The 56,355-nt window shown below is 61.3% G+C and carries 53 protein-coding genes and 1 other RNA gene (1 of these 54 only partly in view); 18 read left to right on the forward strand and 36 right to left on the reverse strand.

Annotated elements, in window-relative coordinates:
* Positions 1–9 precede the first annotated feature (9 nt).
* Complete coding sequence (locus AC1MDC_RS14910) at positions 10–435, reverse strand: DUF4399 domain-containing protein (protein ID WP_007953489.1); 426 nt, start codon at positions 433–435, stop codon at positions 10–12.
* Between the two features lie 132 nt (positions 436–567).
* Between AC1MDC_RS14910 and AC1MDC_RS14915 the strand changes: the two genes are divergently transcribed.
* Positions 568–1,152, forward strand: coding sequence for a transporter substrate-binding domain-containing protein (locus tag AC1MDC_RS14915; RefSeq protein WP_085697903.1), 585 nt, complete (start codon positions 568–570; stop codon positions 1,150–1,152).
* A 118-nt stretch (positions 1,153–1,270) separates the two neighbouring features.
* Here AC1MDC_RS14915 and AC1MDC_RS14920 read toward each other — a convergent pair whose 3' ends face one another.
* Positions 1,271–1,756 (reverse strand): 2-thiouracil desulfurase family protein, encoded by a 486-nt coding sequence (locus tag AC1MDC_RS14920; protein ID WP_480393259.1) that lies wholly within the window; start codon positions 1,754–1,756, stop codon positions 1,271–1,273.
* Between the two features lies 1 nt (position 1,757).
* Positions 1,758–2,390, reverse strand: coding sequence for a 2OG-Fe(II) oxygenase (locus AC1MDC_RS14925; protein WP_480393260.1), 633 nt, complete (start codon positions 2,388–2,390; stop codon positions 1,758–1,760).
* A 108-nt stretch (positions 2,391–2,498) separates the two neighbouring features.
* Here AC1MDC_RS14925 and AC1MDC_RS14930 point away from each other — a divergent pair, with 108 nt between their 5' ends.
* Entirely contained in the window at positions 2,499–3,251 is a 753-nt protein-coding gene (locus AC1MDC_RS14930; RefSeq protein ID WP_085697906.1) for a DUF2059 domain-containing protein, read from the forward strand.
* Between the two features lie 101 nt (positions 3,252–3,352).
* Here the strand turns inward: AC1MDC_RS14930 and bipL are convergent, their stop codons facing one another.
* The gene (bipL, locus tag AC1MDC_RS14935; protein WP_480393261.1) at positions 3,353–4,306 is read right to left on the reverse strand and encodes a phospholipase BipL; all 954 of its coding nucleotides are present in this window, start codon (positions 4,304–4,306) and stop codon (positions 3,353–3,355) included.
* Positions 4,307–4,665: 359 nt separating this feature from the next.
* Between bipL and AC1MDC_RS14940 the strand changes: the two genes are divergently transcribed.
* Together AC1MDC_RS14940 and AC1MDC_RS14945 are read left to right on the forward strand one after the other, a co-directional pair.
* Positions 4,666–5,244 (forward strand): DUF6436 domain-containing protein, encoded by a 579-nt coding sequence (locus AC1MDC_RS14940; RefSeq protein ID WP_085702374.1) that lies wholly within the window; start codon positions 4,666–4,668, stop codon positions 5,242–5,244.
* 103 nt (positions 5,245–5,347) lie between these two features.
* Positions 5,348–7,759, forward strand: coding sequence for a penicillin acylase family protein (locus AC1MDC_RS14945; RefSeq protein ID WP_480393262.1), 2,412 nt, complete (start codon positions 5,348–5,350; stop codon positions 7,757–7,759).
* 7 nt (positions 7,760–7,766) lie between these two features.
* Here AC1MDC_RS14945 and AC1MDC_RS14950 read toward each other — a convergent pair whose 3' ends face one another.
* Positions 7,767–8,732 carry a GlxA family transcriptional regulator gene (locus AC1MDC_RS14950; RefSeq protein ID WP_085696948.1) on the reverse strand — a complete coding sequence of 322 codons (966 nt, stop codon included), beginning with the start codon at positions 8,730–8,732 and terminating at the stop codon, positions 7,767–7,769.
* A gap of 190 nt (positions 8,733–8,922) precedes the next feature.
* Between AC1MDC_RS14950 and AC1MDC_RS14955 the strand changes: the two genes are divergently transcribed.
* Positions 8,923–9,564, forward strand: coding sequence for an HD domain-containing protein (locus AC1MDC_RS14955; RefSeq protein ID WP_480393263.1), 642 nt, complete (start codon positions 8,923–8,925; stop codon positions 9,562–9,564).
* Positions 9,565–9,706: 142 nt separating this feature from the next.
* On the opposite strand, the gene AC1MDC_RS14960 is transcribed toward AC1MDC_RS14955, so the two are convergent.
* From AC1MDC_RS14960 to AC1MDC_RS14995, 8 genes are all read right to left on the reverse strand, one after another.
* Positions 9,707–10,597, reverse strand: coding sequence for an ABC transporter permease subunit (locus tag AC1MDC_RS14960; RefSeq protein WP_085696933.1), 891 nt, complete (start codon positions 10,595–10,597; stop codon positions 9,707–9,709).
* Positions 10,594–11,475 (reverse strand): ABC transporter permease subunit, encoded by an 882-nt coding sequence (locus AC1MDC_RS14965; RefSeq protein WP_234206559.1) that lies wholly within the window; start codon positions 11,473–11,475, stop codon positions 10,594–10,596. Before AC1MDC_RS14965 ends, AC1MDC_RS14960 begins: the two co-directional genes overlap by 4 nt.
* Before the next feature lie 35 nt (positions 11,476–11,510).
* A complete protein-coding gene (locus tag AC1MDC_RS14970) occupies positions 11,511–12,653 on the reverse strand; it encodes an ABC transporter ATP-binding protein (protein ID WP_085689847.1) in 1,143 nt (380 codons plus the stop codon).
* A 72-nt stretch (positions 12,654–12,725) separates the two neighbouring features.
* Positions 12,726–13,823, reverse strand: a complete 1,098-nt coding sequence (locus AC1MDC_RS14975; RefSeq protein ID WP_085696931.1) for a polyamine ABC transporter substrate-binding protein — start codon at positions 13,821–13,823, stop codon at positions 12,726–12,728.
* Between the two features lie 187 nt (positions 13,824–14,010).
* Positions 14,011–15,123 carry a polyamine ABC transporter substrate-binding protein gene (locus AC1MDC_RS14980; RefSeq protein WP_085696930.1) on the reverse strand — a complete coding sequence of 371 codons (1,113 nt, stop codon included), beginning with the start codon at positions 15,121–15,123 and terminating at the stop codon, positions 14,011–14,013.
* 171 nt (positions 15,124–15,294) lie between these two features.
* Positions 15,295–16,659, reverse strand: coding sequence for an aspartate aminotransferase family protein (locus AC1MDC_RS14985; RefSeq protein ID WP_085696929.1), 1,365 nt, complete (start codon positions 16,657–16,659; stop codon positions 15,295–15,297).
* Between the two features lie 56 nt (positions 16,660–16,715).
* Complete coding sequence (locus tag AC1MDC_RS14990; RefSeq protein ID WP_085696928.1) at positions 16,716–18,074, reverse strand: glutamine synthetase family protein; 1,359 nt, start codon at positions 18,072–18,074, stop codon at positions 16,716–16,718.
* 94 nt (positions 18,075–18,168) lie between these two features.
* Entirely contained in the window at positions 18,169–18,525 is a 357-nt protein-coding gene (locus AC1MDC_RS14995) for a gamma-glutamyl-gamma-aminobutyrate hydrolase family protein (protein ID WP_227233833.1), read from the reverse strand.
* Positions 18,526–18,803: 278 nt separating this feature from the next.
* On the opposite strand from AC1MDC_RS14995, the gene AC1MDC_RS15000 reads away from it, so the two are divergent.
* Complete coding sequence (locus tag AC1MDC_RS15000) at positions 18,804–20,180, forward strand: glutamine synthetase family protein (RefSeq protein ID WP_085696926.1); 1,377 nt, start codon at positions 18,804–18,806, stop codon at positions 20,178–20,180.
* Between the two features lie 118 nt (positions 20,181–20,298).
* Positions 20,299–20,934 (forward strand): TetR/AcrR family transcriptional regulator, encoded by a 636-nt coding sequence (locus AC1MDC_RS15005; protein WP_480393264.1) that lies wholly within the window; start codon positions 20,299–20,301, stop codon positions 20,932–20,934.
* Positions 20,935–21,077: 143 nt separating this feature from the next.
* On the opposite strand, the gene AC1MDC_RS15010 is transcribed toward AC1MDC_RS15005, so the two are convergent.
* The 11 genes from AC1MDC_RS15010 to argE all read right to left on the reverse strand — a co-directional run bounded on the left by AC1MDC_RS15010 (position 21,078) and on the right by argE (position 33,301).
* Positions 21,078–21,293: a TOBE domain-containing protein gene (locus tag AC1MDC_RS15010; protein ID WP_065259896.1), complete on the reverse strand. Its 216-nt coding sequence runs from the start codon at positions 21,291–21,293 to the stop codon at positions 21,078–21,080.
* Between the two features lie 27 nt (positions 21,294–21,320).
* Positions 21,321–22,127 carry an aliphatic sulfonates ABC transporter ATP-binding protein gene (gene ssuB, locus AC1MDC_RS15015; protein WP_480393265.1) on the reverse strand — a complete coding sequence of 269 codons (807 nt, stop codon included), beginning with the start codon at positions 22,125–22,127 and terminating at the stop codon, positions 21,321–21,323.
* Positions 22,124–22,906 carry an aliphatic sulfonate ABC transporter permease SsuC gene (ssuC, locus tag AC1MDC_RS15020; protein WP_085702368.1) on the reverse strand — a complete coding sequence of 261 codons (783 nt, stop codon included), beginning with the start codon at positions 22,904–22,906 and terminating at the stop codon, positions 22,124–22,126. Before ssuC ends, ssuB begins: the two co-directional genes overlap by 4 nt.
* A gap of 9 nt (positions 22,907–22,915) precedes the next feature.
* Complete coding sequence (gene ssuD / locus AC1MDC_RS15025; RefSeq protein ID WP_480393266.1) at positions 22,916–24,064, reverse strand: FMNH2-dependent alkanesulfonate monooxygenase; 1,149 nt, start codon at positions 24,062–24,064, stop codon at positions 22,916–22,918.
* A gap of 25 nt (positions 24,065–24,089) precedes the next feature.
* Positions 24,090–25,070 carry a sulfonate ABC transporter substrate-binding protein gene (locus tag AC1MDC_RS15030; RefSeq protein ID WP_227233840.1) on the reverse strand — a complete coding sequence of 327 codons (981 nt, stop codon included), beginning with the start codon at positions 25,068–25,070 and terminating at the stop codon, positions 24,090–24,092.
* 90 nt (positions 25,071–25,160) lie between these two features.
* Positions 25,161–25,754, reverse strand: coding sequence for an NADPH-dependent FMN reductase (gene ssuE, locus AC1MDC_RS15035; RefSeq protein WP_480393267.1), 594 nt, complete (start codon positions 25,752–25,754; stop codon positions 25,161–25,163).
* A gap of 348 nt (positions 25,755–26,102) precedes the next feature.
* On the reverse strand, positions 26,103–26,741 hold the full coding sequence (locus AC1MDC_RS15040) for a peroxiredoxin (RefSeq protein ID WP_085696919.1): 639 nt from the start codon (positions 26,739–26,741) through the stop codon (positions 26,103–26,105).
* Between the two features lie 307 nt (positions 26,742–27,048).
* The gene (locus tag AC1MDC_RS15045) at positions 27,049–28,416 is read right to left on the reverse strand and encodes an OprD family porin (protein WP_480393268.1); all 1,368 of its coding nucleotides are present in this window, start codon (positions 28,414–28,416) and stop codon (positions 27,049–27,051) included.
* Positions 28,417–28,835: 419 nt separating this feature from the next.
* On the reverse strand, positions 28,836–30,164 hold the full coding sequence (locus AC1MDC_RS15050) for an OprD family porin (protein ID WP_085696917.1): 1,329 nt from the start codon (positions 30,162–30,164) through the stop codon (positions 28,836–28,838).
* Between the two features lie 554 nt (positions 30,165–30,718).
* Positions 30,719–32,017 (reverse strand): amino-acid N-acetyltransferase, encoded by a 1,299-nt coding sequence (gene argA, locus AC1MDC_RS15055; protein ID WP_085696916.1) that lies wholly within the window; start codon positions 32,015–32,017, stop codon positions 30,719–30,721.
* Between the two features lie 135 nt (positions 32,018–32,152).
* Positions 32,153–33,301 (reverse strand): acetylornithine deacetylase, encoded by a 1,149-nt coding sequence (argE, locus tag AC1MDC_RS15060; protein ID WP_085696915.1) that lies wholly within the window; start codon positions 33,299–33,301, stop codon positions 32,153–32,155.
* 156 nt (positions 33,302–33,457) lie between these two features.
* Here argE and AC1MDC_RS15065 point away from each other — a divergent pair, with 156 nt between their 5' ends.
* Positions 33,458–34,828: a CYTH domain-containing protein gene (locus tag AC1MDC_RS15065; protein WP_085696914.1), complete on the forward strand. Its 1,371-nt coding sequence runs from the start codon at positions 33,458–33,460 to the stop codon at positions 34,826–34,828.
* Between the two features lie 150 nt (positions 34,829–34,978).
* On the opposite strand, the gene AC1MDC_RS15070 is transcribed toward AC1MDC_RS15065, so the two are convergent.
* Positions 34,979–35,449, reverse strand: a complete 471-nt coding sequence (locus tag AC1MDC_RS15070) for an Lrp/AsnC family transcriptional regulator (protein ID WP_007951785.1) — start codon at positions 35,447–35,449, stop codon at positions 34,979–34,981.
* A 126-nt stretch (positions 35,450–35,575) separates the two neighbouring features.
* Here AC1MDC_RS15070 and AC1MDC_RS15075 point away from each other — a divergent pair, with 126 nt between their 5' ends.
* The 3 genes from AC1MDC_RS15075 (at position 35,576) to AC1MDC_RS15085 (ending at position 38,176) form a co-directional block, all read left to right on the forward strand.
* A complete protein-coding gene (locus AC1MDC_RS15075; protein WP_480393269.1) occupies positions 35,576–35,914 on the forward strand; it encodes a hypothetical protein in 339 nt (112 codons plus the stop codon).
* Positions 35,915–36,004: 90 nt separating this feature from the next.
* Complete coding sequence (tfpB, locus tag AC1MDC_RS15080) at positions 36,005–37,789, forward strand: type IV pilus assembly ATPase TfpB (RefSeq protein WP_480393270.1); 1,785 nt, start codon at positions 36,005–36,007, stop codon at positions 37,787–37,789.
* 69 nt (positions 37,790–37,858) lie between these two features.
* The gene (locus AC1MDC_RS15085; RefSeq protein WP_007951791.1) at positions 37,859–38,176 is read left to right on the forward strand and encodes a DUF2388 domain-containing protein; all 318 of its coding nucleotides are present in this window, start codon (positions 37,859–37,861) and stop codon (positions 38,174–38,176) included.
* Between the two features lie 103 nt (positions 38,177–38,279).
* Here AC1MDC_RS15085 and gcvP read toward each other — a convergent pair whose 3' ends face one another.
* From gcvP to AC1MDC_RS15135, 10 genes are all read right to left on the reverse strand, one after another.
* Positions 38,280–41,153, reverse strand: a complete 2,874-nt coding sequence (gcvP, locus tag AC1MDC_RS15090) for an aminomethyl-transferring glycine dehydrogenase (RefSeq protein ID WP_480393271.1) — start codon at positions 41,151–41,153, stop codon at positions 38,280–38,282.
* Between the two features lie 134 nt (positions 41,154–41,287).
* Complete coding sequence (gcvH, locus tag AC1MDC_RS15095; RefSeq protein ID WP_085702358.1) at positions 41,288–41,671, reverse strand: glycine cleavage system protein GcvH; 384 nt, start codon at positions 41,669–41,671, stop codon at positions 41,288–41,290.
* 50 nt (positions 41,672–41,721) lie between these two features.
* Positions 41,722–42,804 carry a glycine cleavage system aminomethyltransferase GcvT gene (gene gcvT, locus AC1MDC_RS15100; RefSeq protein WP_085696909.1) on the reverse strand — a complete coding sequence of 361 codons (1,083 nt, stop codon included), beginning with the start codon at positions 42,802–42,804 and terminating at the stop codon, positions 41,722–41,724.
* A 157-nt stretch (positions 42,805–42,961) separates the two neighbouring features.
* Positions 42,962–44,578 carry an ABC transporter permease gene (locus AC1MDC_RS15105; RefSeq protein ID WP_085702357.1) on the reverse strand — a complete coding sequence of 539 codons (1,617 nt, stop codon included), beginning with the start codon at positions 44,576–44,578 and terminating at the stop codon, positions 42,962–42,964.
* Positions 44,579–44,734: 156 nt separating this feature from the next.
* The gene (locus tag AC1MDC_RS15110; protein ID WP_085696907.1) at positions 44,735–45,739 is read right to left on the reverse strand and encodes an extracellular solute-binding protein; all 1,005 of its coding nucleotides are present in this window, start codon (positions 45,737–45,739) and stop codon (positions 44,735–44,737) included.
* 137 nt (positions 45,740–45,876) lie between these two features.
* On the reverse strand, positions 45,877–47,094 hold the full coding sequence (locus tag AC1MDC_RS15115; RefSeq protein WP_176247713.1) for a 2-octaprenyl-3-methyl-6-methoxy-1,4-benzoquinol hydroxylase: 1,218 nt from the start codon (positions 47,092–47,094) through the stop codon (positions 45,877–45,879).
* Between the two features lie 9 nt (positions 47,095–47,103).
* Entirely contained in the window at positions 47,104–47,589 is a 486-nt protein-coding gene (locus AC1MDC_RS15120) for a DUF4442 domain-containing protein (RefSeq protein ID WP_085696905.1), read from the reverse strand.
* Positions 47,582–48,769 (reverse strand): 2-octaprenyl-6-methoxyphenyl hydroxylase, encoded by a 1,188-nt coding sequence (gene ubiH / locus AC1MDC_RS15125; protein WP_085702355.1) that lies wholly within the window; start codon positions 48,767–48,769, stop codon positions 47,582–47,584. Before ubiH ends, AC1MDC_RS15120 begins: the two co-directional genes overlap by 8 nt.
* A complete protein-coding gene (gene pepP / locus AC1MDC_RS15130) occupies positions 48,766–50,100 on the reverse strand; it encodes a Xaa-Pro aminopeptidase (RefSeq protein ID WP_227233854.1) in 1,335 nt (444 codons plus the stop codon). Before pepP ends, ubiH begins: the two co-directional genes overlap by 4 nt.
* Before the next feature lie 27 nt (positions 50,101–50,127).
* Positions 50,128–50,688 carry a YecA/YgfB family protein gene (locus AC1MDC_RS15135; RefSeq protein ID WP_085696902.1) on the reverse strand — a complete coding sequence of 187 codons (561 nt, stop codon included), beginning with the start codon at positions 50,686–50,688 and terminating at the stop codon, positions 50,128–50,130.
* A 125-nt stretch (positions 50,689–50,813) separates the two neighbouring features.
* Here AC1MDC_RS15135 and AC1MDC_RS15140 point away from each other — a divergent pair, with 125 nt between their 5' ends.
* The 4 genes from AC1MDC_RS15140 to AC1MDC_RS15155 all read left to right on the forward strand — a co-directional run bounded on the left by AC1MDC_RS15140 (position 50,814) and on the right by AC1MDC_RS15155 (position 52,232).
* Positions 50,814–51,023 (forward strand): TIGR02449 family protein, encoded by a 210-nt coding sequence (locus tag AC1MDC_RS15140; RefSeq protein WP_007940359.1) that lies wholly within the window; start codon positions 50,814–50,816, stop codon positions 51,021–51,023.
* Positions 51,020–51,337, forward strand: a complete 318-nt coding sequence (locus tag AC1MDC_RS15145; protein WP_007951811.1) for a cell division protein ZapA — start codon at positions 51,020–51,022, stop codon at positions 51,335–51,337. The genes AC1MDC_RS15140 and AC1MDC_RS15145 overlap by 4 nt, the downstream gene beginning before the upstream one ends.
* A gap of 30 nt (positions 51,338–51,367) precedes the next feature.
* Positions 51,368–51,546, forward strand: a non-coding RNA gene (gene ssrS / locus AC1MDC_RS15150) — 6S RNA.
* 80 nt (positions 51,547–51,626) lie between these two features.
* Positions 51,627–52,232 carry a 5-formyltetrahydrofolate cyclo-ligase gene (locus AC1MDC_RS15155; RefSeq protein WP_266201916.1) on the forward strand — a complete coding sequence of 202 codons (606 nt, stop codon included), beginning with the start codon at positions 51,627–51,629 and terminating at the stop codon, positions 52,230–52,232.
* Between the two features lie 35 nt (positions 52,233–52,267).
* On the opposite strand, the gene AC1MDC_RS15160 is transcribed toward AC1MDC_RS15155, so the two are convergent.
* The gene (locus AC1MDC_RS15160) at positions 52,268–52,423 is read right to left on the reverse strand and encodes a hypothetical protein (RefSeq protein WP_007911192.1); all 156 of its coding nucleotides are present in this window, start codon (positions 52,421–52,423) and stop codon (positions 52,268–52,270) included.
* 197 nt (positions 52,424–52,620) lie between these two features.
* Between AC1MDC_RS15160 and AC1MDC_RS15165 the strand changes: the two genes are divergently transcribed.
* The 3 genes from AC1MDC_RS15165 to rbbA form a co-directional block, all read left to right on the forward strand.
* On the forward strand, positions 52,621–53,070 hold the full coding sequence (locus tag AC1MDC_RS15165) for an EVE domain-containing protein (RefSeq protein ID WP_085696900.1): 450 nt from the start codon (positions 52,621–52,623) through the stop codon (positions 53,068–53,070).
* Between the two features lie 121 nt (positions 53,071–53,191).
* Positions 53,192–54,157 (forward strand): HlyD family secretion protein, encoded by a 966-nt coding sequence (locus tag AC1MDC_RS15170; protein ID WP_085696899.1) that lies wholly within the window; start codon positions 53,192–53,194, stop codon positions 54,155–54,157.
* Positions 54,154–56,355 carry the 5' portion of a ribosome-associated ATPase/putative transporter RbbA gene (gene rbbA / locus AC1MDC_RS15175; RefSeq protein ID WP_085696898.1) on the forward strand. It continues 519 nt past the right edge of the window, so only the first 2,202 of its 2,721 coding nucleotides appear in the window; its start codon is at positions 54,154–54,156; its stop codon lies beyond the right edge, outside the window. The genes AC1MDC_RS15170 and rbbA overlap by 4 nt, the downstream gene beginning before the upstream one ends.

A 56,355-nucleotide genomic window follows, 5' to 3' on the forward strand; every position in this document is an offset into this window, starting at 1 on the left:
GCGAGAACGTCATTCGACGTTGACGGTGATCTTCTTCGACACGATCGGCGGATCGAACGCCATGTGACCGCTGTCACCCAGCTCCAGTTGCAGGGTGTGCTTGCCCGGCGCGAGTTTGATGTCGGCCTGGGTCTGCGCCTTGCCGAAATGCATGTGGTTGGCGTCGGTCGGCACAACGGAGCCGGCCGGAACGATTTCCTTGGCATCGATCAGCAGATGGTGATGACCGGTGTTCTTGGTGACGTCACCGGCCGGCGCCAGCGCGATGTCCTTTACACCGAACTTGACCGTGAAGGTCTGCGGAACCGTGGCTCCGTCCTCGGGAGAAACGATGAACACTTCGGCGCCCTTCGGTGCCGGAGTGGCCGCACTGGCCAGTACCGAAACACCCATCAGCACACCGGCCAACGCTGCACGTGACATAAAGCTTTTCATTTTCTTCTCCAGTTTTTCCGTAAAATCCGCACGGTCATGACAACTTCATGACCATTCGTTGTCGAAGGCACTCGACAACCATAGCAAAGCGAGCCTGGAAAACAGGCCGATATCGATTTCAAAGGAGTGACCATGCGTTTTCTGCCTGGCCTGATCTGTCTGCTTCCCCTTCTGAGCCCTCTGGCTCACGCCGAACTGATTGATGACGTCAACGACCGTGGCGAGTTGCGCATAGCCCTTGAGGCTAATACACCGCCCTTCAATTTCAAGGACGGCGACACGCTCACGGGGTTCGAGGTCGAGCTTGGGCAACTGCTGGCCAACGAACTGGATGTGCGGGCCGACTTCATCGTCACCGACGAAGCCGATCTGCTCCAGGGCGTCGAAAGCGGCAAGTACGACGTCGCGCTCAACCACATAGCACTGACACCTGAGCTCAAGGAACGTTTCGACATGAGCGAGCCTTACACGCAGGTGAATGCACAATTGCTGGCGAAAAAGGACGAGCAGCCCCGGCCGATGGTACTGGTCCAGGCACTGACCGAAGAGAAGCCGAAGGTCGGGCCGCCGGTGGATCTGGCGATTCCGTTTCAGAAGGGTAACCCGGCGTTCCACGCAAGCCTGGAAAATGCCTTGCAGCGGATCAGGGCGGATGGGCGGCTGGAAGCGTTGTCGAAAAAGTGGCTGAGCGTGCAGGCCTCTGAAGACCTGAAGTGAACACAACTTCCATGTGGGAGCGAGCTTGCTCGCGAAAGCGGCCTGTCAGCCACCGATATCGGTACTGACAATACGCAATCGCGAGCAAGTTCACTCCCACAGTGTTGTAGGTGTGTGATTAGTCGAGTTGTGTCAGCGCTTGTGCAGCCTGCGGCAATTCGAGCTCGCTGAAGACCTGCACTCCATGGCGCTTGAGCAACGCTGCAGTAACCCCCTCGCCACTCACCTTCACCCCACTGAACGTCCCGTCATAGGTCAACAGGTTTCCGCACGAAGGACTGTTGGCCTTGAGCACCGCCACCCGAATCCCGTGCTTGTGCACCAGCGCCAACGCCTGCCGCGCGCCGTCGAGAAACTGCGCGCTGACATCTTCGCCCTCGGTGGTGATCACCGAGGCGAGCCCGTCCAGTACTTCACCGCCCTGCCCGCCCGGAATCTCTGCCGCCGCTCGTGGCGTCGACAGACCACCAGCGACCTCCGGACACAACGGCACCACGCGCCCTTCGGCAATCCACTGTTCCAGCAGATCGAACGGCCCGCTGGCCCCACCGTCATAACGCACGCGATGGCCCAGCAGGCAGCGACTGACGAGAATCCTGTGCATCTCAGAACGGCTCGTTGCCACGGCGGCGGAACCAGCCTGTCAGCGACAGCCGCTCGCGCTGTGCCGGCAGAACCTCGTGGGGGACTTCACCGGAGAGAAACACCACCAGACAACCGCCCGTAGGCTGTACGTCATGAACGCGGTCGTTCTCCAGGTACATGCGCAGTTGCCCGCCATCCTCCGGCAACCAGCCGTCATTGAGGTAGATCACCGCCGAGACCATGCGCCGGTCATCGTCGCGGAAACGGTCAACATGCTTGCGGTAGAACGCGCCCGGCGGGTACAGGGCGAAATGGCATTCGAAATCTTCCAGACCGAGGAACAGTCCGCGATTGAGGGCCTCGCGCAAACTGTCCATCAGGTTCAGATAACGCTCGCTGGCCTCGGCCTGGCCGGGATCGATCCATTGGATATGGTCGCCGCGAATGCCCTCGCGAACCTCAGAAAACGGCCCGCGTCCGACGCCCGCCGGCGCCAATTCACCTTCGGCGTCACGTTTGCGGCACTCGGCCGCCAGCGCGCGGGTCAAATCCGCAGGCAGGAAAATGTTCTGCTGCGACCAGCCGCGCTCGGCCAGGTCGTCGACGATACGTAACAGCAGCGGGTGATCAGAGGATATTTGCATGGCGCGCATAGTATGCCTGCGGCAAGAAATCCGACAGAGCCACGCGGCGGCTTGATACGAATTCTCGACAAGTACTGGCACCGCACGGAGAATAGTCGGCTGCCGACAGGAGTCCTTATGCGCCGTTTGCTTTTTTCACTGTTGATGTTCTGCGTTTTGCCCGCCTGGGCGGACGACCACGACCAGTTGTACAAGGTCGCTGGCTGGCCAGAACAACGCGCGCATTTCAACGATGCCCTGAGTGCCGCGCAGCAGCGTTACCAGAACAGCCTGCCGCCCGCGGTGTTTCAAGCGCTGGTGAACAACAGCAACCAGCGCTTCGCCCCCCAGGCCGTGGATCAACGCGCCGAAGCGCAACTGCGCAAGAACCTCGCCGATCCGCAACCGGCCCTGTCGTTCTTTCAGTCACCGCTGGGCAAGAAGATCGTCGCCGCCGAACTGCTGGCGACCCGCCGCGATCAACTGGCGAAAAACGCCAAGGGCCTGCCGAAGATGCCGGCCAGCGACAGTCGTTTGCTGATCATCGGCCACCTCGCCCAGGCCCTGCCCGCCCGTGAAGCCGGTGCCGAAGTCAGTCTGGCGATTGCCGGCGTGGCGGCGGACAGTCTGAGTTCGATGATCCCCGGCCTGCTCGGCGGCGGTCAGGCCCAGGGCATGTTGAACGGTCAGCGCCAGCGGCTGATGGATCAGATCGGCGCCGACCTGAACAACACGCTGCTCTACGTCTATCGCGACCTGTCGGATGAAGAACTGGAAGAGTTCGCGACCTTTGCCGAATCCACTGAAGGCAAGGCCTACTATCAGGCCGCGCTGGCCGCGATCCGCGCCGGGTTGGCCGTCGGCCAGAGCACCTCGAACCTGAATCAATAAATCTCTGCTGCCTGACCGACCGCCTTCGCGAGCAAGCTCGCTCCCACAAAGGATTGCGATCTATTGTGGGAGCGAGCTTGCTCGCGAAGGGGCCCTCAGGATCACGAGTGATACCGGCCTTTGATCCGCTTGCTCAGAAACTCGAAATACTCCTCGCGCATTTCCGCCGTCTCGTTGGCCAGGTGATGCCGCGCCTCGGCCAGCAACAGAATCTGCGGCCGGTCGAACTTCCACTTCATCACTTGCAGGTTGTGCTGCCAGTCCACGGTCATGTCCGCCTGGCCCTGCACGATCAGTGGCCGGCGCGGACTTTTCTTCGCGTATTCCACCCGGTTGATCCAGCGTGACAGCGCACCGACCCACGCGGTCGGCAGACGCTTGGGCTGCAACGGATCGGCCTGCAGGAACGACAGGAAATCCGGGTCGTTGGAGTTTTCGCTGAAACGTCGGGCGATGCCCCTGACAAAGGGCCGCAGCAGGTAGTAACTGAACTGCGACCAGCCCCAGGCGCGCGGCCGCACCAGCGGCGCCAGCAGAATCAACTGCCCTTGGGCCGGGCTGTTTTCGCCATGGTTGAGCACATGATCGACAATGATCGCCCCGCCGGTGCTTTGCCCGCACAGGTGCCATGGCTGCGGCAACGCAATCGAGCGCGCCTCGGCGAACAGGCCTTGCAGCGCATCCTGATATTCGGAGAAATCACGGATGCTCGCACGCTCGCCGCTGGACAGACCATGCCCCGGCAGATCGCAGGCAATCACGGCGAAGCCCTGACCCAGCGCCCACTCGATCACATGCCGGTACAGGCCGGTGTGGTCATAAAAACCGTGCACCAGAAACAGCGTGGCCCTGGCCGTTTCCGCCGGCCACCAGCAATGACTGACCAGTTGATAGCCATCAATGTCGAACCGGCCCATTCCTCGCCAGACATCACGCTCCGGAAAGTCGGTCTTGTAGAACCGCTGATACGCCTTCGCCTCCTCGGACAACGGCTGCCACTCGGCCAACGGCTTGAGGCTCGCGCGCAGATGATCGGGATCGAAAGCAACAGACATGGGCAATTCCAGAACGGTAAACAGACTTTATCGGCCTGCGATATTCATCTGTAGAAGCAAGCATGGCAAGCTTGGGGGCGCTCTCGACTGATTTCCCCACCGCGTTGTCGCCTTAAAGCGAGCCAGGCAAGGCGCAGGCCGCGGGGAATGGTGTTCCCTTTCCAAGGCCTGCAACGCAGGCTGGCTCGCTTTAAGGCACAACCCGAAGGGCCGGGCCTGCTGTTGTGCAGGGCTGCTTTGCTCGAAGCTTATTTGGAACAATCAAACCGCGCTTCTCGCGCCTTGCCCTGCACAACAGCAGACCCGGCGCGGCGGGGAAATCAGTCGAGAGCGCCCCCAGCCTCTGAGGAACCAAATCCATGCGCCCGCCCTACCGCACCGCACTGTTTGCCAGCCTGCTCGCCATCGTGTGTGCCGGCGTGCTGTGGGCAGCGTACGACTGGTTTCAGGGCCGCTACCTGCGGGCGTTCAGCGAACACACTGCGGTGTTTTCCGGCGACCCGTTGCGCCTGCCCGACGACCTCGCCGGCCCCGGCAACATCCGTCTGGTGCACTTCTGGGATCCGGCCTGCCCGTGCAACGTCGGCAATCAACAGCACCTGACCGAGATGGTCGAACAGTTCGGCCCCAAGGGCGTCGAGTTCTTTGCCGTGCAGAAGGCCGGCAGCCACGGCCAGTTGCCCGCCACGCTCAGCAATCTCAAGACCATCGCGGTATTGCCCGGCGCCGAACAGATTCCCGCGAGCCCCGCCGTAGCGATCTGGGATCGCAGCGGCAAACTGGCGTATTTCGGGCCTTACAGCGAAGGGCTGACCTGTAATTCCAGCAACAGTTTTATCGAACCGATCCTGCGAGCCTTGAGTGACGATCGTCCGGTCAATGCGACCCATACGCTGGCGGTTGGTTGCTACTGTCCGTGGCCGGCAGAGACGAAGTAAGGCATTCCGGACATTTCAAGGACGGCGATGCGCAGCACACGAAGCGTGTGCTAATTGTTTGCAGCCCGCACGGGCGGCAATCCCGAATGCACAAGGAGTCACCATGAAACGCGTCTTCACCGTTCTTGCCTTGCTCATCGTTGTCCTGCTCGCCGCCGGCGGGTGGTATGTCTACAGCAAGCAACCGACGCGTCAGGGCCAGGTGGAACTGCGCAACCTGCGAGGTTCGGTGACCGTGCGTTACGACGAGCGCGGCGTGCCGCACATCCGCGCCGAAAACGAGGCCGACCTCTACCGCGCCCTCGGCTATGTGCACGCCCAGGATCGCCTCTTTCAGATGGAAGCCATGCGCCGTCTCGCCCGGGGCGAACTGGCCGAAGTGTTCGGACCAAAACTGCTCGACACCGACAAACTGTTCCGCAGCCTGCGCATCCGCGAGCGCGCCGCCAGTTACGTGGCCGGCCTCGACAAGCAGTCACCGGCGTGGAAGGCCCTGCAAGCCTATCTGGACGGCATCAATCAATATCAGGACTCGCACGCCGCCCCTGTCGAGTTCGACGTGCTGGGCATCCCCAAGCGGCCGTTCACCGCCGAAGACAGCATCAGCGTCGCCGGCTACATGGCTTACAGCTTTGCCGCCGCGTTTCGCACCGAACCGCTGCTGACCTACGTGCGCGATCAACTGGGCGCCGACTACCTCAACGTCTTCGACCTCGACTGGCAGCCCAAGGGCGTGCTCGCCAAGGGTCACGCCGGCATGGCGCCGGCCCTCGCCGCCGAAGACTGGAAAGACCTGAACACCCTCGCCCGCGTCAGCGAACAGGCGCTGATCGATAACGGCCTGCCGCAGTTCGAAGGCAGCAACGCCTGGGTGATCGCCGGCAGTCGCAGCAAGAGCGCCAAGCCCTTGTTGGCTGGCGACCCGCATATCCGTTTCTCGGTACCGTCGGTGTGGTACGAAGCGCAGCTGTCGGCGCCGGGCTTTGAACTCTACGGCCATCATCAGGCGCTGGTGCCGTTTGCGTTTCTGGGGCACAACCTGGATTTCGGCTGGAGCCTGACCATGTTCCAGAACGATGACCTGGACCTGATCGCCGAGAAGGTCAATCCGGACCACCCGGATCAAGTCTGGTATCGCGGCCAGTGGACCGACATGGTCAAGACCGAGCAGCAGATCGCGGTGAAAGGCCAGGCCCCGGTGACCATCACCCTGCGCCAGTCGCCCCACGGCCCGATCGTCAACGACGCCCTCGGCAGCGCCGCCGGGAAAACCCCGATTGCGATGTGGTGGGCATTTCTCGAAACGCCAAACCCGATCCTCGAAGGTTTCTACCAGCTCAACCGCGCCGACACCCTGGCCAAGGCTCGCGCCGCTGCCGCCAAGGTGCAGGCGCCGGGGCTGAACATCGTCTACGCCAACGCCAAGGGCGATATCGCGTGGTGGGCCTCGGCGCTGTTGCCCAAGCGTCCGGCCGGGGTGAAGCCTGGCTTCATTCTCGACGGCAGCAGCAATCAGGCGGACAAGGACGGCTACTTCCCGTTCAGCGCCAACCCGCAGGAAGAGAACCCGGCGCGGGGCTATATCGTCTCGGCCAACTTCCAGCCCGTGTCGCCGACCGGCATGGAGATCCCCGGTTACTACAACCTCGCCGACCGTGGCCAGCAACTCAACCGCCAGCTCGCCGACAAGAACGCGAAGTGGGACAACGAGGCCAACCAGAAACTGCAACTGGGCACCGCCACGGGTTACGGGCCGCGTCTGCTGGCGCCGTTGCTGCCGGTGCTGCGTGAAGTGGCGGGCAATCCCGCCGAGCAGAAGCTGGTCGAGCAACTGGCCCAATGGCAAGGCGACTATCCGCTGGATTCGGTCAGTGCGACGGTGTTCAACCAGTTCCTCTTCAACCTTGCCGACGCGGCGATGCGTGATGAGCTGGGCAATGACTTCTTCGATACCCTGCTGTCGACCCGAGTGATCGATGCAGCCCTGCCCCGGCTCGCGGCGAATGCCGATTCACCGTGGTGGGACAACCGCAGCACGCCGGCCAAGGAAACCCGCGTCGACACCGTACGCGCCGCGTGGCAGGCGAGCATGGCGCACCTGAAGTCGACTCTCGGCGACGATGCTTCCGGTTGGCAATGGGGCAAGGCGCACACGTTGACCCATGGTCATCCGCTGGGGCAGCAGAAGCCGCTGGATCGCATTTTCAACGTCGGCCCGTTCGCTGCACCAGGCTCCCATGAAGTGCCGAACAATCTCTCGGCGAAAATCGGCCCGGCGCCGTGGCCGGTGACTTACGGCCCGTCGACGCGGCGGTTGGTGGACTTCGCTGATCCGGCTCACAGCCTGACCATCAACCCGGTCGGCCAGAGCGGCGTGCCGTTCGACAGTCACTATGACGATCAGGCGGAAGCGTATGTGGACGGGATGTATGTGCAGGCGCATTTCAGCGAGGAAGAGGTGATCGCGAATACGCGCAGTACCTTGAAGCTGTTGCCGGCGCGAGCGGCGCAATAAGCGCCGCTCAAACCATCGCCGCAAAATTCAGCCGGAATTGCTGCGGCGTCACCCCCAGCCGCCGGTTGAACACGCTGCGCATGTGTTGCGCATCGCGAAACCCGCATTGATAGGCCACCGTCTTCAGCGGCGCCGTGGTGCTTTCGAGCATCACCCGCGCCGCATCCACCCGAGCCCGTTCGACGAACTCCGCCGGGGTGACTTTCGCCTCTCTCGCAAACACCCGGGAGAAATTCCGCGCACTCATGTTCGCCGCATTCGCCAGGTCGGCGATGGTCAGGTCGCCGGTGAGATTGGCCAGCACGTACAGCTGCACCCTCGCCACCGCCGACGTCGGCTCGGCATGGGGCGCGAGAAACGGGCTGAACTGCGACTGCCCGCCCGAGCGCTGGGTAAACACTACCAGCCGCTTGGCCACGCTCAGCGCCACTTCGGCTCCGTAATCACGTGCCAGCAGGTACAGCGACAGATCGATCCCCGCCGTCACCCCCGCCGAGGTGTAGAGCTGGCCATCCTCGACGTACAACCGATCCGCCTCGACCCGGCTCGACGGGCACAACTGCGCCAGTGCTTCGGCGTCGTTCCAGTGTGTGGTGATCGTGCGCCCGTTCAGCAATCCCGCACGGGCGAGCATGAACGCGCCGTTGCAGATCGAGCCAAAACGCCGCGCCCGTCCACAAGCCTCACGCAGCCAGGCATCGAACGTCTCGCCGAAATCCAGAAACGGCAACTGCGGCCCGCCCGTCACCAGCAGCAAGTCATAAGCCTCCTGCACTTCGCTGAAATGCCGATGCGCGCTCAGGGTCAGCCCGTTGGAACACGCCATCGACCCGCGCTCAACGCCGATCACCTCGAGCCGGTAATGATCCTCCGGTGCCAGGAAGCGGTTGGCCTCGGCGAACACGTCCATCGGCCCGCTGACGTCCAGCGCCTGCACGCCGGGGAACACCACAATGGCGACGGTTTTGTTCATGGTGATGTGGGCTCCCGGGGAATGACGGATCAGCGCCAACCCTAGCCAATCCTCACCGCAGAAGCGAGCTGGCACGATTTGCAGGTGCAATGGCAAGGATCGCAGCCATGGATCGATTGTCCGGTTTTGCCCCCGGGAACAGACTTTCTCCATCAGCGCCACGACGGCGTTTTCGACTAGGAAGCTCAACATGACCACGACCATCGCCGGTATCCAGATCCCCGACAGCGCCCTCGCCCGGGCCACCACCGAATACATTCGCGACATCGAATCCGACCTGCTTTACCACCACTCGCGCCGGGTGTTTCTGTTCGGCGCCTTGAGCGGCGAACGCAAGCAACTGGCCTATGATCCGGAGCTGCTGTACGTCGGCGCGATGTTCCACGACCTGGGGCTGGTCGAAGGTCACCGCAGCGATGACGAGCGTTTCGAAGTCGATGGCGCCAACGCAGCTGCCGAATTTCTCAAGCCATACGGCTTGAGCGATGACGACATCGAGCAGGTCTGGCTGTCGATCGCCCTGCACACCACGCCGGGGGTGCCGAAGCATTTGCGTCCGACCGTGGCGCTGGTGACGGCGGGTGTCGAGATGGATGTGCTGGGCATGGACTACGTGGCGTTCACCACGGTGCAGCGCGAGGCAGTGGTGCATGCGCATCCACGGGGCGAAGGCTTCAAGGAGTGCATCATCTGCGCGTTTGCCGACGGCTTGCGGCATCGTCCGCAGACCACGTTCGGCAACGTGAAAACCGATGTGCTGAAAGATCAGATGCCGGGGTTCAAGCCGATGAACTTTGTCGAGGTCATCCGCAACTCTCCTTGGTCGGCCTAAAACCAACTGTGGGAGCGAGCTTGCTCGCGAAGGGGGCGTATCTGCCAACATTGATGTTGAATGACACACCGCTTTCGCGAGCAAGCTCGCTCCCACAGTTTGGATTGGGGTTGATCACAGAGTTGTGATCACCCCCACTGACTTAAGCCGCTTCCGGCGTCGGCGCCCGGCGCACGTCCGGTTGCTTCCACGAATCCGCAGCGCCTTCTTCGATGGCTTGCTGGATCGCTTTCTTGCGGGCTTCTTCGGCACGGCGGCTGAAGAACCAGACCAGGAAGGTCACCAGCGACACCGCCAGCAGAATCAGGCTGGCCACGGCGTTGATCTCCGGCTTCACGCCCAGACGCACCGCCGAGAACACCTCCATCGGCAGGGTCGTCGAACCCGGGCCGGACACGAAGCTCGCCAATACCAGGTCATCCAGCGACAGGGCGAACGACATCATGCCGCCCGCCGCCAGCGACGGCGCGATCATCGGGATGGTGATCAGGAAGAACACCTTCCACGGACGCGCACCGAGGTCCATCGCCGCTTCTTCGATCGACAGGTCCAGCTCGCGCAGACGCGCCGACACCACCACCGCCACGTAGGCCGCGCAGAACGTGGTGTGGGCGATCCAGATGGTGACGATGCCGCGCTCCTGGGGCCAGCCGATCATCTGCGCCATCGCCACGAACAGCAGCAACAGCGACAGACCGGTAATCACCTCAGGCATGACCAGCGGCGCGGTGACCAGGCCGCCGAACAGCGTGCGGCCCTTGAAGCGGGTGATGCGGGTCAGCACGAAGGCTGCCAGCGTACCCAGCGCCACGGCGGCAACCGCGGTGTAGCAGGCGATTTCCAGCGAACGCACCACCGAGCCCATCAGTTGGGTGTTGTCGAGCAGGCCGACGTACCACTTCACCGACCAGCCGCCCCAGACCGTCACCAGTTTGGAGGCGTTGAACGAGTAGATCACCAGGATCAGCATCGGCAGGTAGATGAACAACAGGCCGAGCACCAGCATCAGGCTGGAGAAACGGAAGCGCTTCATTCTTTACCCTCCATTTCCTTGGCCTGACTGCGGTTGAACAGGATGATCGGCACGATCAGGATCGCCAGCATCACCACCGCCAGGGCGGACGCCACCGGCCAGTCACGGTTGTTGAAGAACTCTTGCCAGAGCACTTTACCGATCATCAGGGTTTCCGGGCCGCCGAGCAGTTCCGGGATCACGAACTCGCCCACCACCGGGATGAACACCAGCATGCAGCCGGCGATGATGCCGTTCTTGGACAACGGCACAGTGATTTTCCAGAAGCTGTTGAAGGTGCTCGAACCCAGGTCGGACGCAGCCTCCAACAGGCTCGGATCATGCTTCACCAGGTTGGCGTACAGCGGCAGGATCATGAACGGCAGGTACGAATAGACGACGCCGATGTACACCGCGAGGTTGGTGTTGAGGATCTGCAGCGGCTCGTCGATCAAGCCCATGCTCATCAGGAAGCCGTTGAGCAGACCGTTGTTGCTGAGGATGCCCATCCACGCATACACGCGGATCAGGATCGCGGTCCAGGTCGGCATCATGATCAGCAGCACCAGCACCGTTTGCACTTCCTTGCGGGCGCTGGCGATGGCGTAGGCCATGGGGTAGCCGATCAACAGGCACAGCAACGTGCTGAAAAACGCCATTTTCAGCGAGCCGAGGTAGGCGGCGATGTACAGCTCGTCGTCGCCGAGCATCGCGTAGTTGCCCAGGTTCAGCAGCAGTTGCAGCTTCTGTTCGGCGTAGGTGTAGATCTCGGTATACGGCGGGATGGCCACGTCCGCTTCAGCGAAGCTGATCTTCAGGACGATGAAGAACGGCAGCATGAAGAACAGGAACAGCCAGATGAACGGGACCCCGATGACCAGTTGACGGCCACCGGGAATTATTCGATTGAGCCGGCGTTTGAATTTGCGCATGTTCATGAGCGAAGTACCACGCCGCTGTCGTCTTCCCACCACACGTAGACCTGATCGCCCCAGGTCGGACGTGCGCCACGGCGCTCGGCGTTGGCCACGAACGACTGCACCAGCTTGCCGCTCGGCAACTCGACGTAGAACACCGAGTGACCGCCGAGGTAGGCGATGTCATGCACCTTGCCGCTCGACCAGTTGTACTCGCAGGTCGGCTGGTCGGCGGTGACCAGCAGTTTTTCCGGACGGATCGCGTAGGTCACGGACTTGTCCTGCACCGAGGTGCTGATGCCGTGGCCGACGTAGATCTGCCGGTCGAGGTCCTTGCAGGTGATGGTCGCGTGGCCTTCGGCGTCGTCGATCACCTCGCCTTCGAAGATGTTCACGTTGCCGATGAATTCGCAGACCAGACGGCTGGTCGGGGTTTCGTAAATATCGATCGGGCTGCCGATCTGGGCGATCCAGCCCAGGTGCATGATCGCGATGCGCTCGGCCATGGTCATGGCCTCTTCCTGGTCGTGGGTCACCATCACGCAGGTCACACCCACGCGCTCGATGATCTCAACCAGCTCAAGCTGCATCTGCGAACGCAGTTTTTTATCCAGTGCGCCCATCGGCTCGTCGAGCAGCAGCAGTTTCGGCCGCTTGGCCAGCGAACGCGCCAGCGCCACACGCTGACGCTGGCCGCCGGACAACTGGTGCGGCTTGCGCTTGGCGTACTGGCTCATCTGCACCAGTTTGAGCATCTCGGCCACGCGGGCGTCGATCTCGGCTGCCGGGATCTTGTCCTGCTTGAGGCCGAACGCGATGTTCTGCGCCACGGTCATGTGCGGGAACAAGGCATACGACTGGAACATCATGTTGATCGGTCGCTCGTACGGCGGCATGTCGGTGATGTCGACGCCGTCGAGGAAAATGCGCCCCTCCGTGGGCCGTTCGAACCCTGCCAGCATCCGCAGCAGAGTGGATTTGCCCGATCCCGAACCGCCGAGCAGGGCGAATATCTCGCCCTTCTTGATTTCCAGGGACACATCGTCCACGGCAACCGTCTCGTCGAACTTCTTCGTGACCCGGTCGATTTTGACCAGCACCTGTTTCGGTGTCTGATCGCCCTCGAGGGCTTTCTTATAGGCGCCGGAGGCAACTGCCATTTACAAAACTCCCAGAAAAAAGAGTGCAGTTCGCCCACGCAAGACGAACCCAGGATAGTTTGTACGTTGAAGCTATTTACCCGACTTGACCTTGGTCCAGCTGCGGGTCATCAAACGCTGAATGTTCGGCGGCAGCTCGATCGACACGTAGGTCTTGTCGAGTACGGCCTGCGGTGGATAAACCGACTCGTCGGTGCGGATGGACTGCTCCATCAGCTTGTCCGAACCCGGGTTGGGGTTGGCGTAACCGACGTAATCACTGACCTGGGCGATCACCTCAGGTTTCAGCAAATAGTTGATGAAGGCGTGGGCCTCTTTGACGTTGGCCGAATCTTTCGGAATCGCCAGCATGTCGAACCACAGCGCGCCACCTTCTTTCGGGATCGAGTAGGCGATGTTCACGCCTTTCTTGGCTTCTTCGGCGCGGTTCTTCGCCTGGAAAATGTCGCCGGAGAAACCGATGGCCACGCAGATGTCGCCGTTGGCCAGGTCGCCGATGTATTTCGAAGAATGGAAGTAGGTCACGTAAGGACGCACCGCCAGCAACTTGGCCGTGGCCTTCTCGTAATCCTTTGGATTGGTGCTGTTGGCGTTCAGGCCCATGTAGTTGAGCACGGTCGGCATCATTTCATCGGCCGAATCGAGGAACGCCACGCCGCAGCTGTGCAGCTTCTTGATGTTCTCCGGCTCGAACAGCACGCTCCAGGAATCGATCTTGTCGACGCCGAGGACTTCCTTGACCTTGTCGACGTTGTAGCCGATGCCGTTGGTGCCCCACAGGTACGGCACGGCGTACAGGTTGCCCGGATCGTTCTGCTCCAGGCGCTTGAGCAGCACCGGATCGAGATTGGAATAGTTCGGCAACTGCGCCTTGTCGAGCTTCTGGAACGCGCCCGCCTTGATCTGCTTGCCGAGGAAGTGGTTCGACGGCACGACCACGTCGTAACCGGTCCGCCCGGCGAGCAGCTTGCCTTCCAGGGTTTCGTTGGAGTCGAACACGTCGTAGACCGGTTTGATCCCGGTTTCTTTCTGGAAGTCGGCCAGAGTGGTCTCGCCGATGTAATCCGACCAGTTATAAATATGCACAGTACCGGCGGCTTGGGCACCGACAGCGAACGTCAGGCCGGCGGCAGCCAGCAAGGCATTGCGCAAAGAAGAAAAAATAGGCAAGTGGAGGTCCTCTGATTTAGTTGGGCCCAAGTTGCCCCGTGCTGCATGACAGTCACGGTTGCCCGGCAACAAAACCGGCGCGCAACTTACCTTCGAAAAACCGTTCCAGCAAAACTTTCTGTCATTTAATTGCACCGCTGGCCGCCCGGATGAAGGCGACGGCCAGCGATGACTGCTTCAAACCGGCTTATTTACCGGATTTGATCTTGGTCCAGCTGCGAGTGATCAGACGCAGGGTGGCTGCGTCCAGATCGCTGATCGCATAGAGCTGCTTCTTCACTTCAGCCGAAGGGTAGATGCTCGGATCGCTGGTGATTTCCTTGTCCACCAGCGCCGTGGCCGCCTTGTTGCCGTTCGGGAAACGCACGGCGTTGGTGATTTCGGCCATCACTTTCGGCTCGAGCAGGTAGTTCATGAACTTGTAGGCGGCTTCGACGTTTTCGGCATCCTTGGGAATGGCGACCATGTCGTAGAAAGTACCGGCACCTTCTTTCGGAATGGTGTAGGCCAGTTTGACCTTGTCACCGGCTTCCTTGGCGCGGGTCTTGGATTGTTCCAGGTCACCCGAGTAACCGACCGCCACGCAGATGTTGCCGTTGGCCAGGTCCGAGATGTACTTCGAGGAGTGGAAGTAGGCAATCGAAGGACGCACTTTGAGGAACAGGTCCTCGGCGGCTTTCAGGTCAGCCTTGTCTTTGCTGTTGGTCGGTTTGCCCAGGTAGTGCAAAGCCGCCGGAATCATTTCGGTCGGAGCGTCGAGGAAGCTCACGCCGCAGCTTTTCAGCTTCTCGATGTTTTCAGGCTTGAACACGATGTCCCAGGAATCGATCTTGTCGATGCCCAGCGCGGCCTTGACCTTCTCCGGGTTGTAACCGATGCCGATCGAACCCCACATGTACGGGAACGCGTGCTTGTTGCCCGGGTCGCTGGCGTCGCCAACGGCCTTGAGCAGGTCTTCGTCGAGGTTCTTCCAGTTCGTCAGCTTGGACTTGTCCAGTTCCTGATAAACGCCGGCCTTGATCTGCTTGGCCAGGAAGTTGTTGGAAGGCACCACGATGTCGTAACCGGACTTGCCGGCCAGCAGCTTGGCTTCCAGGGTTTCGTTGCTGTCGAAAACGTCATAGACGACCTTGATGCCCGTCTCTTTTTCGAAATTGGCAACCGTGTCCGGCGCGATGTAGTCGGACCAGTTGTAAACGTGCAACACCTTGTCGTCCGCCTGAACCGCACCCGCCATCACGCCCATCAGGGACATGGCGAGCAGAGTCTTGCCAGCGAGCTTTTTGCCTAATGCCTTCATGCGTTAATGCTCCAAATTTTCTTTTTTGAACCACTTTGTTCAGCGGCCGAACCCGGACAACTGGAACCGCGACTAGTCTGGCAAGATCCGAGGCGGTCTTTCAAGAAAAGACCAGCCTTTCTGACAGTTCCGAGCGACTTCGCAACAGCTCCATCGCTCTGAGCCTAGCACTTAGCCCTGCAACGCACTCAGGGTCAGATCCAGGCACTTGCGTGCCTTTGTAACCAGCTCGTCGATCTCCGCCTTGCTGATCACCAGCGGCGGCGCGATGATCATGGTGTCGCCCACGGCACGCATGATCAGCCCGTTGTCGAAGCAGAACTGGCGGCAGATCATGCCCACACCCTTGCCTTCGTAACGCTTGCGAGTGGCCTTGTCCTGCACCAGCTCGATGGCTCCCAGCAGACCGACCCCGCGCACTTCACCCACCAACGGGTGATCGTTCAGTTCGCGCAGACGTTTCTGCAAATACGGTGCCGTTTCTTCGTGGGCGCGTTCGATGATTTTCTCTTCGCGCAGAATCCGGATGTTTTCCAGACCCACCGCCGCCGCCACCGGGTGACCGGAGTAAGTGAAGCCGTGGTTGAAATCGCCGCCCTCGTTGAGCACCGCCACCACTTCGTCACGCACGATCAGGCCACCCATCGGGATGTAGCCGGACGTCAGGCCTTTGGCGATGGTCATCATGTGCGGCTTGAGGTCGTAGAAATCACTGCCGAACCATTCGCCGGTACGGCCGAAACCGCAGATCACTTCGTCAGCCACGAACAGAATGTCGTACTTGGCGAGGATTTCCTTGATGCGCGGCCAGTAGGTGTCTGGCGGAATGATCACGCCGCCGGCGCCCTGGATCGGCTCGGCAATGAAGGCACCGACGTTGTCCACGCCGACTTCGAGAATCTTCTCTTCCAGCTGATTGGCCGCCCAGATCCCGAACTCTTCCGGGGTCATGTCGCCGCCTTCGGCAAACCAGTACGGCTGGGCGATGTGGACGATGCCCGGAATCGGCAAGTCGCCCTGTTCATGCATGTAGGTCATGCCGCCCAGGCTCGCGCCGGCCACGGTGGAGCCGTGGTAGCCGTTCTTGCGGCTGATGATGACTTTCTTGTTCGGCTGGCCCTTGATCGCCCAGTAGTGGCGAACCATGCGCAGCATGGTGTCGTTGCCTTCGGAGCCGGAACCGGTGAAGAACACGTGGTTCATGCCTTCCGGCGCCACGTCGGCGATGGCCTTGGCCAGTTCCAGCGCCGGCGGGTGCGCGGTCTGGAAGAACAGGTTGTAGTAAGGCAGTTCGCGCATTTGTCTGGCGGCCGCATCGGCCAGCTCATCGCGTCCATAACCGATCGCCACACACCACAGACCCGCCATGCCATCGAGGATCTTGTTGCCCTCGCTGTCCCACAGGTACACGCCCTTGGCGTTGGTGATGATCCGTGGACCCTTTTCTTTCAGCTGCTTGAAGTCGCTGAAAGGGGCCAGGTGGTGATCGCTGCTGAGGGCTTGCCACTCACGGGTTTGCGGGTTGTTGCTGGTCATGCCAATTCTCCTTGTTATCGGTGAAGGCGCGGCGGCTGGCCACCGCGCCCGGCGTATCAGACGGCGAAGAGCAGGTATTCACGCTCCCAGGAACTGATCACGCGCTTGAAGTTTTCATGCTCGGCCCGCTTGACCGCGACGTAGCCGGTGATAAAGGTCTTGCCCAGATATTTCTCGATGGTCGCGCTGTTTTCCATGCGCTCCAGGGCGTCCTCGATGGTCAGCGGCAGGCGCAGGTTGCGGCGCTCGTAACCACGGCCCACGACTGGCGCGCTCGGGTTGATGCCTTCGACCATGCCGATGTAGCCGCAGAGCAGGCTTGCGGCAATCGCCAGGTACGGGTTGGCGTCCGCGCCCGGCAGACGGTTTTCCACCCGACGGTTCTGCGGGCCGGCGTCCGGGACGCGCAGGCCCACGGTGCGGTTTTCTTCGCCCCACTCCACGTTCACCGGCGCCGAGGTGTCCGGCAAGAAGCGGCGGAACGAGTTGACGTTCGGAGCGAACAGCGGCAGCAATTCAGGGATCAGCTTCTGCAAGCCACCGATGTGGTGCAGGAACAGCTGGCTCATGGTGCCGTCGTCATTGGAGAACACGTTCTTGCCGGTCTCGATGTCGACGATGCTCTGGTGCAGGTGCATCGCACTGCCCGGCTCGCCGGTCATCGGCTTGGCCATGAAGGTCGCGGCCACGTTGTGCTTCAGCGCAGCCTCACGCATGGTGCGCTTGAACACCAGAATCTGGTCGGCCAGCGACAACGCATCGCCGTGACGGAAGTTGATTTCCATCTGCGCCGTGCCGTCCTCGTGGATCAGCGTATCGAGGTCCAGCTCCTGCAATTCGCACCAGTCGTAGACATCTTCGAACAGCGGATCGAATTCGTTCGCCGCTTCGATGGAGAACGATTGGCGACCGATCTCCGGACGTCCGGAACGGCCGACCGGCGGCTGCAACGGATAGTCCGGGTCGTCGCTGCGCTTGGTCAGGTAGAACTCCATTTCCGGCGCCACGATCGGCTGCCAGCCCTTGTCGGCATAGAGTTTCAGGACTTTTTTGAGGACGTTGCGCGGCGACAGCTCGATCGGGTTGCCTTGCTTGTCGTAGGTGTCGTGGATCACCTGGGCGGTCGGCTCGATGGCCCATGGCACCAGGTACACGGCGTTCTGGTCGGGACGGCAGATCATGTCGATGTCGGCCGGGTCGAGCAGTTCGTAATAGATGTCGTCTTCGACGTAGTCGCCGGTCACGGTCTGCAACAGAACGCTCTCTGGCAGACGCATGCCTTTTTCGGCGATGAACTTGTTGGTCGGCGAGATCTTGCCCCGGGTGATGCCGGTCAAGTCGCCGATCATGCATTCGACTTCTGTGATCTTGTGGTCTTTCAACCAATCGGTGAGCTGGTCGAGGTTGTTACTCATAAATGCCTCTGGGCTGAGTCTCCTGACAGATGTCAGGCAATGTTTGACGCACCAGGCGTCGCGTTAAAGGGCCTTGCTCGCGCGCAGTGCCGGCTTACGCCTGGCACCGCGCATAGACAATGAAGGAGGAGCTTACCTGCCCTTTACGCTGGTGTTGCATTTCCTGTGCACATTCCGGGTGTGCAGAATCACGGGCACGGCGACGGACGCGATGCAGGCCGGGAGCGGGAAAGAGATCTATATTGAAAGTAGAACCGTTAAAGAGGATGCCCTCGCACACGTCCGGAATATCGGACGCTGCCGCTCGATCTGCCATGGGCAGGGAGATCGCTGGCACGTTGCAGGCCTTGCGGGCCGTGCTGCGGACGGACGTGTCGCCACTGATGTGATAAGCATGCAGACCGGACTGCAAAGAGCAGTCGGTGACGCCGATTAACGGCAGGCGAGACATGAAGCACCCCGGTATTATTGCTGTTATGGGTTTGACCCGAGCTTAGCCTTGTTCATTTTTTTACACAACACCCCCGTAAAAAATACAACACGGCCTGCTCAAGCCTGCGGGTGGCGCGTCCTTCACGGATAAAAAAATGCCCCAAAGTGCCCCATAAATGCCCTCGTGGCGCTTTTTCAGGGCAGAAAAGGCCTCGCTTGACTTCGGCAGGCCGTTCGGGTTGACTGAAACCAGAAAAGATCAATGATTGATATTTTTAACAACAAAGGTGTTGCATCATGTCGGTACCCCCGCGTGCCGTTCAGCTTAACGAAGCGAACGCGTTCCTTAAGGAACATCCTGAGGTTCTGTACGTTGACCTTCTGATTGCGGATATGAATGGTGTGGTGCGCGGCAAGCGCATCGAACGCACCAGCCTCCACAAGGTTTACGAGAAAGGCATCAACCTGCCGGCCTCTCTATTTGCTCTGGATATCAATGGTTCGACGGTGGAAAGCACCGGTCTGGGCCTGGACATCGGCGACGCCGACCGTATCTGCTATCCAATCCCCGATACCCTGTGCAACGAGCCATGGCAGAAGCGCCCGACCGCGCAACTGTTGATGACCATGCACGAACTCGAAGGTGACCCTTTCTTCGCCGATCCGCGCGAAGTGCTCCGTCAAGTTGTTGCAAAGTTTGACGAGCTTGGCCTAACCATCTGCGCCGCATTCGAACTCGAGTTCTACCTGATCGACCAGGAAAACGTGAACGGCCGCCCTCAGCCGCCACGCTCGCCGATCTCCGGCAAACGTCCGCACTCGACCCAGGTCTACCTGATCGACGACCTCGACGAGTACGTCGACTGCCTCCAGGACATTCTGGAAGGTGCCAAAGAGCAAGGCATCCCGGCCGACGCCATCGTCAAGGAAAGTGCCCCGGCGCAGTTCGAAGTGAACCTGCACCACGTCGCCGACCCGATCAAGGCGTGCGACTACGCAGTCCTGCTCAAGCGTCTGATCAAGAACATCGCCTACGACCATGAAATGGACACCACTTTCATGGCCAAGCCGTACCCGGGCCAGGCAGGCAACGGTCTGCACGTCCACATTTCGGTTCTCGACAAACAAGGCAAAAACATTTTTGCCAGCGAGGATCCCGAGCAGAACGCCGCGCTGCGTCACGCGATCGGCGGTGTGCTCGAGACCCTGCCCGCGCAGATGGCTTTCCTCTGCCCGAACGTCAACTCCTACCGTCGTTTCGGCGCACAGTTCTACGTGCCGAACTCGCCGAGCTGGGGCCTGGATAACCGCACCGTGGCCCTGCGCGTACCGACCGGCTCCGCCGACGCGGTCCGTCTGGAACACCGCGTGGCCGGCGCCGACGCCAACCCGTACCTGCTGATGGCATCGGTGCTGGCGGGCGTGCACCACGGTCTGACCAACAAGATCGAGCCACCGGCCCCGACCGAAGGCAACAGCTACGAGCAGAACGAGCAGAGCCTGCCGAACAACTTGCGCGATGCCCTGCGCGAGCTGGACGACAGCGAGGTGATGGCCAAGTACATCGATCCGAAATACATCGATATCTTCGTCGCCTGTAAAGAGAGCGAGCTGGAGGAGTTCGAACACTCCATCTCCGACCTCGAGTACAACTGGTACCTGCACACCGTTTAAGCGGATTGCAGCAAACGAAAACGCCGTTGGCTTCTCAGCCAGCGGCGTTTTTTTATTGGCCTCTGTGGCAGAGATTCAAGCTCTGCGTACAATGCCCGCTGCCCCGCAGGAGACTTTCATGACGCGTCCCGCCCCCGTCCGCAAACCCCGTGCCCGCAGTCAGGCGCGGATCGATTCGATACTCGACGCCGCACGCACGCTGCTGGCCGCCGAGGGCGTGGCGAGCCTGTCGATCTACAGCGTGGCCGAGCGCGCGCAGATTCCGCCCTCCTCGGTCTACCACTTCTTCGCCAGCGTCCCGGCGCTGCTTGAAGCCCTGACGGCGGACGTGCACGCAGCCTTCCGCGCCTGCCTGCAAGCGCCGATCGACCACGCCGCCCTGCGCAACTGGCGTGACCTGTCGCGGCTGGTCGAAGAGCGGATGCTGCAGATCTACGGCGAGGATGCCGCCGCCCGGCAACTGATCCTCGCGCAACACGGTCTGACCGAAGTCACCCAGGCCGACCGCCAGCACGACCTCGAACTCGGCGACCTGATGCACAAGCTGTTCGATCATCACTTCGAACTGCCGCGCCTGCCGGATGACGTGGATGTGTTCGCGCTGGCCATGGAACTGGGCGACCGCGTCTACGCCCGTTCGGTGCAGCAGCATGGGCAGATCACCCCGCGCATGGCCGAAGAAGGGATGCGAGTGTTCGATGCCTATATCGGGCTGTATCTGCCGCCCTATCTGCCGAAAAGAATCCTTAAATGATCGTTCCCACGCTCTGCGTGGGAATGCCTCCGGGGACGCTCCGCGTTCAGTGACGCGGAGCGTGGGAACGATCACTCGACCGCACTGACCATAAAAAACCCCGAAGGGCTCACACCCTTCGGGGTTGTTTTTTACTCACAGACTTACAACTTGGCGATGGACACCTCGGTGGATTTCACGAAGGCGATCACTTCGCTGCCGACCTCCAGTTCCAGTTCCTTGACCGAACGGGTGGTGATCACCGACGTGACGATGCCGGAAGCGGTCTGCACGTCGATTTCCGACAGCACGTCGCCGAGAACGATCTCCTTGATCGAGCCTTTGAACTGGTTGCGTACGTTGATGGCTTTGATAGTCATGGCACTGATTCCTGTCGTTTGCTTGAGTTATTGAGCCCAACGCAGTTGCGTCGGCAAGGGTGAAACGGGTTCCGGCGCCGGCGGCTCGCCGGGCAGGGACAACACACGATTGAGTACTTCGGTTTCCAGCGCGGCCAGGCGATGTGAGCCTCGTACCCGAGGGCGCGGCAGCTCTATTGGCAGATCGAGACCGATTTCGCCGTCCTCGATCAGAATCACCCGGTCGGCAATCGCCACCGCTTCGCTGACGTCGTGGGTCACCAGCAACACGGTGAAACCATGTTGTTGCCAGAGACGTTCGATCAGTTGCTGCATCTCGATCCGGGTCAGCGCATCCAGCGCACCCAGCGGCTCGTCGAGCAGCAACAGACGCGGTTGATGAATCAGCGCCCGAGCCAGCGCCACGCGCTGCTTCTGCCCGCCGGACAGCGCCGCCGGCCATTCACTGGCGCGATCGGCGAGACCGACTGCATCCAGCGCCTGCAAGGCCTGCGGGCGCCAGTTGTCCTTGAGGCCGAGACCGACGTTGTCGATGATCTTTTTCCACGGCAGCAGCCGCGCTTCCTGGAACATCAGCCGGGTGTCATCCCGGGCATCGCTGAGCGGTGCAGCACCCGCCAGCAGATCGCCGCCGGTGGGTTGATCGAGGCCGGCCAGCAAGCGCAGCAAGGTGCTTTTGCCGCATCCGCTGCGCCCGACCACGGCGACGAACTGCCCCGCCGGAATGTGCAGATCGATGTCTCGCAGCACCTGCCGCGCGCCGAAGGTCTTTCGCAGGTTGCGCACCGCCAGCGGAATCCCGCGCAGCAGGCGTGGAGGTTGTTGAGCGGTCATGCCGCACCTCCTTTCGCCACTTGATACGCCGGATGCCAGCGCAGCCAGACGCGCTCAAGGCCACGGGCAGCGAGGTCGGCCAGCTTGCCGAGCACCGCGTACAGCAGAATCGCCAGCACCACCACGTCGGTCTGCAAAAACTCCCGGGCGTTCATCGCCAGGTAACCGATGCCGGAGCTGGCAGAAATGGTTTCTGCCACGATCAGCGTCAGCCACATGAAGCCAAGGGCGAAGCGCACACCGACCAGAATCGAAGGCAGCGCGCCCGGCAGAATCACCTGCCAGAATAGGCTGAAACCGGACAGGCCATAACTGCGCGCCATCTCCACCAGCGCCGGATCGACGTTGCGGATGCCGTGATAGGTGTTGAGGTAGATCGGGAACAACGTGCCCAACGCCACCAGAAAAATCTTCGCCGACTCGTCGATGCCGAACCACAGAATCACCAGCGGAATCAGCGCCAGGTGCGGCACGTTGCGGATCATCTGCACCGAGCTGTCGAGCAGACGCTCGCCCCACTTCGACAAACCGGTGATGAAACCCAGCACCAGGCCGATGCTGCCACCGATGGTGAAGCCCAGCGCGGCGCGCCAGCCGCTGATTGCCAGGTGCGTCCAGATTTCGCCGCTGCGCACCAGACTCACGCCGGCTTCGATCACCGCCACCGGTGCCGGCAGAATCCGCGTCGACAACCAGCCTGCCGACACCGACAACTGCCACACCCCCAGCAACAACACCGGCAACGCCCAAGGCGCGAGGCTGTGGATAAATTTCTTCATGGCAGCGCCTCAGCTCTGGGACGCGGCTTTGGGAAGAATGTCGTTGGCCACCATCTCGCCGAACGGGCTGACGTAACCGGCGCTTTTCGGCAGTTCCGGGCGCTCGACGTCGAGGTGCGGAAACAACAGCTCGGCCACGCGATAGGATTCTTCGAGGTGTGGATAACCGGAGAAGATGAAGGTATCGATGCCCAGATCCGCGTATTCCTTCACCCGTGCCGCCACGGTCGGGCCGTCACCGACCAGCGCCGTACCGGCACCGCCGCGCACCAGACCGACGCCGGCCCACAGGTTCGGGCTGACTTCGAGGTTGTCGCGGCTGCCGCCGTGCAGCGCGGCCATGCGTTGCTGACCGACCGAATCGAACCGCGCCAGCGAGGCCTGGGCACGCTTGATGGTGTCGTCGTCCAGATGAGAAATCAGACGATCCGCCGCTTGCCAGGCTTCGGCGTTGGTTTCCCGCACGATCACATGCAGACGGATGCCGAAGCGTACGGTGCGGCCGAGCTTGGCAGCCTTGGCGCGAACCTGTTCGATCTTCTCGGCGACTGCCGCGGGCGGCTCGCCCCAGGTCAGCACCATTTCCACTTGCTCGGCGGCCAGATCCTGCGCGGCTTCCGACGAGCCGCCAAAGTACAGTGGCGGACGCGGTTGCTGGATCGGCGGATAGAGCAATTTGGCGCCCTTCACGCTGATGTGCTCGCCGTCGTAATCCACGGTTTCGCCCTCCAGCACACGGCGCCAGATCCGGGTGAATTCCACCGAGGCCTGATAGCGCGCTTCGTGATCGAGGAACAGACCGTCACCCGCCAACTCTTCCGGATCGCCACCGGTCACCAGGTTGAACAGCGCACGGCCGCCGGACAGACGATCCAGGGTCGCGGCCTGACGCGCCGCCACCGTCGGGGAAATGATCCCGGGGCGCAGGGCGACGAGGAATTTCAGACGCTGGGTCACCGGGGTCAGCGAGGCCGCCACCAGCCACGAGTCCTCGCAGGAACGGCCGGTGGGAATCAGCACGCCGCCAAAACCCAGTCGATCCGCTGCTTGCGCGACCTGTTGCAGATAGCCGTGGTCGACGGCGCGGGCGCCTTCGGCGGTGCCAAGGTAATGGCCGTCGCCGTGGGTCGGCAGGAACCAGAAGATGTTGAGGCTCATGGAGTGGTCTCCTTGGGGATTCGAATTACTGGGCCTGGGTGGCCGAGCTTTGGGCCACAGCGGCCGGTGGGGTCCAGATCACGTCCTTGATGCTCAGCGGCTTGGGAATCAGCTTGAGCTGGTAGAAGGTGTCGGCGATTTTCTGTTGTGCGGCGACCACTTCCGGGGTCAGGAACAGCGCGCCGTAACCCTGGCGTTTCACCGAGGTCAGGGTGATGTCTGCCGGCAGGCCGAGCAGCGGCGACACCTGTTGGGTGACGTCTTGCGGGTTGGCTTTGGACCACTCGCCGACGGCGCGCACTTCGTCCACGAGGGTCTTGATCACCTCGGGATTTTTCTGTGCATAGGGTTTGGTCGCCAGGTAGAACTGGTGGTTGTCGACGATGCCTTTGCCGTCACGCAGGGTGTGCGCTTGCAGCTGTTTCTCGGCGGCAGCCTGGTAGGGGTCCCAGATGACCCAGGCGTCGACGCTGCCACGTTCGAACGCGGCGCGGGCATCGGCCGGCGGCAGGAATACGGTTTGAATGTCGGTGTACTTGAGGCCGGCGTCTTCCAGCGCACGCACCAGCAGGTAGTGAACGTTGGAGCCTTTGTTCAGGGCGACTTTCTTGCCCTTGAGATCCGCCACCGATTTGATCGGCGAATCTTTCGGCACGAGGATCGCTTCGCTGTTCGGCGCTGGTGGCTCGTAGGCGACGTAGAGCAGGTCGGCACCGGCTGCCTGGGCGAAGACCGGCGGGGTTTCGCCGGTGACACCGAAGTCGATCGAGCCGACGTTCAGGCCTTCCAGCAATTGCGGGCCGCCGGGGAATTCAGTCCATTGCACGTCGACGCCTTGGGCGGCGAGGCGTTTTTCCAGGGTGCCCTTGGCTTTGAGCAGCACCAGGGTGCCGTACTTCTGATAACCGATTCTTAGCGTCTCGGCTTGAGCTTGAGTGATGGCGCCGAAGGACACAGCCGCAGCAAACAGAGCGACCAGACCACGACGCAAAAATACAGTGCGCATAGCGCTCTCCTTTTTTGCTGTTGGGTTTTGGCTGCACCTGCTTGCCCGTTGGCGGGCGAGTAAGGCCAGTACTTCAAATTTCGATGTGGCTCAAATGCTCCAGCGAGCACTCAACAAACGTTCGTTCAACAACCCCGGCTCCAGTGGCTTCGGCCGACGGGCCATGGCGCTGACAAACTGGTCCAGCGCTTCATGCAACCGCTGCTCCAGCGCCGGTGCCAGCTGCGCCTGGGCACTGCCCTCGCCGTAGGCGATCTGGCTGTCCTCGGCAAAAATACCTTGCAGCATTTCCTGGGCTTTCAATGCCGACAGCACAGGTTTGAGGGCGTAATCGACCACCAGCATGTGGGCGATGCTGCCGCCGGTGGCCATCGGCAAAACAATCTTGTGGTTCAGCGCACGTTCGGGCAGCAGATCCAGCACGGTCTTCAGAGCGCCGGAAAACGACGCCTTGTACACCGGCGTGGCGATCAGCAGGCCATCGGCGTTTTCAATCTGTTGCAGCAGGTGGAGCACCTTCGGGCTGTCGAAGCGGGCGTGGAGCAGGTCTTCAGCCGGAAAGTCCCGCACCTGATAACTCACCACTTCCACCCCTTGCTGCTGCAACCAGCGTTGCGAGCGCTCCAGCAACACCCCGGAGCGGGAACGTTGACCGGGACTGCCACCGAGTGAGACGACCAGCATTCAGAAGATTCCTTGCGCGTTACAGGCGATTCGCGGGTTGCGGTCTCGCTTCAATGACAGTGACCTTACCAGCTCATTTATATATCCATAAATCATATTTATTCATTTGGTTATTCTTTAAAGAGATATGTATTTCACTTTCCTGCGGGCAAAAAAACAGGCCGTGAAAACGGCCTGAAACCCTGCATCGTGTTCGTACTGATCGCTCCCTAGCACTGATGATCGTTCCCACGCTCTGCGTGGGAATGAATCCATGGACGCTCCGCGTCCACTGTGACGCAGAGCGTCACGGGCGGCATTCCCACGCGGAGCGTGGGAACGATCTGCAACGAGGTGTGCCCGGTCAGATCACTTGTTCGGCTGTGGGGTCAGGCGCAGGTAGGGCTTCACCGCGCGGTAGCCCTTCGGAAAGCGTTGCCTGATTTCGTCTTCGTCCTTGAGCGACGGCACGATCACCACGTCTTCACCGTCCTGCCAGTTGGCCGGGGTGGCCACCTTGTAGTTGTCGGTGAGCTGCAGCGAATCGATCACCCGCAGAATCTCGTGGAAGTTGCGCCCGGTGCTCGCCGGGTAGGTGATGGTCAGGCGGATCTTCTTGTTCGGATCGATCACGAACAGCGAACGCACGGTCAGGGTGTCGTTGGCGTTCGGATGGATCAGATCGTACAGATCGGAGACCTTGCGATCGGCGTCGGCCAGGATCGGGAAGTTGACGATGGTGTTCTGCGTTTCGTTGATGTCTTCGATCCACTTGTGGTGCGAATCCACCGGATCGACCGACAGCGCAATGGCTTTCACGCCACGTTTGCTGAACTCATCCTTGAGCTTGGCAGTGAAGCCCAACTCGGTGGTGCAGACCGGGGTGAAGTCCGCCGGGTGAGAAAACAGCACGCCCCAGCTATCGCCCAGCCATTCGTGGAAACGAATCTTGCCGGCGCTGGAATCCTGTTCGAAATCGGGGGCGATATCGCCAAGTCTGAGGCTCATGGTGCGGCTCCTGATGAGTTGTTGGAGACCTCAACTGTAGCTCGGGATTTGTTCTTCTGAAAAAGAATAAATAACGAAATATTTATATCGTTATTGAATATTAAACATCTGTTCACTGGACGCCCCGCAGCATCGCGACGAACATCGCCCACAAGGTTCGAGAAGGCCTTGAGTTGCTGTAAAGAGGGGAACATCGGGAAAGGCTTACGGGGGTGAGCCGGACCCGAAACGCAAAAGCCCCGTCCGGCGCGATGCCGGACGGGGCTTTTTTACATCGGGCTTTTTACATCAGTGCAGGAGCGCGCTATTACAGCAGCGGGATCGAGTAGCTGACGATCAGGCGGTTTTCGTCCTGGTCACGCTGACCTGGAATGTCGTTGCGCCAGGTAGCGTTTTTCCACATCAGACCCAGGTTTTTCAGCGGGCCTTCTGGTACCACGTAACCAACAGTCAGGTCGCGTTCCCACTCGGAACGACCGCTGCCAGCCACCGGGTGAGCAGGCGTGTTGGCGATGGTGTCGATGTTATCGCCACGCAGGTAAACCACACCGGCGGTCAGGCCTGGCAGGCCGACTTTCGCGAAGTCGTACGAGTAGCGTGCTTGCCAGGTGCGCTCGCCGGCACGGCCGAACTTCTGGATTTGCATGTCGGTGATGGTGTAGTTCGACGAACCATCACCTTGGTTCAGCCAAGGGAAGTCGCTGCTGCCATTGGAAACCTGATAGCCGCCACCGAAGGTGTGACCGGCCACGGTGTACAGGAACAAGCCGCTGTACAGGTTGTTGTCGACTTTACCGCGACCAGCACGGAAGCCTTGGTAGTTACCCGAACTGAAATAGTTCGAATCATGGCCGTTGGCACCGTCATCGGAGCTGTTGAAATAACGGAAGTCGGACTTCAGCACGCCTGGGCCGATTGCCCAGTTGTGAACCAGACCCAGGAAGTGTTGCTTGTAGAAGTCTTCCAGGTTGCCGTAGTAGTACTGGGCAGTCAGGTCTTTGGTGATCTTGTAGTCACCGCCGGCGTAGATGAATTTGTTGCTGTCGCGGAAAGTTGCGCCACGGGAGTTGGCACCACCGATCGACAGGTTTTCGTTGTTGCTGGAGTTACGACCTTTCACTTCTTCGATCTGACCGCCAACCAAAGTCAGGTCCTTGATCTCGCCGGAAGTGATCTGACCGCCCTGCCAGGTTTGTGGCAGCAGACGGCCATCGTTGGTCACGATAACCGGGTTCTTCGGCTGCAGAGTACCCAGCTTCAGTTCGGTCTGGGAGATCTTGGCCTTGGCAGTCAGGCCCAGGCTGGAGAAATTATCAACCGCTTCACCGTTGGACTTGCTTGGGAACACGGTGCCGCCGTAAGAAGCGCCAGTGGCGCCGTTAGTGCCGCCACCCGAATCCAGACGAACGCCCAGCAGGCCGATAGCATCAATACCGAAGCCTACGGTGCCTTGGGTGTAACCGGAGATGAAACGCAGATCGAAGCCTTGGCCCCATTCTTCGTTCTTGTTCTGCACGCCGGAGGCGGTTTTGGCAGCGCCATCGCGGTTGTCAGTGTTGATATAGAAGTTACGCAGCCCCAGGGTGGCCTTGCTGTCTTCGATGAAACCGGCGGCGCCTGCCTGCTGCGCCAAAACCCCTACGGCCACGGCCAGGGCCAAGGTGGACTTGTTCATGTTTCGCTCCTCTCGTTTCTATTTCTTTTGCTTTTTTTTTGCTGTCGGCTCCGGATCAATTGCCCGAAAACCTGGAACACCTAACGCTGCGGATCTCTTAGCCCCGTCAAAGCCGCGGAAGCATACCTCGTCATAATCTCGAAAAGAATTGTTCCACTCTTTTTAAGAACGTCGAGACATATACAAACGCGCGACAGAATCGAGGTATCGGCTCAATCGCCGATTCCTGAACCCTTCAGATTGTCGAGGGACAAAAATGCCAAAACACCGCAGCGCATTCCGGACGTCGGACGGTCTACTCTAGACTGACGCCGAAAAACACAAAAAGAATAAAAAACACTCAATAAGTAACATTCAGGAATATGGAATAAAAGGCAAAAAAAACCTTGCCGAGCGGCAAGGTCTTTTTTCAGCACCTTTTACAGGAAGCTATAGGTGTAGTTGAAGATCAGACGGGTCTGATCCTGATCGGCAATATTGATCTGGCTGCCACGATAAACACCATTGCGCAGTGTCACGCCGAAGCCTTTGAGTACGCCCTCTTGAACGGTGTAATCAATACGCATGTCTCGCTCCCACTCGGACATGTCGCTACCGGTACCGTTCGTTGCCTTGATGTTTTCGCCATGCAGATAAGCGATCGAGGCTTTGAGGCCCGGTACGCCCAGACCTGCGAAGTCATAGGAATACTGTCCGAAGGTGGTGTTTTCACCGGCACGGACAAAGCCGTTAACCATGGCGTCAGTGAACAAATAGAAACTGGTCCCACCGGCACCTTCGGGACGACCGTTGCCATCCACCACGTTGCCTTGGTTCAAGTAGACGAAACCACCGTCATCGTTGACGCGTTGATGGCCGAGCAAGAACGCGTTGCCACCCAAGGTGTATGTGAACATGGCGCTCCAGGTCTTGTTATCGACCTCGCCCGGGTTCCTGGCATAACCACCGTTGTTATTGAAGCGGTAGCCTGCCTCCCCGTTCTTGCCATCGGAGCTGCTGTCAAAATAGCGGATATCGGTCTTGAACGACTGGTTGGTGCCGATCGGAAGAACATGCACCAGGCCGAAGAAGTTCTGCTTGTAATAATCCTGCAGGTTGGAGTGGTAGTACTGCAGGGTCAGGTCTTTGGTGACCTTCCAGTCGGCGCCTGCATAGCGGAACTGATTGCTGTCCTGCGTACCACCAGCCACTGCCAGGCCAGTGCTGTTTGTCGAGGCACGACCCACTGCATGCTCGAGCTGACCGGCGTTGAAGGTGACGTTATCGATTTCCTTGGAGGTGACCGTGCCACCCTCGAAGGTTTGAGGCAGCAGGCGGCTATCGTTCGCGACCAGAATCGGCAAGTTAGGTTGCAGAGCACCACCCAAGTGAGCTTCGGTCTTGGACAGACGTGCCTTGACGTTACCCGCTATGCGGCTCCAGGAATGTGTTGCCGAGCCGTCGGAATCACTTGGGGAGAACGTGTTGCTGTCCGGGTGGTGCCCACGTCCACCATCCAGGTGAATGCCGCTGATCGCCTGCACATCCAGACCAAACCCGACCGTGCCCTGAGTGAAACCGGAGAGGTAATCGAACTTGAAGCCCTGCGCGGTCTCTTTCTGATCGGCGCCGCCATCACGGTTATCGTTGTTGTAGTACATGGTGCGGGAGCTCAGGGAAGCCTTGCTGTCTTCGATGAAACCCGCGGCACCTGCCTGCTGCGCCAATACCCCAAAGGCCACAGCCACGGCCAAGGTGGACTTATTCATTGTCAAGCTCCTCTCGTTTCTAATTCTTGTTTTCCCGGCCCGGATCGACGCCCGAGTCCCAAGGTTAGCGATTAGCGCCAGAGCGTGACTCACAAGTCAATCGTAACCATGTGTGTCTACGACCATAGTCTAATCTCCGGTTTTTTGGTCCATGCAGTTTCATGAGTTCGTCATGAATCCGAAAAGAATTGATGTCTTCTTTTCTAATACCCTTTAGGAATTTAAACCCCGCGTTTAAAGGCTCGAGTGCTCCCCACGCGAACGCGACGATCAATTTCTGAAGAGTATTTGAATCACCCTGTCGAGAGTGATTTGTGCTGAAGCAATCCGGAAACATTTCCATCACAACAACTGCCAACCCGCGCAATATCCAGATCAATTGTTACATTTTGTGTATCGGGATATTTTTTTCACGCACAACGCATCCGCCTTGCCGAATTGACCTGGCTCGATGCAGCAATTGTGTTCAGTGACGTTGAATCAGGAGGAGTACTGCAGAAAGCGGCTGAGTGGGGAGCTTGCGGCCTGCATCTGCTGCCCCACAGCCTGATGAGTCAAAGCGTCTTTTCGAAGATCTTCGAATTGCGCTGATAGTTATAGAGCGAAGCCCGCGCCGCCGGCAGGCGCTCGACGCTGCTCGGTTCGAAACCGCGCTCGCGGAACCAGTGGGCCGTGCGGGTGGTGAGGACGAACAGGGTCTTCAGACCCTGCGCCCGGGCGCGGGTTTCGATGCGCTCGAGCAGTTCGTCGCCACGACCGCCATGGCGATACTCGGGATTCACCGCCAGGCACGCCAGCTCGCCGGCATCCGAATCGGCAATCTGATACAGCGCCGCACAGGCGATGATCATTCCTTCACGCTCGACCACGCTGAACTGCTCGATTTCACGCTCCAGCACTTCACGGGACCGACGCACCAGAATCCCCTGCTCCTCCAGCGGGCTGATCAGATCGAGCAAGCCGCCGACATCCTCAATAGCCGCCTCGCGCACCAGTTCGAATTGCTCCTGGGCCACCAGCGTACCGCCACCGTCACGGGTGAACAGTTCGGTCAGCAGCGCACCGTCCTCGGCATAACTGACGATATGGCTGCGCGCCACGCCGCCACGACAGGCTTCGGCGGCAGCGTCCAGCAGTTCCGCCTGATAGTTGCTGCCCAGACGCTGCAAGTGCGCCGGCACCTGTTGCGGGCGCAGCTCACGCACCAGTTTGCCGTTTTCGTCGATCAGACCGGGGTCGGCACCGAACAGCAGCAACTTGTCGGCACCCAGATCGATCGCAGCACGGGTCGCCACGTCTTCACAGGCCAAGTTGAAGATTTCACCGGTCGGCGAATAGCCCAGCGGCGACAGCAGCACGATGGAGCGCTCGTCAAGCAGGCGGTTGATGCCCTTGCGGTCGACCCGGCGTACTTCGCCGGTGTGGTGATAGTCGACACCTTCCAGCACGCCGATCGGCCGTGCCGTCACGAGGTTGCCGCTGGCCACCCGCAGACGCGAGCCCTGCATCGGCGACGAAGCCATGTCCATCGACAGGCGCGCTTCGATGGCGATGCGCAGCTGACCGACCGCGTCGATCACGCACTCCAGCGTCGCGGCATCAGTGATGCGCATGCCGTGGTGGTAGTGCGGGGTCAGGCCGCGGGCGGCGAGACGGGTCTCAATCTGTGGGCGAGAACCATGAACCAGCACCAGCCGCACGCCGAGGCTGTGCAGCAGCACGATGTCGTGGACGATATTGCCGAAATTCGGATGCTCGACGCCGTCGCCCGGAAGCATGACGACGAAGGTGCAATCGCGGTGAGCATTGATATAGGGAGACGCGTGGCGAAGCCAATTGACGTATTCGGGCATGAACCTGGGCCTGTAATAAATAGCAGCCGGAAAAGGGGCGAAACGGAAAACGCACAGCGGGCTGATGGTTATCGTCGGAACAGGCTTGGCGACACGCGCGCTCTCCTCATGAATACGGGTGGGTGTGTGGGCAATTTATACAGCTTTAAGACAGTAATGTTCGATCAACTGCCGCAATAGATGCACGGTAGGCTGCAAACGTGACATTTCGAGGTACTCGTCCGGCTGGTGCGCACAAGCGATGTCGCCGGGGCCGAGGACGATGGTTTCGCAGCCAAGGCGCTGAAGATAAGGCGCTTCGGTGCCGAACGCTACCGCTTCGGCCGCGTGGCCGGTGAGTTTTTCGGCAATTCGCACCAGTTCCGCGTCTTCGGCCTGCTCGAACGGCGGCACTTCGGGAAACAGCGGTGCGTAATCGATCTTCACCTGATGGCGTTCGGCGACCGGATTGAGCCTGTGCAGAATCTCGCTGCGCAAGACCTTGGGGTCCATCCCCGGCAGCGGCCGCAGGTCGAATTCCAGCGAACACTGGCCGCAGATGCGGTTGGGGTTGTCGCCACCGTGGATACAGCCGAAGTTCATGGTCGGCTGCGGCACGCTGAACTGCGGGTTGTTGAATTCGCGCTGCCACAACAGGCGCAGGCCGCGCAGTTCGCCGATGGCGTCGTGCATTGCTTCGAGAGCGCTGTGTCCCAGACGCGGATCCGACGAATGGCCGCTCTGCCCGAGGATATCGATGCGCTCCATCATGATGCCCTTGTGCATACGGATAGGCTTGAGCCCGGTCGGCTCGCCGATCACCGCCGCCCGGCCCAGCGGCCGCCCTGCTTCAGCCAGCGCCCTGGCACCGGACATCGAGCTTTCTTCATCGCAGGTGGCAAGGATCAGCAGCGGTTGCTTGAACGGCTGGTCGAGCAGCGGTTGCACGGCTTCGATGATCAGGGCGAAAAAGCCCTTCATGTCGCAACTGCCGAGGCCGACCCAGCGGCCATCGACTTCGGTGAGTTTCAGCGGGTCGGTTTTCCACAGCACATCGTCGTACGGCACCGTGTCGCTGTGCCCGGCCAGCACCAGCCCGCCGGGGCCGCTGCCGAAACTGGCGAGCAGGTTGAATTTCCCGGGACTGACCTGCTGGATGTCGCAAGCGAAACCGAGGTCGCCGAGCCAGCCCGCGAGCAGGTCGATTACCGCCCGGTTGGACTGATCGAGGCCCGGCTGGGTGCAACTGACCGACGGCGCGGCGATCAGTGCAGCGAACTGGTCTTGCATGGACGGCAAAGGCATCGCTGACTCCAACTCCCGGATTGAGGTTCATCATAGAACCATCCGGCGCCGAGAATAAACCGCCGCAAAGCGTAGGAAGGTTCAGTCCTGTACACTGCACGACCTTGGCAGCCACACATTCCCCCGGCTGCGCTCCCGATCCTGGATTTTCCGGCCATGCAGAAAGAAACCGAAATCAAACTCCGCGTCAGCCGCGAAACCCTCGCCGCCCTGCGCGAGCACCCTCTCCTGAAAAAACGCAACAAAAGTGGCTGGGAACGCCGTGAGTTGATGAATCAATACTTCGACACGCCCGAGCGTGACCTGGCCCGGGCCAAGGTTGCCCTGCGCCTGCGCAAGGACGGCGAAGAAGTGATTCAGACCCTCAAGACCCGTGGCCAGAGCGTCGCCGGCCTGTCCGAGCGTAACGAGTACGACTGGCACCTGCCCAAAGCCAAGCTCGACGTGAAGAAACTCGACGGCGAGTGCTGGCCCGAGTCCCTTGCCGAGCTGGACAAGAAAACCCTGAAGCCGATCTTCACCACCGATTTCGTCCGCGAACGCGCCGAAATCGCCTGGGGCCGTGGCAAGACCAAAGTGGTCATCGAAGCCGCGCTGGACCTGGGCCACGTGGTGGTCGGCAAGCAAAAAGAAGAAATCTGCGAGCTGGAACTGGAACTGCGCGAAGGCGAACCTGCCGCGCTGCTGGAACTGGCCGCCGAACTGGCCGAAACCCTGGCCCTGATGCCGTGCGACATCAGCAAGGCCGAGCGCGGTTATCGCCTGTACGACGCCAACAGCTACTCGCTGAGCCTGCCGGCGCCGGCCATTACCGCCGAAACGCCGCTGGACGACGCCTTCGCCGCCCTGGCCTGGCACTTGCTCGGCAGCAGTCAACGTCTGGCCGAACAGTATCGTTTCAACGGTCACTGGCGCCTGCTGCAGGACTGGGTCGAGAACCTTGCGGAAATGCGCGCCCTGCTGAGCAGCCTCGGCCAGGCCGCGCCCCGTCAGTCGACCCACGACTTGCGCGTTGCGCTGGATGCACTGCTGGAAGACTGGCGCCCGCTGGTACAGGTCGGCATCGAAGACGAAGACGTGCGCAAAGCCGCGCCGGAGCAGTTCCTCGAAGAACTGGAAGACCCGCGCTGGGGCCTGTTCTCGCTGAACGCTTCGCGCTGGTTGCTGGCCCGCACCTGGACGGCAGACCGCAACACCCGTGGCAATCGCCAGGGTGCCGCGCAGTTGCAAAGCTGGCTGCCGCGCCTGCTGGGCGAAGAAGCCACTTCGCTGCAATTGCAGCGTTATCAGCAGCAACCGGAAGATCTGGCCGAGCAACTGCCGCGCATCGAGCGCATCCAGGTCTGGCTGCACCACGCGCGCAACGTGCTGGACATCCCGGAAATGGATCGTCTGTACGGCGAGCTGAACAAACTGGCGCAACTGGCCAACGAGCCGACCATCACTGACGAACTGCTCGATGCACGCAAGCATCAGGCGATTGCGGTGTACCAGAATCGCGCCTGGAAAATGCTGCTGCGCATGTAACACCGCCATCGCCAGCAGACTGTGATCGTTCCCACGTCGAGGCGTCGAACCGTCTGCGTGGGAATACCTCAATGGACGCTCTGCGTCCGCTTTGGGACGCGGAGCGTCCCGGGCTGCATTCCCACGCAGAGTGTGGGAACGATCATCAAATCAGCGCAGTACCGGCAGGCTCGTCGTCGACTTGATCTCCGACAACGCCACAATCGAATTCACTTCCTGAATCCCCGGCACCAGCGACAGCTTCTCGAAGAAGAATCGCTCATACGCCTCGATATCCGCCGCGACGATCCGCAGCAGGAAATCCACCGCCCCCATCAGCACATAACACTCCAGCACTTCGGGAAAGCCGCGAATCGCCTCGGTGAACTCAGTGAAGTTCGAGCGCCCATGGGCGTTGAGTTTGATCTCGGCGAAGATCTGCGTGTTCAGGCCGATCTTCTTGCGATCGAGCAAAGTCACCTGACCACGAATGATCCCCTCCTCCTTCATTCGCTGAATTCGCCGCCAGCAGGGCGACTGCGACAGGCCGACCTGTTCGGCAATCTGTGCGCTGGACAGGGAAGCGTCCTCTTGCAGCAACGCGAGAATGCGTCGGTCGTAACTGTCCAGCTCACTGTGCATAAATAATCCTCGGTATCAGCCAATAGCGAATTGATCCAGCCGATCAATCGCAGAATCGGCTCATCTTAGATAAGAAATGCCCGGCATCGAATGTAAAAATTTCTCCACTGACTCCGGAGACCTGCCATGCCACACCTCAAAGCCGTCAACACCCCCGCGCCCCGTGCCGATGTGTGGAACGCCAGCAACCCTCATTGCCTTGCGCAGTACCGGATCCTGGCCGAGGCCGAGCCGGATGTGCTGGTGCGGGTGCTGAACCTGTTCGCCTTGCAGTTCCTCACCCCGGAACAGGTCAATGTCCAGCGAATGGACGATTTGCTATCGATCGACATTGTCATGGGTGGTCTGAGCTGGCACCGCGCCCAGGTGATCGCGGAAAAACTTCGTAACCTGATCAGCGTTTGCTCGGTAAACCTGCAAAACCCTGACGCGGCGTGGGATGCGCCGGCGCAGGCGGCCGGCTGACAAGAACCGAAACGTCTTCGTCGGGTAGTGGCCCAACGGTCGGCGGGGCCACGACTATCCTTTGCGCACTGTCGTTCAAAAGGAGTCCGCATGCCCGTTCAACTCGCCACTCAGGACCGCTGGCTGGATCTCAATGAGGTACTGCGTGAACTGGTCGCCCAGGGTTTCATCTGCCAGGACTCGGCCGAGCAGGCGCTGAATGCCCGGCGCCGGCATGCCGCCCACGGCCAGAAGCACCCGCTGGAATTCATCGCCAGCCAGCAACTGGACGACCTCAGCCGTCCGGGCAAACACCTCGACCTGGAAAGCCTGACCCTGTGGCTGGCGCAGCAGGCCGGACAGCCGTATCTGCGGATCGATCCACTGAAGATCAACGTCGCCGCCATCACACCGCTGATGTCCTATGCGTTTGCGCAGCGCCACAAGATCCTCGCGGTGTCGGTCGACCGCGACGCGGTCACTGTGGCCAGCGCCCAGCCCTACGTCAGCGGCTGGGAGGCGGATCTGACTCACGTCCTGAAGCTGCCGATCAAACGGGTGGTGGCCAACCCCGCCGACATTCAGCGTTTCAGCGTCGAGTTCTTCCGTCTCGCCAAATCGGTCAGCGGTGCCAGCAATGCCGATGCGCAGGGCGGCAACCTCGGCAACTTCGAGCAACTGCTCAATCTCGGTGCCAGCGATCAGGAACCCGACGCCAACGACGCCCACATCGTCAACATCGTCGACTGGCTGTTCCAGTACGCCTTCCAGCAGCGGGCCAGCGATATCCACATCGAGCCCCGGCGCGAGCAAGGCACGGTGCGCTTTCGCATCGACGGCGTGCTGCACAACGTCTATCAATTTCCGCCGCAGGTGACGATGGCCATCGTCAGCCGCCTGAAAAGCCTCGGCCGGATGAACGTTGCCGAGAAGCGCAAACCCCAGGACGGCCGGGTCAAGACCAAGACCCCGGACGGCGGCGAAGTCGAGCTGCGCCTGTCGACCCTGCCCACCGCGTTCGGCGAAAAAATGGTGATGCGGATCTTCGACCCGGAGGTGCTGCTCAAGGATTTCGACCAGCTCGGGTTTTCCGCCGACGACCTGCGGCGCTGGCAGGACATGACCCGCCAGCCCAACGGCATCATTCTGGTCACGGGCCCGACCGGTTCGGGCAAGACCACCACGCTCTACACCACACTGAAAAAACTGGCGACCCCGGAGGTCAACCTCTGCACCATCGAGGATCCGATCGAGATGGTCGAGCCGGCGTTCAACCAGATGCAGGTCCAGCACAACATCGACCTGACCTTCGCCGCCGGCGTGCGCGCGCTGATGCGGCAGGATCCGGACATCATCATGATCGGCGAGATCCGTGACCTAGAGACCGCCGAAATGGCGATCCAGGCGGCGCTGACCGGGCACCTGGTGCTCTCGACCCTGCATACCAACGATGCGCCGAGCGCCATCAGCCGCCTGCTGGAACTCGGCGTGCCGCATTACCTGATCAAGGCCACCGTGCTCGGGGTGATGGCGCAGCGACTGGTACGAACCCTGTGCCCGCACTGCAAGGCGCCGCTGACTCTGGACGAAGAAGACTGGCAAACCCTGACCCGGCCGTGGCAGGCGCCGCTGCCGGGCAATGCGCAACGGGCCATCGGTTGCCTGGAATGCCGCGACACCGGTTATCACGGTCGTGCCGGGGTCTACGAAATCATGCAACTGACCGACAGCCTCAAGGCCTTGATCAGCCCCGACACCGATCTCACCGCGATCCGCCGGCAGGCGTTCAAGGAAGGCATGCGCAGCCTGCGATTGTCCGGCGCACAGAAAGTCGCGGCAGGGCTGACAACCCTTGAGGAAGTGTTGCGGGTGACACCCCAGAGCGAGCAGAAATAGCCGCTCACGGAACCGGATCGGGGAAACGGCGATCCAACCGGTTATTCAACACCAGTGGAGTCACCCAACATGCGTCTCAAACTTGCTGTCGCCACCCTTGCCCTGCTGTCTCTGCCTGTTGGTTCGGCAATGGCCGACAGCTTTTGGCGTAACGTCATTTCGTCCGGTGCCACCACCGGCTCGACCTACCTGACCTTCAAGGATCACAAACTGATCGTTGCCGCCCAGGATGATGCCGGCAGCTTCGTCGCCAGTGACGGCGGTATCCGTGGCCCGTACCTGGAAGCGGCGATGCAGAAAGTCCGCGCCGACAATCCGGGCCTGCAGGCAACGGACATGGAACTGGCGAACGCGATTCTGGCGAAGAACGCCGTGGCGTCGGAATAACTTTCCGGACAGACAAAAATGCCGCTCACACGAGCGGCATTTTTGTGCCCGCAGTTTCCGGTTCGCCCTGACCCGCTCCCTCGGTCGAGGCATACGCGAAAGATCAGCGGTAATCGTCCACCGGCACGCAGGCGCAGAACAGGTTGCGGTCGCCGTAGACGTTATCGACCCGATTCACTGCCGGCCAATACTTGTGCGCCTTGGTGTGCGCATCAGGCGTGATGCCCTGCTCGATGCTGTAGGGCCGATCCCACACGCCGGTGATATCGGCCAAGGTGTGTGGCGCCCGCTTGAGCGGGTTGTCTTCGGCCGGCCAGTTGCCGTTCTGCACCTCGGTGATTTCTGCGCGGATGCTCAGCATGGCGCCGATGAAGCGATCCAGTTCGGCCTTGGACTCACTTTCGGTCGGCTCGACCATCAGGGTGCCCGGCACCGGGAACGACATGGTCGGCGCGTGGAAGCCGTAATCCATCAGGCGTTTGGCGACGTCTTCCTCGCTGATGCCGGTGGCGGCCTTGAGCGGCCGCAGATCCAGAATGCATTCGTGGGCGACCCGCTCGTTGCGCCCGGTGTACAGAACGGGGAAAGCGCCGGACAGGTGCTGCGCCAGGTAATTCGCCGCAAGGATCGCCACTTCGCTGGCGTCCGCCAGTTGCGGCCCCATCATCGCGATGTACATCCAGCTGATCGGCAGAATGCTCGCACTGCCCCACGGGGCAGCGCTGACCGCTCCGTTCTGCGGTTGCGGCCCGTCGATCGGGATCACCGGATGGTTGGCAACGAATGGCGCCAGATGCGCACGCACGCCAATCGGCCCCATGCCCGGCCCGCCTCCGCCGTGGGGAATGCAGAAAGTCTTGTGCAGGTTCATGTGTGATACGTCGGCGCCTATGTCCGCCGGCCGCGCCAGCCCGACCTGGGCATTGAGGTTGGCGCCGTCCATGTACACCTGGCCGCCGTGCTTGTGGATAACTTCGCAGATTTCGCTGATGCCTTCCTCGTACACGCCGTGGGTCGACGGGTAGGTCGCCATCAGGCACGACAGCCTGGCGCCAGCCTCGGACGCCTTGGCTTTCAAATCTTCCAGATCAACGTTGCCGGCCTCGTCGCACTCGACAATCACCACGTGCATCCCGGCCATCTGCGCCGAGGCCGGGTTGGTGCCGTGGGCCGAGGAAGGAATCAGACAAATATCCCGCCCGCCCTGCTGGCGGCTCTCATGGTATTTGCGGATCGCCAGCAGCCCGGCGTACTCGCCCTGGGCACCGGAGTTGGGCTGCATGCAGATCGCATCGAACCCGGTGATCGCGCACAGCCAGCGCTCCAGCTCCTCGATCATCAGCGTGTAACCGACAGCCTGCTCCCGGGGAACGAACGGGTGCAGGTTGGCGAACTGCGGCCAGGTGATCGGGATCATCTCGCTGGTGGCGTTGAGTTTCATGGTGCAGGAGCCCAGCGGGATCATCGACTGGTTGAGCGCCAGATCCTTGTTCTCCAGCTGCTTGAGGTAGCGCAGCATCTCGGTTTCGCTGTGGTGGGCGTTGAACACCGGGTGACGCAGGTACGGCGTGCTGCGTTGCAGTGTGTCGGGAATGCCGGAGGTCAGCGTTTCGCCGTCGAGATCATCGACACTCAACCCGTGATCGGCGCCCAGCAGCACATCGAACAGCCTGGCCACGGTGGTTTCATCACAGGCCTCGTCGAGGCTCAGCCCTAGTTGGCCACGACCGAGGATGCGCAGGTTGATCTGCGCGGACCGGGCACTTTCGATGATCGCGGTTTGCGCCCCGCCGACGTCCAGCGTGAGGGTGTCGAAGAAGTGTTGGTTGAGGCGCTTGATGCCATGGCGTTCAAGCCCGGCGGCGAGAATGCAGGTTAGCCGGTGCACGCGCTGGGCGATTCGTTTCAGTCCTTCCGGGCCGTGATAGACCGCATAGAAACTGGCGATGTTGGCCAGCAACACCTGGGCGGTGCAAATGTTCGAATTGGCTTTCTCCCGGCGAATGTGCTGCTCGCGGGTTTGCAGGGCCATGCGCAGCGCGACGTTGCCACGGGCATCTTTCGACACGCCGATGATCCGCCCGGGAATTGCCCGTTTGTATTCATCGCGACTGGCGAAAAACGCCGCGTGCGGGCCTCCATAACCCATTGGTACACCGAAGCGCTGGGATGAGCCGAACACCACGTCCGCACCCAGTTCGCCCGGCGGGGTCAGCAGCAACAGGCTTAGCAGATCCGCCGCCACGCAGGCCAGCGCCTGCTGCGCGTGCAGGTGATCGATCAACGGCCGCAGGTCGCGAACTTCGCCGTGGGTGTCGGGGTATTGCAGCAGCGCGCCGAACACCTGGTGCTGCTTCAAGTTATCCACAGTGTCGACGATCAGCTCGAAACCGAAGCCTTCGGCGCGGGTCCGCACCACGGAAATGGTCTGGGGATGACAGTTTTCGTCGACGAAGAACAGATTGCTTTTCGACTTCGCCACCCGCTTGGCCAGGGCCATGGCTTCCGCGGCGGCAGTGGCTTCATCGAGCAGGGAGGCGTTGGCCAGTTCAAGGCCGGTGAGGTCGATGGTCAGTTGCTGAAAGTTGAGCAACGCTTCGAGCCTGCCCTGGGCGATTTCCGGTTGGTAAGGCGTGTAGGCGGTGTACCAGCCGGGATTTTCCAGCACGTTACGCAGGATGACGGTCGGCGTCAGGGTGCCGTGGTAGCCCATGCCGATCAGGCTGGTCCAGACCTGATTCTGTTCGGCATAACCGCGCAGCTTGGCCAGCGCCGCCTGTTCGTCCAGCGCCGGCGGCAGGTCCAGCTCGCGGTTGAGGCGAATGCCCGGCGGCACGGTCTGTTCGATCAGTTCGACCCGGCTGCCGAGGCCGAGGCTGTCGAGCATCGCCTGCTGCTCGGCGGCATCCGGGCCGAGGTGGCGGCGCAGAAAGGCATGGGGATCGCGTAACTGGCTCAGGGATGGCAACTGGGACATGACGGGCTCTCTCTTGGCTGGCGGCTCAGCGTCAATGCAACACGGTCAAACCAGCATAGCAGCCACCCCGACCGCAAAAGTCCCGGGCAGAAAAAAGCCCCGACGGGTCGGGGCCTTGGGATCTGGCCTGCAGCTTATTCGCCGATGGCGGCCTTGTAGGCGGCAGCGTCGAGCAGTTTGTCCAGCTCGGACTTGTCGCTTGGCTTGAGCTTGAAGATCCACGCGGCGTACGGATCGTTGTTCAGCTCTTCCGGCGAACCGGCCAGGTCTTCGTTGACGGCAATCACTTCGCCACCAACCGGGGAATAGATGTCGGAAGCAGCCTTGACCGATTCGACAACGCCGGCGGCATCACCGGCGGCGAACACCTTGCCCACTTCTGCCAGCTCGACAAACACCACATCACCCAACGCTTCCTGGGCGTGATCGCTGATGCCCACGGTGACAGTGCCGTCGGCTTCCAGGCGCGCCCATTCATGACTTTCGGCAAAACGCAGTTCAGCTGGGATGTTGCTCATGCTCGGTGTCCTCAAGAAAATTGTCAGCGGTCGTGCCCGCCGGAAAAGGTTTAGATCAAGGTTTTGCCGTGACGGACAAAGGTCGGTTTGACCACTCGTACCGGATACCACTTGCCACGGATTTCCACTTCGGCGCGGTCGGCAGTCGCCATCGGTACACGCGCCAGGGCAATCGACTTGCTAAGCGTAGGAGAGAAACTACCACTGGTGATCTCTCCTTCGCCAACATCTGCGATACGAACCACCTGATGCGCACGCAAAACCCCGCGTTCCTCAAGCACCAGGCCGACCAGTTTGTGCTGCACGCCGGCGGTTTTTTCCGCTTCCAGCGCATCACGTCCGATGAATCGGCGCGTGGCCGGTTCCCAGGCGATGCTCCAGGCCATGTTCGAGGCCAGTGGCGAAACGTCCTGATGGATGTCCTGACCGTAGAGGTTCATCCCCGCTTCCACCCGCAAGGTGTCGCGAGCGCCGAGGCCAATGGGAGAAATGCCGGCGCCCACCAGATCGTTGAAAAATCCCGGAGCCTGATCGGCCGGCAGGGCGATTTCCAGACCGTCCTCACCGGTATAGCCGGTGCGCGCAATGAACCAGTCGCCGTCGACGTGGCCTTCAAAAGGCTTGAGCATCTGGATCAGATTGGCGCGGGACTGGGTCACCAGTTCGGCAATCTTGTGCCGGGCATGGGGGCCTTGAATGGCGAGCATCGCCAGCTCGGAGCGTTCGTGCATTTGCACATCGAAGCTGCCCAACTGTGCCTGCATCCAGGCCAGATCCTGATCGCGGGTGGAGGCGTTGACCACCAGGCGATAACCGTCCTCGAGACGGTAGACGATCATGTCGTCGACGATACCGCCGCGCTCGTTGAGCATGGTGCTGTACAACGCACGGCCGGGGCTGTGCAGACGTTCGACGTCGTTGGCCAGCAAATGCTGGAGCCAGACCTTGGCCTGGGGGCCGGTGACATCGATCACGGTCATGTGGGAAACATCGAACACCCCGCAATCGCGACGCACTTCGTGATGCTCCTCGACCTGCGAGCCGTAATGCAGGGGCATGTCCCAACCGCCAAAATCGACCATCTTCGCGCCAAGGGCGAGATGCAGGTCATACAGAGGCGTACGCTGTCCCATGGGTTTCTCCTTCCGGGCGTGGCGAAGGTGCGGAACGCTGCTGCACGGCTCGGAAAGCCCCGTAAAAAAGGGCTTTCAGCCGATTTCAGCGATAGGGTCTGTCAGACGGACCGCACCGAATGCCGCGCATTGTAGCCGCATGATTCAGGACTCACTACTAAGTGTTTCGATGTGCCGAGCGGCGAATAAGTCCGACAACCGGCAACAGACCGACCAGCACCAGGGTCAATGCCGGCAGCGACGCCCTCGCCCATTCGCCTTCGCTGGTCATTTCGAAGATCCGCACCGCCAGCGTGTCCCAGCCAAACGGGCGCATCAGCAGGGTCGCGGGCATTTCCTTGAGCACATCGACGAACACCAGCAAGGCGGCGCTGAGCGTGCCGGGCAGCAACAGCGGCAGATACACTTTGAAAAACAGTCGCGGCCCACTGACACCCAGGCTGCGTGCCGCTTCAGGCAAAGAAGGCCGTATACGCGCCAGACTGCTTTCCAGCGGCCCATAGGCCACCGCCACGAACCGCACCAGATACGCCAGCAGCAACGCCGCCAGACTGCCCAGCAGCAAGGGTTTGCCCGCACCGCCAAGCCAGCCGGACAGTGGAATCACCAACTCCCGATCCAGATAACTGAACGCAAGCATGATCGACACCGCCAGCACCGAGCCCGGCAAGGCATAACCGAGATTGGCCAGACCGACCGCAGAGTTGATCGTCCGGGTTGGCGCCAGACGCCGGGCGAACGCCAGCAACATCGCAACGCCGACCGTGATCAGCGCCGCCATGCCGCCCAGATATAACGTGTGGAGAATCAGCCCGGCGTAGCGCTCATCCAGATCGAATCGCCCGCGCTGCCAGAACCACACCACCAGTTGCAGCACCGGAATGACAAACGCACAGGCGAACACCAGACCGCACCAGCCGCTCGCCGCCCAGGCCTTTGGCCCGCGCAAGTGATACAGCGCCTTGACCCGTGGTCGCTCGTTGCTTGCCCGATTGGCGCCGCGCGCGCGACGTTCGCCGTACAGCACCAGCATCACCACCAGCAACAACAGGCTGGCCAGTTGCGCGGCGCTTGGCAGGCTGAAGAAGCCATACCAGGTCTTGTAGATCGCGGTGGTGAAGGTGTCGAAGTTGAACACCGAGACCGCACCGAAATCCGCCAGGGTTTCCATCAACGCCAGCGCTACACCGGCACCGATGGCCGGCCGCGCCATCGGCAATGCCACGCGCCAGAACGCCTGCCACGGCGACTGGCCGAGCACTCGCGCGGCTTCCATCAAGCCCTTGCCCTGCGCCAGGAACGCGGTGCGCGCCAGCAGGTAAACGTAGGGATAAAACACCAGCACCAACACCAGAATCACGCCACCGGTGGAGCGCACTCGCGGCAGGCGCAGGCCGCTGCCGAACCATTCGCGCAGCAGGGTCTGCACGGGACCTGCGAAGTCCAGCAGGCCGACGAAGACGAACGCCAGCACGTAGGCCGGGATGGCGAACGGCAGCATCAGCGCCCAGTCGAGCCAACGTCGTCCGGGGAATTCGCAGAGGCTGGTGAGCCAGGCAAGGCTCACGCCGATCAGCGTCACACCGACACCGACGCCGAAGACCAGCGTCAGCGTATTGCCCAGCAGGCGCGGCATCTGGGTTTCCCACAGGTGCGACCAGATCTGCTGGTCGATGGTTTGCCATGAGAGCAGGAGCACGCTGAGAGGGAGCAACACCAACGCGGCGATGGCGAAGACGATGGGGTACCAGCGGCGTTGGGCGGGGTGGGCCAATGAAACAGTCTCGTTCAAATGTGTGTGCCCACGCTTTGCGTGGGCACACATCCTGTGACGCTCCGCATCACGCTATCGTTGATGCGACGCAGAGCGTCGGGGCCTGCATTCCCACGCAGTCGGTTCGACGTGGGAATGATCAAAAAAAGTGAAAACTCAGTTCCAACCCGCCCGATCCATCATCCGGATCGCTTCAGCCTGACGCTTGCCCGCCACTTCAACCGGCAGCGTATCAGCCACGAACTCCCCCCAAGCCGCCACTTCGTCCGAAGGCTTCACCGCCGGATTCGCCGGAAACTCCTGGTTCACATCGGCAAAGATCTTCTGCGCTTCAGGCGTGGTCATCCACTCGACCAGCGCCTTGGCCGCTTCCGGGTGTGGTGCGTGTCTGGTCAGGCCGATACCCGACAGATTGACGTGTACACCGCGATCCGCCTGGTTTGGCCAGAACAGTTTCACCGGCAGTTCCGGCTTCTGCTTGTGCAGGCGCCCGTAATAGTAGGTGTTGACGATGCCGACGTCGCACTGGCCGGCGTTGATCGCCTCCAGCACCGCGACGTCGTCGGAGAACACGTCGGTGGACAGGTTGTTGACCCAGCCCTTGAGGATCTTCTCGGTCTTCTCGGCGCCGTGCACTTCGATCATGGTGGCGGTCAGCGACTGGTTGTAGACCTTCTTCGCCGTGCGCAGGCACAGGCGGCCTTCCCAGTTCTTGTCGGCCAATGCTTCGTAAGTGGTCAGTTCACCCGGTTTCACCCGTTCGGTGGAATAGGCGATGGTCCGGGCGCGCAGGCTCAGGCCGGTCCAGGCGTGGCTGGACGAGCGGTATTGCAGGGGAATGTTGGCGTCGATGGTTTTCGAGGTGAAGGGCTGGAGAATGCCCATCTGCTCGGCCTGCCAGAGGTTACCGGCATCGACGGTCAGCAGCAGGTCGGCGGTGGCGTTCTCGCCTTCGGCCTTGATCCGCTGCATGAGCGGCGCTTCCTTGTCGGTAATGAACTTGATCTTCACCCCGGTCTTGGCGGTGTAGGCATCGAACACCGGCTTGATCAGCTCATCGATACGCGAGGAGTAGACCACCACCTCGTCGGCGGCCTGGGCGGCGGTGCTGCCGATCAGGGTCAGGGCCAGTGCGGTCAGAACACGCTTGGATGCCAACATGGGAGCGGTCTCTCGGTCGGGAAAAGTGGCCCAAATGATAAGGACTCACATTTGCGAGCTCAATCGAACACTTTCCCAAGGAGTTACCAGATGTTGCACAGCCCGAAACTTCCGGCGCCGTCAGCCTCAATAGAGCACTAAGGTTTAGCCAGGACTGGAAGGTCCCCAGTCAGCCCCAATGCTTCACGCACGAACAGCGCCTTGGCCTCTGGCATCTGCTCGACGATTTTCAGGCCGGTGTTGCGCAACCAGCGCAATGGCAACGGATCGGCCTGGAACAACCGCTCGAACCCCTCCATCGCCGCCATCAGTGCCAGGTTGTGCGGCATGCGCCGGCGCTCGTAGCGGCTCAGGACTTTCACGTCCGCCAGGCGTTCGCCGCGTTCGTGCGCTTGCAGCAGCACTTCAGCCAGCACGGCGGCATCGAGGAAGCCGAGGTTCACGCCCTGCCCCGCCAACGGGTGAATGGTGTGCGCCGCATCGCCGATCAGCGCCAGGCCTTCGGCCACGTAACGTTTGGCGTGGCGTTGACGCAGCGGCACGCACAGACGCGGGTCGGCGCTGATGACTTCGCCAAGGCAGCCTTCGAAGGCGCGCTCCAGCTCACGGCAGAAATCCGCTTCATCCAGCGCCATCAATCGCTCGGCCTCGCTCGGCGTGGTTGACCAGACGATCGAGCACCAGTCCTGCTGACCGTTACGCTCAAGCGGCAGAAACGCCAGCGGCCCGTGATCGGTGAAACGCTGCCACGCGGTCATCCGGTGCGGTTTGCTGCTGCGCACGCTGGTGACGATGGCGTGATGCAGGTAATCCCACTCACGGGTGGCGACGCCGGTCAGACGGCGCACGGCGGAATTGGCCCCGTCCGCCGCAATCACCAGCGGTGCGCGCAAAGTGCGGCCGTCGGCCAGGGTCAGCAGCCAGTCGTCACCGGAGCGGCGCATCTGCTCCAGCCGCGCGTTGGCCAGCAGGCCCATGTCGCAATCGTGCAGACGGTCGAGCAAGGCATCCTGGACCACGCGGTTTTCGACGATATGCCCGAGCACATCGGCGTGTACGCTGCTGGCCGAGAAGTGAATCTGGCCGGTGCCGCTGCCGTCCCAGACGTGCATGTCGGTGTAAGGGCTGCTGCGTCGGTTGACGATGCCGTCCCACACGCCGAGGCGATCGAGGATGCGCTGGCTGGCCGCCGACAGTGCGCTCACCCGTGGCTCGAACGGCGCATCGCCATTGAAGGGTTTGACGCTCAACGGGCTGCCGTCGAGCAACAGCACTTCCAGTCCGCTGCCCTGCAACGCCAGCGCCAGGGCACTGCCGACCATTCCGGCTCCGACAATCAGCACATCCGCGCGCATTTCCATGCTTTAAGCCTGTCTCGCTGGCGGCTTGAGCCGCACGTAAAGGGTTTTACCGACCCGCGCCACCAGGTTGCCGGCGCCGTCATGAATATCGACCTGCAACTGCGGCAGGTACTTTTCGCCACTGGCGGTCTGCCGACGGATCTCGTCGAGCAACGTGTCGTCGATGTGGAACCGGGCGAACACCGGACCTTTGCCTGGCGCTATGAAATCAATGTCGGCGGCCTTGTCCCAGACGATGTACCGCGAGCCGAGGTTTTCCATGAGCATCAACATGAAGAACGGATCGACCATCGAATACAGACTGCCGCCGAACTGAGTGCCGACGTAATTGCGGTTGTACCAGCCCAGGCCCATCGAGACCTGAATGTCCCGAAAGTCATCGCTGATGTGCTTCACCCGGACACCCGCGCCGAAGTACGGCGGGTAGAACGTCATGATCCAGCGCATCAGCCGCGCCTTGCCAAATAGTTTGATCAGCCACTCACGCATCCGGCCGCGTCCCCAGCCCCATGGCCTGACGGGCGAACCAGCGTTTGGCCGGCGGCAGCAGATCGAGGCCGAGCAGGCCGATGTTGCGTCCCAGTGATACCAGCGGCTGGGTACTGCCGAACAGCCGCGTGACCTGATCGGAGAAACCGACGGTGAGGTCCTGATCGAGACGCTGACGCTCGCGATAAGCCTGCAACGTGGCGAAATCCCCCAGCGGTTTGTCGCTGGTCAGCAGCGCGGCGGCCAGCGCATCGGCATCGCGCAGGGACAGGTTGAAACCCTGCCCGGCAATCGGGTGCAGACTGTGGGCGGCGTTGCCGAGAACGGCCAGATGCGAACGCACCTGCTCTTCGGCTTCCACCAGCGCCAGCGGGTACAGATGCCGTGCGCCGACCTGTTTCAGGGTGCCGAGGCGATAACCGAACACGCCTTGCAGTTCGCTGAGGAAATCCCGCTCGCTCAGGTCCGCCAGACGTTGCGCGTCCATGCCCAGACGGGTCCAGACCAGCGCGCAACGGTTTTCCGGCAGCGGCAGCAGCGCCATCGGGCCTTCGTCGGTGAAGCGCTCGAACGCCATGCCGTTGTGGGCTTCGCTCGGGGTGATGTTGGCGATCAGTGCGCTCTGGTTATAGGGGCGCTTGCGTACATTGATGCCCAGTTGCTCACGCAGACCGGAACGGCCGCCATCGGCGAGCACCGCCAGATCGCACTCGACCGTGGTCTCATCGTTGAGGGTCAGGCGATAGCCGTCCGGCAACGGTTCCATGCGGGAGACTTCTGCCGGGCAGCGCCAGCTGATCACATCTTTGTCGAGGTGCTGCCACAGGCACTGACCGAGCCAGGCGTTTTCCACTACATAACCAAGTGCCGGAACGCCCTCTTCCATCGCCGACAGTCGGGCGGTGGAAAAGCGCCCACGGTCGGACACGTGAATCTGTTTGATCGGCTCGGCGCGGCGGGAGATTTCCTGCCACACGCCCAGCCGCTGATAAATCTGTCGCGAGCCGAAGGACAGCGCCGAGGAACGCGCGTCGTAGCTTGGCTGCCAGGTGTTCCCGGGGGCGAACGGTTCGATCAGCACGATCTTCCAGCCACGGGCCTTGGCCCCGGCCTGCAAGGCCAACGCCAGACTGGCGCCGACCAGACCGCCACCGATGATTGCCAGATTGACCCGACTCATGCCGCGCAGGTCCGTGCTTGCGCCATCAGGGCTTCGATCTCGGCGACGGTTTTCGGCACGCCGCCGGTCAGGATTTCACAACCGCTCTTGGTCACTACCACGTCATCCTCGATGCGCACGCCAATGCCGCGCCATTTTTTCGCTACGTTCTGATTGTCCGGGGCGATGTAGATGCCCGGCTCCACGGTCAGCGCCATGCCGACTTCCAGCACCCGCCATTCACCGCCGACCTTGTACTCGCCGACGTCATGCACATCCATCCCGAGCCAGTGGCCGGCGCGGTGCATGTAAAACGCCTTGTAGGCCTCGGAGGCGATCAATTCGTCGACTTGGCCCTGCAACAGCCCCAGCTTCACCAGCCCGGCGGTAATGACCCGGACCGTGGCTTCGTGCGCCTGGTTCCAGTGTTTGTTTGGAGCGATTTCGGCGAACGCTGCTTCCTGCGAGGCCAATACCAATTCGTAGATCGCTTTCTGCTCGGCGGAAAACTTGCCGTTGACCGGCCAGGTGCGGGTGATGTCGCTGGCGTAGCAGTCGATTTCGCAGCCAGCGTCGATCAGTACCAGATCGCCGTCCTTGAGCAACGCGTCATTCTGCTGGTAATGCAGGATGCAGCTGTTGCGCCCGGCAGCGACGATCGAACCGTAGGCCGGCATTTTCGCCCCGCCCTTGCGGAACTCGTAATCGAGCTCGGCTTCGAGGCTGTACTCGTACAGGCCGGCACGGCTGGCCTGCATTGCCCGGATGTGGGCCTGGGCGGAAATCCGCGCCGCTTCGCGCATCACCTTCACTTCTGCCGCCGATTTATACAGGCGCATGTCGTGCAGCAGGTGATCCAGGGCAACGAATTCGTTCGGCGGCTGGGCGCCAAGGTGCGCCTTGGAGCGGATCACGTTGATCCAGTCCATCAGGTGACGGTCGAATTCCGGGTTGCTGCCCATCGCCGAATACACCCGGTCGCGGCCTTCGATCAGGCCCGGCAGGATGTCGTCGATGTCGGTGATGGGGAACGCGTCGTCGGCGCCAAAGTCGCGAATCGCGCCTTCCTGGCCGGCGCGCAGGCCATCCCAGAGTTCGCGTTCGGCATTGCGTTCACGGCAAAACAGCACGTACTCGCCGTGTTCTCGACCGGGCATCAGGACGATGACCGCCTGTGGCTCGGGGAAACCGCTGAGGTACTGGAAGTCGCTGTCCTGGCGATAGACATGCTCGACGTCGCGGTTGCGGATGGCGACCGCGGCGGCAGGCAGGATCGCGATGCTGTTGGGTTCCATCTGCGCCATCAGCGCCTTGCGGCGCCGGGCGTATTCCGCTTTCGGGATATGGATCATGGGCAGATGGCTTTCCCTGGCACGCGATCAGTGCAGCGACGGCTTGGCCGCTGGCGGCACGTCGGCCTTTTTGGTTTCGGAGAACAGCAGCAGCGGCGCTACACGCAGGTACTCCATGACTTCCATATAGTCGCTTTCGCCGTCTTCGGACTCTTCCAGTGCGTCTTGCACCTGGGAGATTGCTGCAAGATCCTGCAACACTTCGGTGGCTTCGGTGCTCAGCATGCTGCTGTCGCGGCAGTTCAGGCCGAAACCGGTGAGGAAGCCCTGGCACCATTCGCCCAGCGCGGCGGCGCGCTCGGTCAGCGGAGCGTCATCGTTCGGCAGCAGCAGAACCACGGTGATATCGTCGCCGGTGAGTTCGCTCTTGACCATCTCCTGCAGACCGATCAGCGCGTTGCGGACGTTGTCCTGCGGCTCGCTTTCGAGCAGCTCGGCAGCATCGATCAGCCATTCTTCGGCATTGAAGCCGGCGCCGGCGCAACTGCGACCCAGCAACAGGCCGTGCAGTTCGGCAGGCGAAACGGAGTGACCGCTGGAATTGAGCAGGGTGGCAAAGCCTTGGTACGGGGAATTCTGAATGGGCATGGGCAGCTAGGCGCCAGACGGCGCTATGTCTAGAATGAAGGCCTTGTATCCTACATCGACAGACTCGCCAAGACCATTAAAGGCTGTCCGCCAGCCAAACCCATCAGACCGAATCAGTGGACACAATGGAAGACACCGACCTGCAAGCGCTGATGGCCAGACTCGAACTGCTGATTACCCGAGTCGAGCAACTAAAAAGTCAAAATGCACTCTTACTTGCTCAGGAAAAGACCTGGCGCGAGGAACGCGCGCACCTCATTGAAAAAAACGAAATCGCCCGGCGTAAGGTCGAATCGATGATTTCGCGCCTCAAGGCCCTGGAGCAAGACTCATGAGTTCAAGCAATAGCGTTACCGTGCAGATCCTCGACAAAGAGTATTCGATCATCTGTCCCCAGGAAGAGCGCAGCAATCTGATCAGCGCCGCCCGCTACCTGGACGGCAAGATGCGCGAGATCCGCAGCAGCGGCAAAGTCATCGGCGCCGACCGCATCGCCGTGATGGCCGCGCTGAACATCACCCACGATCTCTTGCACAAAGAAGAGCGTCCGGACATCCAGGCCAGCGGTTCGACCCGTGAACAGGTGCGTGACTTGCTCGATCGTGTCGATCTGGTGCTGGCCGACGATCCGGACATCAGCAAGGGCTGATTCACCAGGCCGCTTGAGTTATACTCGCCGCACTCCCTGGGGTGCTTGCCAGTTGACGATGTCCCTGAGCCGATTTGCACTACCCTGGGGGTTGCACGTTGGGCTGGTGTGCATGTCCGCCAGACGGAAAGCCTTAAAGCCTACTGCATCCTCCACCTTGAACTCTCGGGTTCAAGGGCTAAGTCGACAGCGGCTCATCCGGGGAGCCTGATTCGAATCCGATGCCGGTGCATGCCGGCATCGGATTTTTTATGCGTACGTTTTCGTCCCACCCTGCCGAAGCCGAACCATGACCGAACCCGCGTTGCTGCCCCGCCCCCAACTGCGCCGCCTGCTGCGCAAGGCCCGCCGCTCTTTGACGCCGAGCCAGCAACGCCAGGCCGCCGAAGGCCTGTACAAGCAACTGGCACAAGACCCGCACTTTCGCCGGGCCAAACACATTTCCCTGTACCTGCCCTCCGACGGTGAAATCGACCCGCGCCTGTTGCTGCGCGCGGCCCAGCGGCGTGGCAAGAAAACCTACCTCCCGGTGCTCAGTGCCTGGCCGAGGACCAAAATGGTCTTTCAACAGATCCGTCCCGGCGAAAAACTCAAGCCCAACCGTTTTCGCATCCTTGAGCCGCGCGCCAATCTGGCCCGTCAGCGCAAGGTCTGGGCACTGGATCTGGTGTTGTTGCCACTGGTGGGATTCGACGATGTCGGCGGGCGCCTGGGCATGGGCGGCGGATTCTACGACCGCAGCCTGGCGTATCTGGCCCGACGCCAGAACTGGCGCAAGCCTACACTGCTGGGTCTGGCCCATGAATGTCAGAAAGTCGGACGTCTCGCGCAAGCGAGCTGGGATGTACCGTTGCAGGGAACGGTGACAGACAAGGCATGGTATTTCGCGGGATAGACGCCGCGCGGATCAGCGGCGTCGAAAAGGCAGTTTCAGCGTTTGAAGGCTGTCGACTGTTGTACTTGTTGCGCCACTTCAATCGGAGCATCGGCCTTGTTGGCCCACAGACTTTGCGCATAACCGGTGGTCACGACGCCCAGACCGAACAAAATAACCAAAGTCCACAGCAAATCCGGTTTGCGTTTCATCGATTGCCCCCCTCAAGGCACATCATCACGATGACAGCAGCGGTTTCCATTCGTAGGCCGTGCAGCAGCGTCAAGCTTTAAAGGCCGGCATTTTGCGACAACGTGAACCTCTGCGCAAATGCTGACGTCAACCGACCGTCGGTTTGTCATAAAATTGCCCGACAACCTGCCCAACGACCGCTTGAGGAGCACACACCATGGCCTACTGGCTGATGAAATCCGAGCCCGACGAGCTCTCGATCAAGGGTTTGGAAAAGCTCGGTAAAGCGCGCTGGGACGGGGTTCGCAACTATCAGGCACGCAATTTCCTGCGGGCCATGGCAGTAGGGGACGAATTCTTTTTCTACCACTCCAGCTGCCCGGAGCCGGGAATTGCCGGGATCGGCAAAATCATTCAGGCCGCGTACCCGGATCCCACCGCAATGGATCCGCAAAGCCATTATTTCGACCCGAAAGCCACGCCAGAGAAAAACGCCTGGAGCGCGATTGACGTCGCCCATGTGGAGACGTTCAGCCGGGTCTTGAAGCTGGATTATCTGAAACAGCAGACCGCACTGGCCGAAATGCCGCTGGTACAAAAGGGCTCGCGACTGTCGGTGATGCCAGTGACGGCCGAGCAGTGGGCGGCAGTACTCGGTTTGCGCTGAGAGACCTCGGCCCTTGCGGCTGACATGACTCAGCGCTGCTGCTTCGCCGACATTTGACCGACATCAAGCGATGCCATCGCTTAACCCGACAGACTGAACGCCCAAGCCGCAGGATGCCCTCATGTCAACGCATCGACGCTCCTCTCTGATATACGCCGGCGCCCTCATTCTGTTGTTGATGGCGGCCGGAGGCTTCGGCTACTGGAAGTCCATGAGCAACCGCCTTCCCGAAGGGCTCCACAGCGCAAACGGGCGACTCGAGGCAACGCAAGTGCAGATCGCCAGCAAGACCCCGGGACGTCTCGCCGAGGTCTTGGTCGACGAAGGCGACAAGGTCAGCAAAGGGCAACTGCTTGCGCGAATGGACACCCGAACCCTTGAGGCCCAGCGCAATCAGGCCGAAGCCGAGGTTATCCGCGCCCGCGAGAACCTCGCCGCCGCCCAGGCCAACGTGCAGTTGCGCCTGAGCGAGCAACTGCTGGCCCAGCAAGAACTTGGCCGCTCGCAGTCGTTGTTCAAGCACGGTTTTGTCAGCGCGCAGGTCATCGATCAATTGCAATCACGGATCGGCACCGCTAACGCTGCTGTGACTGCGGCCCGGGCGCAGGTCGCTGCAGTCAGCGCGGCCATCGGTGCAGCCCAGGCCCAGGTTGCGCAACTGGCCAGCGAGATCGATGACAGCCGTCTGCGCGCGCCGATCGACGGGCTGATCCAGTTGCGCATGGCCGAACCCGGCGAAGTGCTGGGTGCCGGCGGCCGAGTCCTGCTGCTGATCGATCCCGGCGACCAATACATGAATCTTTACTTGTCGGCCTCCGTCGCCGGGCGTCTGGCGGTCGGCGATGAAGCGCGGATCCTGCTCGACGCCCTGCCCGATCAGGCCTTGCCGGCGAAAGTCAGTTTCGTGGCGGCCAAATCACAATTCACACCCAAAGAGGTCGAAACCCGCGACGAGCGACAAAAACTGGTCTTTCGCGTCAAGCTGCGCCTGACCCGACCTGGCGACGTCCCCCAGGCCAAGCCCGGCATGCCCGGCGCGGGCTATGTGCGCACCGCGCCGATCGACTGGCCGGCCAATCTGCAATGAACAGCGTCGCGGTTCACGCGAACGCCATCACTCACCGCTATGGCGAGCGGCAAGCCCTGAATGGCATTGCGTTCGACCTGCCGACCGGTACCCGCTGCGGCTTGATCGGCCCTGACGGCGCGGGCAAATCCAGTCTGCTGGGGCTGATTGCGGGCGTGAAAACCCTCCAGCAAGGGCAACTGGAAGTGCTTGGCGGTCCGATCCAGGATCGCAGCCACCGCAACACGCTGTACGCGCGCATCGCTTTCATGCCGCAAGGATTGGGCGGCAACCTGTACCCGGAACTGTCGATCCGCGAGAACGTGCATTTTTTCGCCACCTTGTTCGGCCTCTCTGCAGACGAAAGCGCCCAGCGCCTGCACAACCTGTTGCTCGCGACCGATCTGCTGAGGTTCGCCGATCGACCAGCCGGCAAACTTTCCGGCGGCATGAAACAGAAACTCGGACTGTGTTGCGCCCTGATCCACGAACCGGATCTGCTGATCCTCGACGAGCCGACCACCGGCGTCGATCCGCTTTCACGCCGCAAGTTCTGGGAGTTGATCGACGATGTTCGACGCCAACGACCGCAGCTGACCCTGCTGGTCGCCACGGCCTACATGGAGGAAGCAGAGCAGTTCGAGCATTGCCTGATGCTCGACGGCGGGCGGATGATCGCCACCGGTTTGAGCCGCGAACTGGCCGCTGTCACGCCCAGCGGCAAGCTGGATGACGCCTTCACTCATTTCCAGGGTGACAGCCGTCACACCACTCAACCACTGCAGATCCCGCCTCGCACCGGCAACGCCGATATTGCCATCGAAGCTCACGACCTGACGTTGCGTTTCGGCGACTTTACGGCCGTGGATCACGTCAGCTTCGCCATCGGGCGAGGCGAGATTTTCGGTTTCCTTGGCTCCAATGGCTGCGGCAAGACCACCACAATGAAAGTCCTGACCGGACTGATGCCTGCCAGCGAAGGTAGCGCAACGCTGCTGGGCAATCCGGTGGATGCGAAGGATCTGGCCACGCGCAAACGGGTCGGATTCATGTCTCAGAGCTTTTCGCTGTATGCCGAACTCAGCGTCCGGCAGAACCTTGAACTGCACGCGCGCCTGTTCGACTTGCCGAAAACCGAGAGCGCCCAGCGCATCGACGCGCTGATTCAACGCTTCGATCTGCACGGTGTCGCCAATCAATCGTCCGGGGCCTTGCCGCTGGGAATACGCCAGCGCCTGTCACTGGCGGTGGCGGTCTTGCATGGCCCGGAAGTGCTGATTCTGGATGAGCCGACCTCCGGAGTTGATCCCGCGGCGCGAGACGATTTCTGGCGCCTGTTGATCGAGCTGTCCCGTGATCAAGGCGTGACCATTTTCCTCTCCACCCATTTCATGAACGAAGCTCAGCGTTGCGACCGCATCTCGCTGATGCACGCGGGCAAAGTGCTGGCCTGTGACACGCCGACGGCACTGCAACAACAGTTTGGCGGCAAGTCCCTGGAGGCAGCGTTCGTGACCTGCCTTGAACAGGCTCAGGGCGACGCCGAAACCGCCCCGCCCCCCGAGCCGTCACCGCCCCCGAAAGCGCCGGCCGGTTCCGTCAAGGAACGGGTTTTCAGTTTCGGTCGTCTGACGGCAGTGGCTCGCCGCGAAGGCAAAGAGCTGGTCCGCGACAAAGTGCGCATGGCGTTTGCACTGCTGGGTGCGATTTTCATGATGGTGATTTTTGGCTTCGGGATTTCCCTGGATGTGGAGAACCTGGCCTTTGCCGTGTATGACCAGGATCAAACGCCACAAAGCCGCGCCTATCTGGAGGCCTTTCGCGGCTCCCGCTATTTCGCCGAACAGCCGCCCATCGAAGATCCACAGGCTCTGCACCGTCGGCTGCAACGTTCGGAAATCAAACTGGCGCTGGAGATCCCGCCCGGCTTCGGCCGCGACCTGTACGCCGGGCATCGGCCGGAGGTCGCGGCGTGGCTGGATGGCGGCATGCCCTTTCGCGCCGAGACCAGTCGCAACTACGTCGAGGCCGTTCATCTGGCCAATCTCGAGCAACTTGCCGAACAAAGCAGCCCGGCCTTGACCCTGTCAGCCCCGGCCACGCTGCAGACCCGCTTTCGCTATAACCAGGATGTGGTCAGCGTCAATGCCATCGGTCCCGGCGTGATGGCGCTGATTCTGGCCTTCATTCCGGCGATGCTGACGGCGCTCGGCATCGTG

Source organism: Pseudomonas sp. 1, from assembly GCF_056626735.1.

Excerpts from the sequence above, each read along its gene's own strand:
- AC1MDC_RS14910 (WP_007953489.1), bottom strand. The coding sequence starts at position 435 with ATGAAAAGCTTTATGTCACGTGCAGCGTTGGCCGGTGTGCTGATGGGT.
- AC1MDC_RS14915 (WP_085697903.1), top strand. The coding sequence starts at position 568 with ATGCGTTTTCTGCCTGGCCTGATCTGTCTGCTTCCCCTTCTGAGCCCT.
- AC1MDC_RS14920 (WP_480393259.1), bottom strand. The coding sequence starts at position 1,756 with ATGCACAGGATTCTCGTCAGTCGCTGCCTGCTGGGCCATCGCGTGCGT.
- AC1MDC_RS14925 (WP_480393260.1), bottom strand. The coding sequence starts at position 2,390 with ATGCGCGCCATGCAAATATCCTCTGATCACCCGCTGCTGTTACGTATC.
- AC1MDC_RS14930 (WP_085697906.1), top strand. The coding sequence starts at position 2,499 with ATGCGCCGTTTGCTTTTTTCACTGTTGATGTTCTGCGTTTTGCCCGCC.
- bipL (WP_480393261.1), bottom strand. The coding sequence starts at position 4,306 with ATGTCTGTTGCTTTCGATCCCGATCATCTGCGCGCGAGCCTCAAGCCG.
- AC1MDC_RS14940 (WP_085702374.1), top strand. The coding sequence starts at position 4,666 with ATGCGCCCGCCCTACCGCACCGCACTGTTTGCCAGCCTGCTCGCCATC.
- AC1MDC_RS14945 (WP_480393262.1), top strand. The coding sequence starts at position 5,348 with ATGAAACGCGTCTTCACCGTTCTTGCCTTGCTCATCGTTGTCCTGCTC.
- AC1MDC_RS14950 (WP_085696948.1), bottom strand. The coding sequence starts at position 8,732 with ATGAACAAAACCGTCGCCATTGTGGTGTTCCCCGGCGTGCAGGCGCTG.
- AC1MDC_RS14955 (WP_480393263.1), top strand. The coding sequence starts at position 8,923 with ATGACCACGACCATCGCCGGTATCCAGATCCCCGACAGCGCCCTCGCC.
- AC1MDC_RS14960 (WP_085696933.1), bottom strand. The coding sequence starts at position 10,597 with ATGAAGCGCTTCCGTTTCTCCAGCCTGATGCTGGTGCTCGGCCTGTTG.
- AC1MDC_RS14970 (WP_085689847.1), bottom strand. The coding sequence starts at position 12,653 with ATGGCAGTTGCCTCCGGCGCCTATAAGAAAGCCCTCGAGGGCGATCAG.
- AC1MDC_RS14980 (WP_085696930.1), bottom strand. The coding sequence starts at position 15,123 with ATGAAGGCATTAGGCAAAAAGCTCGCTGGCAAGACTCTGCTCGCCATG.
- AC1MDC_RS14985 (WP_085696929.1), bottom strand. The coding sequence starts at position 16,659 with ATGACCAGCAACAACCCGCAAACCCGTGAGTGGCAAGCCCTCAGCAGC.
- AC1MDC_RS14990 (WP_085696928.1), bottom strand. The coding sequence starts at position 18,074 with ATGAGTAACAACCTCGACCAGCTCACCGATTGGTTGAAAGACCACAAG.
- AC1MDC_RS14995 (WP_227233833.1), bottom strand. The coding sequence starts at position 18,525 with ATGTCTCGCCTGCCGTTAATCGGCGTCACCGACTGCTCTTTGCAGTCC.
- AC1MDC_RS15000 (WP_085696926.1), top strand. The coding sequence starts at position 18,804 with ATGTCGGTACCCCCGCGTGCCGTTCAGCTTAACGAAGCGAACGCGTTC.
- AC1MDC_RS15005 (WP_480393264.1), top strand. The coding sequence starts at position 20,299 with ATGACGCGTCCCGCCCCCGTCCGCAAACCCCGTGCCCGCAGTCAGGCG.
- AC1MDC_RS15010 (WP_065259896.1), bottom strand. The coding sequence starts at position 21,293 with ATGACTATCAAAGCCATCAACGTACGCAACCAGTTCAAAGGCTCGATC.
- ssuB (WP_480393265.1), bottom strand. The coding sequence starts at position 22,127 with ATGACCGCTCAACAACCTCCACGCCTGCTGCGCGGGATTCCGCTGGCG.
- ssuC (WP_085702368.1), bottom strand. The coding sequence starts at position 22,906 with ATGAAGAAATTTATCCACAGCCTCGCGCCTTGGGCGTTGCCGGTGTTG.
- ssuD (WP_480393266.1), bottom strand. The coding sequence starts at position 24,064 with ATGAGCCTCAACATCTTCTGGTTCCTGCCGACCCACGGCGACGGCCAT.
- AC1MDC_RS15030 (WP_227233840.1), bottom strand. The coding sequence starts at position 25,070 with ATGCGCACTGTATTTTTGCGTCGTGGTCTGGTCGCTCTGTTTGCTGCG.
- ssuE (WP_480393267.1), bottom strand. The coding sequence starts at position 25,754 with ATGCTGGTCGTCTCACTCGGTGGCAGTCCCGGTCAACGTTCCCGCTCC.
- AC1MDC_RS15040 (WP_085696919.1), bottom strand. The coding sequence starts at position 26,741 with ATGAGCCTCAGACTTGGCGATATCGCCCCCGATTTCGAACAGGATTCC.
- AC1MDC_RS15045 (WP_480393268.1), bottom strand. The coding sequence starts at position 28,416 with ATGAACAAGTCCACCTTGGCCCTGGCCGTGGCCGTAGGGGTTTTGGCG.
- AC1MDC_RS15050 (WP_085696917.1), bottom strand. The coding sequence starts at position 30,164 with ATGAATAAGTCCACCTTGGCCGTGGCTGTGGCCTTTGGGGTATTGGCG.
- argA (WP_085696916.1), bottom strand. The coding sequence starts at position 32,017 with ATGCCCGAATACGTCAATTGGCTTCGCCACGCGTCTCCCTATATCAAT.
- argE (WP_085696915.1), bottom strand. The coding sequence starts at position 33,301 with ATGCCTTTGCCGTCCATGCAAGACCAGTTCGCTGCACTGATCGCCGCG.
- AC1MDC_RS15065 (WP_085696914.1), top strand. The coding sequence starts at position 33,458 with ATGCAGAAAGAAACCGAAATCAAACTCCGCGTCAGCCGCGAAACCCTC.
- AC1MDC_RS15070 (WP_007951785.1), bottom strand. The coding sequence starts at position 35,449 with ATGCACAGTGAGCTGGACAGTTACGACCGACGCATTCTCGCGTTGCTG.
- AC1MDC_RS15075 (WP_480393269.1), top strand. The coding sequence starts at position 35,576 with ATGCCACACCTCAAAGCCGTCAACACCCCCGCGCCCCGTGCCGATGTG.
- tfpB (WP_480393270.1), top strand. The coding sequence starts at position 36,005 with ATGCCCGTTCAACTCGCCACTCAGGACCGCTGGCTGGATCTCAATGAG.
- AC1MDC_RS15085 (WP_007951791.1), top strand. The coding sequence starts at position 37,859 with ATGCGTCTCAAACTTGCTGTCGCCACCCTTGCCCTGCTGTCTCTGCCT.
- gcvP (WP_480393271.1), bottom strand. The coding sequence starts at position 41,153 with ATGTCCCAGTTGCCATCCCTGAGCCAGTTACGCGATCCCCATGCCTTT.
- gcvH (WP_085702358.1), bottom strand. The coding sequence starts at position 41,671 with ATGAGCAACATCCCAGCTGAACTGCGTTTTGCCGAAAGTCATGAATGG.
- gcvT (WP_085696909.1), bottom strand. The coding sequence starts at position 42,804 with ATGGGACAGCGTACGCCTCTGTATGACCTGCATCTCGCCCTTGGCGCG.
- AC1MDC_RS15110 (WP_085696907.1), bottom strand. The coding sequence starts at position 45,739 with ATGTTGGCATCCAAGCGTGTTCTGACCGCACTGGCCCTGACCCTGATC.
- AC1MDC_RS15115 (WP_176247713.1), bottom strand. The coding sequence starts at position 47,094 with ATGCGCGCGGATGTGCTGATTGTCGGAGCCGGAATGGTCGGCAGTGCC.
- AC1MDC_RS15120 (WP_085696905.1), bottom strand. The coding sequence starts at position 47,589 with ATGCGTGAGTGGCTGATCAAACTATTTGGCAAGGCGCGGCTGATGCGC.
- ubiH (WP_085702355.1), bottom strand. The coding sequence starts at position 48,769 with ATGAGTCGGGTCAATCTGGCAATCATCGGTGGCGGTCTGGTCGGCGCC.
- pepP (WP_227233854.1), bottom strand. The coding sequence starts at position 50,100 with ATGATCCATATCCCGAAAGCGGAATACGCCCGGCGCCGCAAGGCGCTG.
- AC1MDC_RS15135 (WP_085696902.1), bottom strand. The coding sequence starts at position 50,688 with ATGCCCATTCAGAATTCCCCGTACCAAGGCTTTGCCACCCTGCTCAAT.
- AC1MDC_RS15140 (WP_007940359.1), top strand. The coding sequence starts at position 50,814 with ATGGAAGACACCGACCTGCAAGCGCTGATGGCCAGACTCGAACTGCTG.
- AC1MDC_RS15145 (WP_007951811.1), top strand. The coding sequence starts at position 51,020 with ATGAGTTCAAGCAATAGCGTTACCGTGCAGATCCTCGACAAAGAGTAT.
- AC1MDC_RS15155 (WP_266201916.1), top strand. The coding sequence starts at position 51,627 with ATGACCGAACCCGCGTTGCTGCCCCGCCCCCAACTGCGCCGCCTGCTG.
- AC1MDC_RS15160 (WP_007911192.1), bottom strand. The coding sequence starts at position 52,423 with ATGAAACGCAAACCGGATTTGCTGTGGACTTTGGTTATTTTGTTCGGT.
- AC1MDC_RS15165 (WP_085696900.1), top strand. The coding sequence starts at position 52,621 with ATGGCCTACTGGCTGATGAAATCCGAGCCCGACGAGCTCTCGATCAAG.
- AC1MDC_RS15170 (WP_085696899.1), top strand. The coding sequence starts at position 53,192 with ATGTCAACGCATCGACGCTCCTCTCTGATATACGCCGGCGCCCTCATT.